Raw genomic sequence first — 57,399 nt, forward strand, 5'->3', positions numbered from 1 at the left:
AAGAAAACAGCCTTGCGAACTTCGGGCCCAACCTCCAATTCCCCTCGGACTGCGGGGGCTTCACCACGCTGTCGTTCGAGCCCGGCCGGAACAAGGACACCCAGGGCAACGGTCTGCAGCCGGACACCTGGCAGCAGTACAAGCTGACCGGCGACTCCGTGATGCGCACCTCACGGGCCGTGGCCGGCCTTCCCGCGAACGCGGACGCCCCACTGTCCCACTTCGTGGAGGCCTGCGCCGGGGCCGGCGGAGTCATCGCCAACGTCGGCCGGCTCGGCCCGGGTGGCGGCTCCCTCGACACGTACGTCGACAACATCACCTTCGACGGCACGACGTGGGACTTCGCCGTCACCGGGCGGGCGACGGCCGCCCTCGCCACGCCCGAGGAGATCGTGGCGGGTGACGACGCACGCCCGGCGGACGCCTCGTACAGCAACCCGGGCGACGGTCCCGAGTATGCGGGCATCGGTACGCACCTGACGCTGGACGGTCCCCACGGTCTCGGTGCCGAGCAGCTCACCGTCGTGTCCGAGGGTGAGGAGGTCGAACTGACCGAGCAGCCGAACGGCACGCTGACCGGCGACCTGCCGACCAACCTCAGGGCGGGCGGCAACCTGGAGCCCGGCGGCAAGGCCGGGGCCGACTTCACTCTGACCGCCGCTTCCGACGCGCCGTCCGGCACGTTGAACGTCACCACCGAGCTGACGGTCAGCGGCGCGAACGGGCAGCCCGTGCTCACCGGTGTGCGCGCGTCGGACCGTACGCGGATCGTCGCCGAACCGGGTGACGGCCCCGGCCAGCCGCATCCCACCCCGAGCCATACCCGCCCGCCCCACGACTCCTGGCCGCCGCATCACAACCGACCGCCGCACGAGGGCCGGCCGTCCCACGAGGGCCGGCCGCCGCACCAGGGCTGGCCCGCGCACTACACGCGCCCGCCGCACGAGGGCCGACCGTCGCACGACACGTGGCCTCCCCACCACACGCGCCCGCCGCACCACACCGTATCCCCGTCCCCGACGACCACTGCCACCACGGCCCCGTCCCCCACCCACTCGAAGCACGACGACCACTCCTGGAACGGCGGTGGCAAGCACGACAACAGCGGCAACCACGACTCCTGGAACGGCGGTGGCAAGCACGACAACAGCAGCAGCCACGACTCCTGGAACGGCGGTGGCAAGCACGACAACAGCAGCAGCCACGACTCCTGGAACGGCGAAGGCAAGCACGACAACAGCAGCAACCACGACTCCTGGAACGGCGAAGGCAAGCACGACAACAGCAGCAACCACGACTCCTGGAACGGCGAAGGCAAGCACGACAACAGCAGCAACCACGACTCCTGGAACGGCGAAGGCAAGCACGACAACAGCAGCAACCACGACTCCTGGAACGGCGAAGGCAAGCACGACAACAGCAGCAACCACGACTCCTGGAACGGCGAAGGCAGCCACCACTCGTCGAAGGGCGGCGAAGGCCACGGCTCCTGGAAGGGCAGCGAAGGCCATGGCTCCTGGAAGGGCAGCGGCAGCCACGGCGCACAGCCCCTCGGGCCGGTCGACGCGGGTGAGGGCGGACTCAGCGCGGGCAAGGCCGAAGCCGCACCTACGGGCGTGCTCGGCACCGGACTGACCGCCACGAACCTGGCAGCTGCCGCTGCCGGGCTCCTCGCAGCCGCGACAGCTGCGATCATCGGCCGCTTCCGGATCCTGCGCCGTCGGCGCGGCTGAGCGGTACCACCTCGCGGGAACGGCCGCCGCAACGGCCGTTCCCGCCCGGGGACGACCCGGCCGTCGCCGCTCGCCGGTGGAGCGGGCCCGCGCGCCGGTTGCCGACCCACCGGTGCAACGGCTAGGAACGATTTCCATGACCCTGCACTGGAAGCTAGTCATCGACGCGACCGACCCGCACGGCCAGGCCGACTTCTGGGCCGGAACGCTCGGCTACCTGGTCGAGGACAACAGCCCGCTGATCGAGCGGCTGCTCGCCCTCGGAGCCGCACCGGAGGCGGCGACGGTCGAATCGCACGGCCGCCTGGCCTGGCGCGACCTCGCGGCGGTACGCCACCCGGGCGATCCGTACGAGGAGGAGAGCGGCATGGGCCTCGGGCGCCGGCTGCTGTTCCAGCGCGTACCGGAACCGAAGGCCGGGAAGAACCGGCTCCACCTGGACGTGCACGCCGGCCCGGACCGCCGCGAGACAGAGGTGGTGCGGCTGGAGGGCCTGGGCGCGACGCGGCTCCACAAGGTGGAGGAACCGGGGGGCACATGGTGGGTGCTCGCCGATCCGGAGGGCAACGAGTTCTGCGTACAGTGACCGGCCCGGAGATCATCACGGTCACCCGCTCTGCACAGTTCCTCCCGCGATGTCCGCGGCGGCTCGCCGCCGCGCCCCGAAGCGCGACCGTCCGCGCAGGTCAGGGCCGTACGACCGGAGGGCGATCTCCCTAGGCTTGGCCCATGCCCATCCCTCCCGCACATGCCCTCGTCGCCACGGATCTGGACGGCACTCTGCTGCGCCCCGACGACACCGTGAGCCCCCGCTCCCGTGCCGCGCTCGCGCGGGCCGCCGCGGCGGGGGCGCGGCACATAGTGGTCACCGGGCGGCCGGTGCCCGGCATACGGAGCCTGCTCGCGGGGCTGGACTACCGGGGTCCGGCGGTCTGCGGGCAGGGCACTCAGCTGTACGACGCCGGGTCCGGTCGCATGATCAGCGCGGCCGCTCTGGACCGGGAGCTGGCCGACACCGCTCTCGGCAAGATCGAGGCACAGGTGGGCCCGGTCTTCGCGGCCGTGGACCAGGACGGGACCGACGGCCGGACGCTGATCGAGCCGGGCTATCTGATGCCGCATCCCGCGTTGCCCGCCGTGCGGATCGGTCGCCGCGAGGAGCTGTGGGCCGCGCCGATCATCAAGGTCCTCGTCCGTCACCCGGAGCTGACGGACGACGCCCTCGCCGAGGCCGCCCGCGCGGTCGTCGGCGATCTGGCGACCGTCACCCTGTCCGGCCCCGGCACGGTCGAACTCCAGCCGTACGGCGTGGACAAGGGCACCGGGCTGGCCCTCGCCGCCGAGGCCCTGGGCCTGGATCCGGCGACGGCGATCGCCTTCGGCGACATGCCCAACGACCTGCCGATGTTCCGCCGGTCCGGGTACGGCGTCGCGATGGCCGACGCCCATCCCGAACTGAAGGCGGCGGCGGACGAGGTGACGCTGTCGAACGGCGAGGACGGGGTCGCGGCGGTGCTGGAGCGGCTGTTCCGCTGACCGCACGGAAGCAGCGGCCGGCCACGGAAGGAACGGGCAGCAGCGGCCCCGGGCGCCGGGACGGCCCTCCTGATCGATGAATCCCCTGGGAAAATTCCATGCGCATGCATATAATGCAGAAGCATAAAACTGTCGCACGCCAGGCCGTCCCGAGGAGCCCACCGCCATGACCGCTCGTTCGTTCCTGTTCCTGCTCGGCAGCAGCCGCCCCGACGGCAACACCGAGGAACTCGCCCGGCTCGCCGCCGAACAGCTGCCGACCGGGACCGCGCAGCGGTGGCTGAACCTGAGCCGGCCGGCACTCCCCGACTTCGAGGACCTGCGGCACGAGGGCGACGGCAGCTATCCCGCGCCCACCGGGCACGCCGCCACCCTGCTGGAGGCGACGCTCGGCGCGACCGATCTCGTGCTGGCGTCACCGCTGTACTGGTACGCCATGTCCACGTCCACCAAGCGGTATCTGGACCACTGGTCGGGATGGATGCGGGTGCCCGGCGTCGACTTCAGGGAACGGATGGCCGGACGCACCCTGTGGGGCGTCACCTCGCTCGCGACCGCCGATCGGAGCGTCGCCGAACCGGCGACGGGGACGCTGCGCACCATCGCCTCGTACATGCGGATGGAGTGGGGCGGAATGCTGCTGGGAATCGGCAACCGGCCCGGCGACGTGCTGAACGACCCGGCCGCCACCGCCCACGCCAAGCACTTCTTCGGCTGACGGCGGGTACCGGCCGCGGGAGCTACGAGGCAGCGGACTCCGGAGCGGCCGGCTCCGGAGCAGCCGCCGGGACAGCCGGTTCCGGAGCGGCCGGCCCCAGGTCGGCCCGCGCACCCAGCGAGCGCAGTACATGCGCGACCAGCGCCGCGATCGTCGCCTCGTCCTGGGGCGGTTTGCGCAGCACATGGCGGTAGTAGACAGGCCCGTAGAGCATCTCCACGGCCAGCGGAAGATTCGCACCCGGCGGGATCTGTCCCTGCTCCTGGGCCTTGCGCAGCCGGGCGACCGCCTCCCCGAAGCGGGGTTCGATCAGCTGGGTGCGGACCGTTTCGGCGAGTGCGTCGTCGTGGTGGATCTCGGAGAGGATCCCGGCGTACGCGGGGCCGAACGGCGGCGTGGAGAGCAGTCTCACCGCACCCGTTACATGGGTGCGGATGTCGGCGGCGATGTCGCCGGTGTCGACGAACGGGGTGGCGTCGACCAGCGCCTCCGTGAACGCCTCCAGCAGCACCGCACTCTTTGACGGCCACCAGCGGTAGATCGTCTTCTTGCTGACGCCCGCCCGGCCCGCGATCGCCTCGATGGTGACGCGGCCGTATCCCTTCTCCGTGCACAGCGCGAGGGCGGCATCCAGGGTCGCCCGTCGTGATCGCTCGCTGCGGCGCAGAGAACTCGGCGATGTGATCATTCGGTGAGCATAGGGGTGTTCGGTCCCATCCTTGTTGACAGTCCGTCGCCAAAAGTCGAACAATACCCAGGCGGAAACGGAACGTGCCGTGTCGGGTCGTGCCCGCTGTTCGCACCGTTCGTGCCGTTCGTGCTGCGACGAGCCGATCGGGGGACGGCTCGCCCGGCCGACGGCACGGACGGAACCAACCGGCCGTGCGTGCGCGCCCGTTCAGGCAGTGATGTCCTTCGCCGTGAAACGCGCCCAGGCCGCCGAGCCGAACACCGCGACGTACAGCCCCTGCAGCCCCAGGTTCTTGACCATCTGGTCCCAGTAGACGGGGTCGCGCAGCAGGTCCGCGAAGGACAGCCAGTAGTGCGGGAAGAGATACGGGTGGATACCGCTCAGCTGCGGGATCGAGTCGAGGATCTGCACCGTGATCAGTACCCCGACCGTCGTGGCCATCGCCGCGATCCCGCTGCCGGTGAGCGTCGAGACGAACAGCCCGAGCGCCGCGAATCCGGTCAGCGAGACCGCCACGGTCACCGCGATCAGGCCGGCCCGCAGCAGCCCCTCGCCGAAGCCGATCTGCGTCCCGGAGATCGTCGTGACCTCCCCGACCGGGAACAGCAGCGTCCCGACGGCGAGCGCCGACGCCGCCACGACCACCGTCGCGAGCAGGCAGAACACCAGCGTGGAGGCGTACTTGGTGAGCAGCAGCCGGGTCCGGCCGGCGGGGGCGACCAGCAGATAGCGCAGGGTGCCCGCACCGGCCTCGCCCGCGATCGCATCGCCGGCGATGACGCCGACGGCCATCGGGAGGAAGACCGGGAGGGTCGCGGCGAGGGCCGCGAAGACCAGGAAGAGGCCGTTGTTGGTCACCTGGGAGAGAAACGCCGGGCCGCCGTCCCCTCTGCCCGGACCGGCCGGCGAGCCGTCGCTCGTCTCGATCTTCACCGCGATCCCGATCAGTACGGGAACAGCGGCCAGCACCCCGAGCAGCGCGAGCGTGCGCCGGCGGTGCAGTGTCGTGGCCAGTTCGGAGCGGAGGATCCCGAAGGTCCACAGCGGGTTGCGGGGCCGGCCCGCTCCGGTGCGTGCGACTGCTTCAGCCTGCGACATCGAATCCCTCTCCGGTGAGTGCGACGAAGGCGTCCTCCAGCGAGGCCCGTTCGACGCCGAAAGACCGTACGCGTACCCCGCCGCGGACCAGTGCCCCGTTGAGGTCCGCGAGTTCGACATCGCCCGGAGGGGCCTCGGCGCTGACCCGGTCGCCGTCGGCGGTGATGCCGGTGACGCCCAGTTCCTTGAGGATGCGGGCCGCGTCACCCGGGTCGGGGGTGGTGACGGCGAGTCGGCCGCGGGCACCGGCCGCAAGGTCGGCGACCGGGCCCTGGGTGACCAGCCGGCCCCTGGCCATCACGGCGGCGTGCGTGCAGACCTGCTCGATCTCGTCGAGGAGGTGGGAGGAGAGAAAGACGGTGGTGCCGTCGGCCGCCAACCCCCGGACCAGGTTGCGGATCTCCCGCATCCCTTGCGGGTCGAGGCCGTTGGTCGGCTCGTCCAGGACGAGGAGGCGACGCGGCTGGAGGAGGGCGGCGGCCAGGCCGAGGCGCTGCTTCATGCCCAGCGAGTACGCCTTCGCCTTCTTGCCCGCGGCGGCCCCGAGCCCGACCCGGTCCAGGGCGGCCGCGACCCGGGCGCGGCGGGTGCGCGGATCGGCGGTCGGGTCGGCCGAGTCGTACCGTACGAGATTGTCCCGGCCGGTCAGGAACCCGTACAGGGCGGGCCCTTCGATCAGCGCTCCGACCTGCGGGAGCACGGTCCGGCCCGCGCCCGGCATGGGGTGGCCGAGCACCCGGGCGGTGCCCGACGTCGGGTCGATCAGGCCCATCAGCATCCGGATCGTGGTGGTCTTCCCGGAGCCGTTGGGCCCGAGGAAGCCGAAGACGCTGCCGTCGGGGACGCTGAGGTCGAGTCCGTCGACGGCGAGCTGCCCACCGCGGTACCGCTTGGTCAGTCCGCTGGTCTCGATCACGGCCGTTCCGGTCCGGGGCTCCGCCTCGGACGCGGTCGCGGCACCGGGCTCTGTCATGCGTGACTCCCCATGGGTCGGGTAACGGACCGCCCCGCCGTACGGAGCGTACGGCGGGGCGGTCGCGCGGTGCGGAAGGCGCTGGGACGCGCGTGAACTGCCGTTACGTCAGGCGGCGTTGTCCGCTGCCCTGACGAGCGCGTCCTTGGTGACCAGACCGACGTAGACCTTGCCGTCGTCCGTCATCAGGGCGTTGACCAGGCGGGTCCTGAAGACCGTGCCCGAGCCGAACTTCCCGGTGACCTTGTCGCCGAACGAGTCCAGGAACTCCTGTGCAGCAGGCGGCACATCGCCGGACTTCGGTGATGTCGGGACCGCCTTTCCGCCCGGCGCCTCGATCTCCGCTATCGCGCTCCAGCCCTCGCCGATGACCTTCACACCCTTGCCGCCGGCCAGCTCGTCCAGCCCGGCCGGTCCGCCGGGCACGGTGAAGTCCGGAGCCCGCTCCCCCGCCTTCTTCTCCGCCTGCTTCTCCGTCTTCGCCTCGTCGGCCTCGGTCACCTTGACGCCCTTCGGCGGCGTGAACGTGAACGAGGAGGCAGCCGGCGCTGCGAAGTCGACGCTGGTGAACCCGGCGTCGACGGCCGCCTTCCCGCCGCTGCTCGGGGAGAGCGTGAACTTCAGCGGTACGCCGTTCTTCGCGTCGACCGCGACCGTGATCGCACCGATCGTCGAGCCGCCCTGCCTGGGCTTGATGACCAGCTTGTACGCGTCACGCCCGGCGACCTGCGCCGTGCCGTCGACCGTCACCGACGTGGTGGGTCCTGCCATCTTCAGTGCCTCTTCGGCGAAGGCCTTCGGGGTGGCCGGCACGCCCTGAGGAGTCCTGGCCCCGTCGTGCTTCTCCGCACCGCCCGAAGCCTTGTCCTCGGTCGCGTGGTACGCCTCGTTGGACTTGCTGTCGTACGCCCAGACCTGGTCCCCGTTGCGGATCACACTGTACTCGGCGGCGCTGTCCAGTATCGAGACGCGCTGCTTGTCGGGGCCGTCGGCGGCCACCCGCAGGGTGTGCGTGCCGGAGGCGAGCTCCGTCAGCTTCTGCTGCGGGTCGGCGCTCGATCCGCCCTGCGGTCCGTCGCCGCCGCCCGGCACCGCCAGACCGGCGATCCCGCCCAGCGACGGGATGCCGAGGTCGGTGCTGATCTTCACCGTGCCGGAGAGCTGCTCGGTGTCCGACGCTGCGATCTTCTCGATGAGCTGCTGTGCGGTGATCTCCGGCAGATCGGGGTCACCGGTGTCCGCGAGCGCCGGGACCAGCCCGATCGTCGCGGCCGCCACCCCCGCCACCGCTACCGGGACGATGTAGCGCGCCGCCTTGCGGCGGCCGACCGTGGTGCCGGTGGCCTCGTCCGTGGCGTTGCCGGTGGTCCCTGCGCTGTCGTTCGGTGCCATGTGTGCCCTACCTCCGTGGTCGGCGGCTTCCGTCGGATGCACTCGTCCACTCCGTGCCGCCATTCTCACCCGTTTTGGTCAGGAGTGGTTGTTCTCCATCTGACCAAAATCTGCCTGGCGAGGCGTCAGCCCGCGGGAGCAACTCCGCGTACCTCTGCGGTATGACACCACCCACCCGTACCTCCCCCGACCCGTAGGGGTCGGGGCGGGGGCACGGGGGTGCACAGCGCGCCGGAGGGGTCAGCCCGCGCGGTGCACCACGAGGTCGCACAGTTCTTCCAGTGCGGACTTCGCGTAACACGCCGGCAGCGGCGCCAGCGTGGCCCGCGCCTCCTCGGCGTACCGGATCGTGTCGCGCCGGGCCTGCTCCAACGCGGGGTGCGCGCGCAGCCGGCAGAGCGCCTCGGCGAGCCGGTCGTCGTCGCCGAGGTCGCCGTCGAGCAGCTCCAGCAGCTCCAGGTCGTCCGGCTTGCCGTCGGCGGCCGCCTGCGCCCGCAGATGCAGCACGGGGAGCGTCGGGATGCCCTCACGCAGGTCCGTGCCGGGGGTCTTGCCGGACTCGTGGGTGTCGGAGGCGATGTCGAGCACGTCGTCGGCGAGCTGGAAGGCGACGCCGAGCCGTTCCCCGTACTGGGTGAGGATGTCGACGGCAGACTCGTCGGCGCCGGCCATCATCGCGCCGAACCGGCAGGCCACGGCGATCAGCGAGCCGGTCTTGCCGCGCATCACCTCGAGGTAGTGCTCGACCGGGTCGCGGCCGTCGCGCGGGCCCGCGGTCTCCAGGATCTGGCCGGTGACCAGGCGCTCGAACGCCTCCGCCTGGATGCGGACGGCCTCCGGACCGAGGTCGGCCAGTATGTGCGAGGCACGGGCGAAGAGGAAGTCGCCGGTCAGCACGGCCACCGAGTTGCCCCACCGGGTGTTGGCGCTGTCGACCCCCCGGCGTACGTTCGCCTCGTCCATCACGTCGTCGTGGTACAGCGTGGCGAGATGCGTCAGCTCGACCACCACGGCGGACGGCACGACACCCGGCGCGTCGGCGTCACCGAACTGGGACGCCAGCATCGCCAGCATGGGCCGGAAACGCTTGCCCCCCGCCCGTACGAGATGCTGCGCGGCCTCTGTGATGAACGGGACGTCGCTCTTGGTGGCATCGAGCAGCCCCGCCTCGACAGCGGCCAAACCGGTCTGGACATCGGCCTCAAGAGCCTGGTCCCGCACGCTCAGTCCGAACGGCCCGACGACGGTCACGAGGGGATCTCCTGTCTGCTGACGATCACACGGAATGTCGATGTGTCGCTGCCATCACTCAAGTCAGCGTATCCGGTCCCCTTTCGATCACCATGGGCGCCTTCCCGCCACCGCCGGTATGTTCGGGTTCAGCTCATCCGATCAGGAGTTGTCCCTTGGTCCCACAGCGCCGCCGAAGCCGAACGGACCCGGCCGCCACCCGGCGGCGGCCATGCCTCCTCCCGGCCGTTCCCGGGCCCCGTCCGGGCCCTGTCCGGGCCTCCCCCGGCCGGCCGGGGGACCGCGCGGGCCGGCACCGCCTCGTCACGGCCGGGCGGCCGCGCGACGAGCTCCGGCCCGGTCCGGTACACACGCGGCCGACGTCACCTGGCCGGGCGTAACCACGACGCCGGCTTCCCGCCCGTGCGGGCCGGCACCGCCGCCGCACCCCGGCTCGGGCGCACCCTGCGCCCCGTCGCACCCCGTCCCCCGAGGTACGCCATGCACATCCGCACCCGGTTCCCGTACGACACGGCCCACGAGGACGTCTGGATCCCGCTGCCGGGCGGCACACAGCTCTACGCCCGGGTCTGGCGGCCGGTCACCGACGAACCCGTGCCGGCGCTCCTCGAGTACCTGCCGTACCGGCTGAGCGACTGGACGTCGCCGCGCGACTGGCAGCGCCACCCCTGGTACGCGGGCCACGGCTACGCCTGCGTACGGGTCGATCTGCGCGGGCACGGCAACAGCGAGGGCCTGCCGGGCGACGCGCACGACACCACGGAGCTGGCCGACGGGGTCGCCGTCGTCCACTGGCTGGCCCAGCAGGAATGGTGCTCCGGCCGGGTCGGCATGCTGGGGATGTCCTGGGGCGGCTTCGACGCGCTCCGGATCGCCGCGCTCGCCCCGGAGCCGCTGAAGGCGGTCGTCGCGGTCTGCTCGTCCGACGACCGGTACGACAACGACGTCCACTACCTGGGCGGCTCGGTCCTCGCCGTCGACATGCACGCCAGGGCGGCCGCCCTGCTGGCCTTCACCGCCCGGCCGCCGGACCCGGCGTACGTCGGCGACGACTGGACGGACCTGTGGCTGAAGCGGCTCGAAGGGCTCGCCCCGTACATCCATACCTGGCTGGCACATCAGACCCGCGACGACTACTGGACCCGGGGCAGTGTCCGCGAGGACTGCTCCGCCATCCAGGCGCATGTGCTCGCGGTGGGCGGCTGGCACGACCCGCACCGCGACACCGTCCTGCGGCTCGTCGAACGCCTCGACCCGGCGAGGGTGCGCGGGCTGATCGGGCCGTGGTCGCACCAGTATCCGGACGGCGGCCTGCCGCCGGGGCCGTCGATCGGGTTCCTCCAGGAGACGCTGCGCTGGTGGGACCAGCACCTGAAGGACAAGGACACCGGCGTCATGTCCGAGCCGCTGCTGCGGTCCTGGATCAGCGGGTCGCACCGGCCCGCGACAGTGTACGAGTCGCTTCCCGGCCGGTGGGTCGGCGACACCGGCTGGCCCTCGGAGAACGTCACGCCCCTCACGTACGCCCTCCGGGGCGGGCCGCAGACCGTCCGCTCGCCGCAGCAGACCGGGCTGGACGCCGGGCGGTTCGTCCCGATCGGCAACGACGCCGATCTGCCGCCCGACCAGCGTGACGAGGACGCCAAGTCGGTCTCCTTCGAGTTCCCCGTCGAGAACGCCCCGATCGAGATCCTGGGGCGTCCGAAGGTGAAGCTCCGGATCCGGATGGACGTACCGCGCGGCCAGGCGATCGCCCGGCTCTGCGACGTCGCGCCCGACGGCTCCTCCACCCTCGTCACCCGCGGCGTCCTCAACCTGTCCGCGCGGCACGGCCTCGACCGGTCCGACGACTGGCCGGCGGGCGCCACGGAGGACGTCACGTTCGAGCTGAACGGCATCGGCTACGCCTTCCCGCCCGGCCACCGGATCAGACTCGCCGTCTCCTCCTCGTACTGGCCGTGGATCTGGCCGCAGGCCGGTTCGGCGGGGTTCACCCTGGACGCGGACGGCAGCTTCGTCGAACTGCCGGTGCGCCGCCGCACCGAGGATCCGCCGATCATGTTCGAGGAGGCGGAGCACTCGGAGCCGCTCGGCGTCGTCCAGCCGGTGACGCTCGACGAGCCGCGACCCGAGCGCCTGGTGGTCCGCGACGTCGCCAAGGGTGAGTGGCGGCTGGAGACAGACCCGCGCCACGGCGGCACGCGCGTCTACCCGGACGGTCTCGAAGTCACCGAGGACGCGGAGGAGACGTACACGATCCAGGAGGACGACCCGCTGTCCGCGCGCACCCGCTCCCAGTGGACGATCCGGCTCCACCGGCCGGAGACCGCCGAGGCCGTGAAGTGGGACGTGAAGATCGAGACGCGGTCCGAAATCAGTGCGGACGAGACCGACTTCCTGACCTTCGACGAGGTGGTGTGCACGGACGGCAGCGAGATCGTCTTCCACCGCACCTGGGAGAAGCGGATCGCGCGCACGGCGGGCTGAATCGACGCCGCACCCTCTCCCACATGGGCGTACGAAGGAACTTTCCGGGCATCGGGCGTAGTTGGGGCACTGCCGCGAGACAGCCCCGCCGACGTAACGTGTCCCCCAAGCGACCTTGAAAGCGAGGCAGCAACAGATGCCCGAGCAGAGCAGTCCGCTCGATCTGGCCGAGGGCGACCCCTTCGGTCCGCACAACCTTCCGTACGGTGTGTTCTCCACGACCGGTCACCCCGGGGAGCGCCGGGTCGGCGTCCGCATCGGCAACCACGTACTGGACGCGGGGGCCGCGGCGCACGCGCTCGGCTCACCCTACGCACAGCTCCTCGCCCAGCCGGACCTGACCGCGCTGCTGGCTGCCGGCCGCACCGCCTGGCGTGACGTCCGGCGGGCGCTCACCGCCTGGGTGACGGTCCCGGCCCACCGTGCGGACATCGAGCCGCTGCTGCACCCCGTAGACGCGGTGACGCTCCATCTGCCGTACGCCGTCGCGGACTACGTCGACTTCTACGCGAGCGAGAACCACGCCACCAACGTCGGGAAGATCTTCCGACCGGACGGCGCCGCGCTCACCCCCAACTGGAAGCACCTTCCGATCGGCTACCACGGCCGGTCCGGCACCGTCGTCGTCTCCGGTACGGATGTGGTGCGCCCCTCGGGCCAGCGCAAGGCTCCGACCGACGCCGCCCCCGTCTTCGGCCCCTCCGTCAAGCTGGACATCGAGGCCGAGGTCGGCTTCGTGGTGGGGGTGCCCTCCGAGCAGGGCCGGCCGGTCGCACTCGGCGACTTCCGCGACCATGTCTTCGGGCTCTCGCTGCTCAACGACTGGTCGGCGCGCGACATCCAGGCATGGGAGTACGTCCCGCTGGGACCGTTCCTCGGCAAGTCCTTCGCCACATCCGTATCGGCGTGGGTGACCCCGCTCGAGGCCCTGGACGCGGCCCGGATCGCACCGCCCGCCCGGGACCTCCCGCTCCTCCCCTATCTGGAGGACGGCGGCGAGGACGAGCCCGGCGGCCTCGACCTGCGGATCACCGTCGCGATCAACGGGCAGCCGGTGGCCGAGCCGCCGTTCGCCACGATGTACTGGACGGCCGCCCAGATGCTGGCACAGATGACGGTGAACGGTGCGTCGCTGCGCACCGGCGATCTGTACGGCTCCGGCACCGTCAGCGGTACCGAGCCAAGCCAGCGCGGCTCGCTCCTCGAACTCACCTGGAACGGCCGCGACCCGCTGGACCTCCCGGACGGGAAGCGGACCTTCCTCGAGGACGGCGACGAGGTGACCCTGACGGCCTGGGCACCGGGGCCGCACGGCACCCGGGTGGGTCTCGGCGAAGTGACGGGCCGAATCGTGCCGACACCATGACCCCGGCCCACCCGGGACTCACGCTCCCCGAGGAACTGCTGCTGCTCGCCCTGGACCCGCAGCGGGGCAGACCGTACTGCCGCAACCGCTTCCTGGAGTACGGGATGGCGGGCGCGGTCCTCGCGGAGCTGGAGCTCCAGGGCCGGATCACCGAGCAGCTCGGCCGGATACGGGTGATCAACCCGCTGACTCCCCAGGACCCGCTCCTCGCACAGGTCCTGGGGAGTCTGCCGGCCCCGGACAAGGGCGGATTCACGGGCGGCGTCAGCGCGAAGCAGTGGATACGGCGGACCGGCCGGCACGTCGAGGAGCTGTGCCTGGGCCACCTGGTCGGCCGCGCGGTCCTGCGCAGGGAGACCCACCGCTTCCTCGGCCTGCTGCCGTACCACCGCCACCCGGCGGCGGCCCCGGACCTGCCGGCCACGGTCCGGGAACGCTTCACGGCCGCCCAGACGGCAGGCTTCCCGGACCCTCGCAGCCGCACACTGGCCGCGCTGGTCTCGGCGATCGGTCTGTCGAGCGCGGTGGCGCAGGGCGGCTGGAGGGCCCGTTCGTCGATGCGCGACCTCGTACGCCAGGAGTGGACCGCGCACGCGGTGCACCGGAACGTCCGTCAGGACAAGGCGAACGGGAGCGGCGGGAGCGCGGGCGGCAGCCAAGCAAGCAGCGACGACGGCGACTGACCGGGGGCAGGGCCGACCGGGGGCAGGGGCTGACCGCGGCGGGAGGCGGTCAGCCGCAATCGGGGCCCGATCCGGTTTCCGGCGCGCACGCCCCGGACAGCCGCGAGGCTGTCCGGCACCGCCCGGCCCCGGGCTCACTCGTACTCGGGCGGCTCCTCGTCCCAGCCGAACTCGGGGTCCGCACCCGGGACCGCGGGTGCGACCGGGCTCGGGGCCGCCGGCTGACGGGTGGCCCCCACCGGATGCGCGGCCGGCTCCCCGTCGCCCGGCGCGGGCGCCCCGGCCTCCCCGAGCGACGCGAGCACCTCCAGCACCCCCTCCCCGTACGTCGCCAGCTTCTTCTCGCCGAGGCCGCTGATCGTGCCCAGCTCGGCCAGGGAGGCGGGGCGCGCGGACGCGATCTCGCGCAGCGTCGCGTCGTGGAAGATGACGTACGCCGGGACGCCCTGCTCCTTCGCGCGTGCGCCGCGCCAGGCGCGCAGTGCCTCGAAGACCGGTACCGCCTCCGGGGCCAGCTCGGCGACGGCCGCCGACGCCTTCGGGCTCCGCTCGCCCTTCGAGGACCGCGACGCGGGCTTCGGCGCCTCCTTGCGCAGCCGTACCTCCCGCTCCCGGCCGAGCACCGAGCCGCTCTCCCCGGTCAGCACCAGCGTGCCGTACTCGCCCTCGACCTCCAGCAGTCCCTGGGCCAGCAACTGCCGCACCACGCCCCGCCATTCCGCCTCGGACAGCTCTCCACCGATGCCGAACACCGACAGCTGGTCGTGGTCGAACTGGATGACCTTCGCGGTCTTGCGGCCCAGCAGGATGTCGATGACCTGGCCCGCGCCGAACTTCTGGCCCCGCTCCCGCTTCAGCCGCACCACGGCGGACAGCAGCTTCTGCGCGGCCACCGTGCCGTCCCAGGTCTCGGGCGGGGTCAGGCAGGTGTCGCAGTTGCCGCAGGCCGCCTTCTGCGGCTCCTGGCCGAAGTACGTCAGCAGCCGGGCCCGGCGGCAGTCGGCGGTCTCACACAGGGCGAGCATCGCGTCGAGGTGGGCGGCCGCGCGACGGCGGAACGCCTCGTCGCCGTCGCCGCCCTGGATCAGCTTGCGCTGCTGCACGACGTCCTGGAGGCCGTACGCCATCCAGGCCGTGGACGGCAGCCCGTCGCGGCCCGCGCGGCCGGTCTCCTGGTAGTAGCCCTCGACGGACTTCGGCAGGTCGAGGTGGGCGACGAACCTCACGTCCGGCTTGTCGATGCCCATGCCGAAGGCGATCGTCGCGACGACGACCAGGCCGTCCTCGCGCAGGAACCGTGCCTGGTGGCGCGCCCGCGTCCCGGCATCCAGACCCGCGTGGTAGGGGACGGCCTCGATGCCGTTGCGGCAGAGGTATTCGGCGGTCTTCTCCGTCGAGGCGCGCGAGAGGCAGTAGACGATGCCCGCATCCCCGGCGTGCTCCTCCTTGAGGAAGGTCAGCAGCTGCTTCTTCGGGTCGGACTTCGGCACGATCCGGTACTGGATGTTGGGCCGGTCGAAGCTGGCCACGAAGTGCTTCGCACCGGGCATGCCGAGGCGCTGGGTGATCTCCTGGTGCGTGGCGTTCGTCGCCGTCGCGGTCAGGGCGATCCGCGGTACGTCGGGCCAACGCTCGCCGAGCACGGACAGGGCCAGATAGTCCGGCCGGAAGTCGTGGCCCCACTGGGCGACGCAGTGCGCCTCGTCGACGGCGAAGACGGAGATGCTGCCGCGTGCGAGCAGATCGAGCGTGGAGTCCAGGCGCAGCCGCTCCGGCGCCAGGTAGAGCACGTCGAGCTCACCGGCGAGGAACTCGGCCTCCCGCACCCGGCGTTCGTCGAAGTCCAGCGTGGAGTTGATGAACCCGGCACGCACACCGAGCGCCCGCAACGCGTCCACCTGGTCCTGCATGAGGGCGATCAGCGGCGAGATCACCACGCCCGTACCGGGTCTGACGAGGGCCGGGATCTGGTAGCAGAGGGACTTTCCGCCACCGGTCGGCATCAGGACGACGGCGTCACCGCCCGTCACCACATGGTCGACGACCGCTTCCTGCTCGCCGCGGAACGTCTCGTACCCGAACACCCGGTGCAGCGTCCGCTGCGCCTCGCTCTCGGTGCTCTCGGTCACGTCCATGGTCACGCCCGTCCCGCCCATCGCTCTGTCCCCCGGGGGTCTGCCCTGTTCTGTCCTGCGCCGTCCCCTGCCACCATAGGCGCCGGGTACGACAACGCCGGACGGGCTTGACTTCCGGTGCCCGTCCGGCGTTCTCGCAGTGTCTCCGTGTTACCGCACGAACACTCCCGCCTGGCTCGCCAGGTCCAGGAAGTACTGCGGCGCCAGGCCCAGCACCAGTGTGACCGCGACGCCGACCGCGATGGTCGTCATCGTCAGCGGCGACGGGACGGCGACCGTCGGGCCGTCCGCCTTCGGCTCGCTGAAGAACATCAGCACGATGACCCGGATGTAGAAGAACGCGGCGATCGCGGACGAGATCACACCGACCACGACCAGGCCGCCGGCGCCGCCCTCCGCCGCCGCCTTGAAGACCGCGAACTTTCCGGCGAAGCCCGACGTCAGCGGGATACCGGCGAAGGCCAGCAGAAACACCGCGAAGACCGCGGCGACCAGCGGTGAGCGCCGGCCGAGCCCGGCCCACTTCGACAGGTGCGTCGCCTCGCCGCCCGCGTCGCGCACCAGGGTGACGACGGCGAACGCGCCGACCGTCACGAAGGAGTACGCGCCCAGGTAGAAGAGCACCGAGGAGATGCCACTGGGCGTGGTCGCGATGACACCGGCGAGAATGAACCCGGCGTGCGCGATGGACGAGTAGGCCAGCAGCCGCTTGATGTCGGTCTGGGTGATGGCGACGATCGCACCGCCCAGCATCGTGACGATGGCGACGGCCCACATGACCGGCCGCCAGTCCCAGCTGAGACCCGGAAGCACCACGTACAGCAGGCGCAGCAGTGCGCCGAACGCGGCGACCTTCGTGGCCGCGGCCATGAAGCCGGTGACCGGGGTCGGGGCGCCCTGGTAGACGTCCGGCGTCCACATGTGGAACGGGACGGCGCCGACCTTGAAGAGCAGCCCGGTCAGGATCATCGCGCCGCCGATCAGCAGCAGCACGTCGTTGCCCATGGTGTCGGCGAGCGCCGGGTCGATCTGGGGGACGGACCCGTCGACCACCTGGGCGATCGTGGCGTACGAGACGGAGCCCGCGTACCCGTACAGCAGGGCGATCCCGAAGAGCAGGAACGCCGACGAGAAGGCGCCGAGCAGGAAGTACTTCACGGCCGCCTCCTGCGACATCAGCCGCTTGCGGCGGGCGACGGCGCACAGGAGGTACAGCGGGAGGGAGAAGACCTCCAGGGCCACGAAGAGCGTCAGCAGATCGTTGGCCGCCGGGAAGACCAGCATGCCGGCCACCGAGAAGAGCAGCAGCGGGAAGACCTCGGTGGTGGTGAACCCGGCCTTGACCGCGGCCTGCTCGCTCTCGCCGCCGGGGACCGACGCGGCCTGTGCGGCGAACGAGTCGACGCGGTTGCCGTGCGCCACGGGGTCGAGCCGCCGCTCGGCGAAGGTGAAGACGGCGACCAGCGACGTCAGCAGGATGGTGCCCTGCAGGAACAGCGCGGGTCCGTCGACGGCGACGGCGCCCATCGCGGCGAGGTGCGCCTTCGTCGTGCCGTACCCCCCGGCCGCGAGGCCGACGACCGCGGCGAACGCGGCGGCGAGGGCGACGACGGCCAGGAAGACCTGCGTGTAGTAGCGGGCCCGGCGCGGCACGAAGGCCTCGACGAGTACGCCGACGACGGCGACACCGATCACAATGAGGACCGGGGCCAGCTGGGCGTACTCGATGACGGGTGCCTTGAACTTCTCGTCCGGGGCGGCCGTCGTCACCCCGCCCGCCATTGTCCACAGGCTGTGGACAGCTGTTGCGCTCACTTGGCGGCCTCCACCTCGGGCTGGGGGTCCTTCTTCTGGACGTCCGACAGGGTGTGCTGCACCGCCGGGTTGACGATCTCCGTCAGCGGCTTCGGATAGACACCCAGGAAGATCAGCAGTGCGATCAGCGGGACGACCACCACCAGCTCCCGGGCCTTGAGGTCGGCCATGCCCTGGACCTCGGCCTTCACCGGGCCCGTCATCGTCCGCTGGTAGAGGACGAGGACATAGAGCGCGGCAAGCACGATCCCGGTGGTGGCGACGATGCCGGCCGCGGGATAGGAGCTGAACGTCCCGACCAGGACCAGGAATTCGCTGACGAACGGAGAGAGCCCGGGCAGCGACAGAGTGGCGAGACCGCCGATCAGGAAGGTGCCGGCCAGGACCGGCGCCACCTTCTGCACCCCGCCGTAGTCGGCGATGAGCCGCGAGCCGCGCCGGGTGATCAGGAAGCCGGCCACCAGCATCAGCGCGGCGGTCGAGATTCCGTGGTTGACCATGTAGAGCGTGGCGCCCGACTGGCCCTGGCTGGTCATCGCGAAGATGCCCAGGATGATGAAGCCGAAGTGCGAGATCGACGCATAGGCGATCAGCCGCTTGATGTCGCGCTGGCCGACGGCGAGGAGCGCCCCGTACACGATGCTGATCAGCGCCAGCACCAGGATCACCGGCGTCGCCCACTTGCTGGCCTCCGGGAACAGCTGGAGGCAGAAGCGGAGCATCGCGAAGGTGCCGACCTTGTCGACGACCGCGGTGATCAGGACGGCGACCGGGGTGGTCGCCTCACCCATGGCGTTGGGCAGCCAGGTGTGCAGCGGCCAGAGCGGGGCCTTCACCGCGAAGGCGAAGAAGAACCCGAGGAACAGCCAGCGTTCGGTGCTGGTCGCCATGGAGAGCGAGCCGTTGGCGCGGGCCTCGGCGATCTCGGAGAGCGAGAAGGTGCCCGCGACGACGTACAGGCCGATGACGGCGGCCAGCATGATGAGCCCGCCGACCAGGTTGTAGAGGAGGAACTTGACGGCCGCGTAAGAACGTTGTGCCGCGGCGTTCTCGTCGCTGCCGGTGTGGGCCCGGTCCCCGAAGCCGCCGATGAGGAAGTACATCGGGATGAGCATGGCTTCGAAGAGGATGTAGAAGAGGAAGACGTCGGTGGCCTCGAAGGAGAGGATCACCATCGCTTCGACCATCAGGATCAGAGCGAAGAAGCCCTGGGTGGGCCGCCAGCGCGAGGACTTCGTCTCCAGGGGGTCGGCGTCGTGCCAGCCGGCCAGGATGACGAACGGGACCAGCAGGGCCGTGAGCGCGAGGAGCGCCACCCCGATGCCGTCCACCCCGAGTTCGTACCTGACGCCGAAGTCCTTGATCCAGGCGTGCGATTCGGTGAGCTGATAGCGCGCGCCGCCGGGCTCGAAGCGGACGAGCGCGATGCCCGCCAGTACGAGCGTGGCCAGCGAGAAGAGCAGCGCCAGCCATTTGGCGGCGGTGCGCCGGGCGGCCGGGACGGCGGCGGTGGCGATGGCACCGATCGCCGGGAGCGCCGCCGTCGCTGTCAGGAGGGGAAAGGACATGTGATCAGACCGCCCTCATCAGCAGGGTCGCGGCGATGACGATCGCCGTACCGCCGAACATCGAGACCGCGTAGGAGCGGGCGTAGCCGTTCTGCAGCTTGCGCAGCCGGCCGGAGAGCCCGCCCATCGTTGCGGCCGTGCCGTTGACGACGCCGTCGACCAGGGTGTGGTCGACGTACACCAGGGAGCGGGTGAGGTGCTCGCCTCCGCGGACCAGGACCACGTGGTTGAAGTCGTCCTGGAGGAGATCGCGGCGGGCGGCCCGGGTGAGCAGCGAGCCGCGCGGTGCGACGACCGGTACCGGCCTGCGCCCGTACATCGCCCAGGCGATGGCGACGCCGATGACGAGTACCACCATGGTGGCGGCGGTGACGGTCGCGGCGCCGACCGGGGCGTGCCCGTGGTCGTGTCCGGTGACCGGCTCCAGCCAGTTCAGGAAGCGGTCGCCGATGGAGAAGAAGCCCCCGGCGAAGACCGAGCCGAACGCCAGGACGATCATGGGGATGGTCATCGACTTCGGGGACTCGTGCGGATGCGGCTCATGGCCTTCCGCATCGGGCTGCCAGCGCTTCTCGCCGAAGAACGTCAGCAGCATCACGCGTGTCATGTAGAACGCGGTGATCGCGGCGCCCAGCAGCGTGACCGCGCCGAGGATCCAGCCCTCGGTGCCGCCCTTGGCGAACGCCGCCTCGATGATCTTGTCCTTGGAGAAGAAGCCGGAGAGGCCGGGGAAGCCGATGATCGCCAGATAGCCGAGACCGAAGGTGATGAAGGTGACCGGCATGTACATGCGCAGCCCGCCGAACTTCCGCATGTCGACCTCGTCGTTCATGCCGTGCATGACCGAACCGGCGCCGAGGAAGAGCCCTGCCTTGAAGAAGCCGTGCGTCACCAGGTGCATGATCGCGAAGACGTAGCCGATCGGGCCGAGCCCCGCAGCCAGGATCATGTAGCCGATCTGCGACATCGTCGACCCGGCAAGGGCCTTCTTGATGTCGTCCTTCGCACAACCGACGATCGCACCGAAGAGCAGCGTGACCGCACCGACGACCACGACGACCAGCTGGGCGTCCGGCGCGGCGTTGAAGATCGTGCCGGAGCGGACGATCAGGTAGACGCCGGCGGTCACCATGGTGGCGGCGTGGATGAGGGCGGAGACCGGGGTCGGGCCCTCCATCGCGTCACCGAGCCAGGACTGCAGCGGCACCTGGGCCGACTTGCCGCAGGCGGCGAGCAGCAGCATCAGGCCGATCGCCGTCAGCTTGCCCTCGCTCGTCCCCCCGGTCGCCGCGAGGACGGGGCCGAAGGCGAACGTGCCGAACGTGGTGAACATCAGCATGATCGCGATCGACAGGCCCATGTCGCCGACCCGGTTGACCAGGAACGCCTTCTTGGCGGCGGTGGCCGCGCTGGGCTTGTGCTGCCAGAAGCCGATCAGCAGGTACGACGCCAGACCGACGCCCTCCCACCCGACGTACAGCAGCAGGTAGTTGTCGGCGAGGACCAGCAGGAGCATCGCCGCCAGGAACAGGTTCAGATATCCGAAGAAGCGGCGCCGGCGCTCGTCGTGCTCCATGTAGCCGATCGAGTAGATGTGGATCAGAGTGCCCACACCGGTGATCAGCAGCACGAACGTCATCGACAACTGGTCGAGCTGGAAGGCCACATCGGCCTGGAAGCCCTCGACCGGGATCCAGCTGAACAGGTGCTGGTGCAGCGCCCGGTGCTCGGCGCCCTTGCCCAGCATGTCGACGAAGAGCACCGCCCCGATGACGAACGAGGCGGCGGCGAGCAGCGTGCCGAGCCAGTGCCCGGCGCGGTCGAGCCGTCGGCCGCCGCAGAGCAGCACAGCCGCTCCGAGCAGGGGCGCCGCGACGAGCAGCGCAATGAGGTTGTCCACGATTCAGCGTCCCCTTACAGCTTCATCAGGCTGGCGTCGTCGACCGAGGCCGAGTGGCGGGAACGGAACAGCGACACGATGATCGCGAGCCCGACCACGACTTCGGCGGCGGCGACGACCATCGTGAAGAAGGCGATGATCTGGCCGTCGAGGTTGCCGTGCATGCGGGAGAACGTCACGAACGCGAGGTTGCAGGCGTTGAGCATCAGCTCCACGCACATGAACACCACGATCGCGTTCCGCCTGATCAGCACGCCGGACGCGCCGATGGTGAACAACAGCGCGGCGAGATAGAGGTAGTTGACCGGGTTCACTTGGCGACCTCCTCCCCTTCCTTGTCACGGCCGAGCCGTTCCTCGGAGCGCTGCTCCAGCGCCTTGAGGTTGGCGAGCGACTCGTTCGACACGTCGCGGATCTGACCGCGCTTGCGCAGCGTCTGCATGACGGTGAGCTCGGACGGGGTGCCGTCCGGGAGCAGGCCGGCGATGTCCACGGCGTTGTGCCGGGCGTAGACACCCGGGGCGGGCAGCGGCGGCAGGTGATTGCTGCGCACGCGCGCCTCGGACATCTCCCGCTGGGTCCGGGCCCGTTCGGTGCGCTCGCGGTGGGTGAGCACCATCGCGCCGACGGTCGCCGTGATCAGCAGGGCGCCGGTGATCTCGAAGGCGAAGACGTACTTGGTGAAGATGAGGCTGGCCAGCCCCTCGACGTTCCCGCCGTGCGCGGCGTTGGCGCTGCCGAGCCCGTTGAAGCTGTTCAGGGAGGCGTGGCCGATGCCCGCGATCAGCAGGACGCCGAAGCCGAGCCCGCAGGCGGCGGCCAGCCAGCGCTGGCCCTTGAGGGTCTCCTTCAGCGAGTCCGCCGCCGTGACACCGACGAGCATGACCACGAAGAGGAACAGCATCATGATCGCGCCCGTGTAGACGACGATCTGGACGACGCCGAGGAAGTACGCGCCGTTGGCGAGATAGAAGACCGCCAGGACGATCATGGTCCCGGCGAGGCTCAGCGCACTGTGCACGGCCTTCTTCATCAGTACGGTGGACAGCGCGCCGAGCACGGCGACGGTGCCGAGGATCCAGAACTGGACGGCCTCGCCCGTCGACGTGGCGGAGGCCGCCGCGGCCAGGCCGGTCATGCGTCCGCCTCCTCGTTCTCGGCCGACTGCTCCTTGGACTCGCCCTTGGAGACGGCGACCTGACGCTCCGTACCGGGCGCGGCCTCGGTCACCAGCCCCCGGTAGTAGTCCTGCTCGTCCATCCCCGGGTAGATCGCGTGCGGACTGTCGACCATGCCTTCCTCCAGGCCCGCGAGCAGCTCGTCCTTGGTGTAGATGAGGCTCTCGCGGGTGGTGTTGGCGAGCTCGAACTCGTTGGTCATCGTCAGCGCCCGGGTCGGGCAGGCCTCGATGCACAGTCCGCAGAGAATGCAGCGCGCGTAGTTGATCTGGTAGACGCGGCCGTAGCGCTCACCCGGGGAGTAACGCTCCTCGTCGGTGTTGTCCGCGCCCTCCACGTAGATGGCGTCCGCCGGACACGCCCAGGCGCACAGCTCGCAGCCGACGCACTTCTCCAGGCCGTCCGGGTGGCGGTTGAGCTGATGCCGGCCGTGGAAGCGCGGCGCCGTCACCTTCTGCTGTTCCGGGTACTGCTCGGTCAGCCGCTTCTTGAACATGGCCTTGAAGGTCACGCCGAAGCCGGCCACGGGGTTCTGGAACTTCTCCCCCGAGGGTTCCGATGACTCAGACACCGTCAGCCTCCTTTCCGTCGCTGGGGCTTCCACCCGTCCGACTGCTGTCACTCTGAGTATCCGGCCCGCCACTGACAACGAGCTCCCGCTCATGCCGTGGCCTGCGGCGCGGTACCGGCGGCAGGGTCTGTCCGGGCAGCGGTGGCACCGGGAATCCGCCTGCCATCGGGTCGAACGCGGGTTCCGGTCCCGCTTCCGCCTCGGCCGCCTTGGCCGAGCGGTCCCGGAAGAGGTCGGCGACGAAGGAGATCAGCAGGATCGCGAGCACGGCGCCCACCACGTACAGCACGACGCTCGTGAAGTCGTAGCCCTCGTTGCGCAGCGCACGCACGGTCGCGACCAGCATCAGCCAGACCACGGAGACCGGGATCAGGACCTTCCAGCCGAGCTTCATCAGCTGGTCGTAGCGGACGCGGGGCAGGGTGCCGCGCAGCCAGATGAAGAAGAACAGCAGCAGCTGGACCTTGATGACGAACCAGAGCAACGGCCACCAGCCGTGGTTCGCCCCCTCCCAGAAGGTGCTGATCGGCCACGGGGCCCGCCAGCCGCCCAGGAACAGGGTCGTGGAGACCGCGGAGACGGTGACCATGTTGACGTACTCGGCGAGCATGAACATCGCGAACTTGATCGACGAGTACTCGGTGTTGAAGCCGCCGACCAGGTCGCCCTCGGACTCCGGCATGTCGAACGGGGCGCGGTTGGTCTCGCCGACCATCGTGACGATGTAGATGATGAACGAGACCGGCAGCAGGAGGATGAACCATCGGTCCTGCTGCGCCTCCACGATCTTCGAGGTCGACATCGACCCCGAGTAGAGGAAGACGGAGGCGAAGGCGGCGCCCATCGCGATCTCGTACGAGATCATCTGCGCGCAGGAGCGCAGCCCGCCGAGGAGCGGGTACGTCGAGCCGGAGGACCAGCCCGCCAGCACGATGCCGTAGATGCCGACCGAGGCGACCGCGAGGACGTAGAGCATCGCGATCGGCAGGTCGGTCAGCTGCATCGCCGTACGGTGGCCGAAGATCGAGACCTCGTTGCCGGACGGGCCGAACGGGATCACCGCGATCGCCATGAACGCCGGTACGGCGGCGACGATCGGCGCGAGGACATAGACGACCTTGTCCGCCCGCTTGACGATGACGTCTTCCTTCAGCATCAGCTTGATGCCGTCGGCGAGCGACTGGAGCATGCCCCAGGGGCCGTGCCGGTTCGGGCCGATGCGCAGCTGCATCCAGGCGACGACCTTGCGCTCCCACACGATGGAGAAGAGCACGGTCACCATCAGGAAGGCGAAGCAGAACACCGCCTTGATGACGACGAGCCACCAGGGGTCGGTGCCGAACATCGACAGATCCTCGGCGGCGAGTACGGCGCGGTCGGGCGCCGCGGCCAGGTGAGCGAAGCCAGTCACGCTCGCACCTCCGGTGAGACGTCGGGAGTTCCCGGTGCGGAAGTCCCCGGGGCGGCGGGACCGATCCGGACCAGGCCGCCGGGGCGGGCGCCGGTGTCGGCCGGTACGCCCCGCCCGGCGGAGTTCAGCGGCACCCAGACCACCCGGTCCGGCATGTCGGTGACCTGCAGGGGGAGTTCGACGCTGCCGGACGGTCCGGTGACGGCCAGCAGATCGCCGTCCTTCACCCCCGTCTCGGCCGCGGTGACGGCGGAGAGCCGGGCGACCGCGGCGTGCCGGGTGCCGGCCAGCGCGGCATCACCCTCCTGGAGCCGCCCCTGGTCGAGCAGCAGCCGGTGGCCCGCGAGGAGCGCCTCGCCGTCACCGGGCCGGGGCAGCGGCTGCGCCGACGCCTGCGGGTCGGTGGCGTGCGTGCCGGTCCAGCCGCCGAGCCGGTCCAGCTCACGGCGTACGGACTTCAGGTCCGGCAGGGCGAGGTGGACGTCGAGGGCGTCCGCCAGCATGTGCAGCACCCGGGCGTCGGTCGGCGCGAGGGACCGCGTCATCTGCTCGGGCTTCAGCGCGGCCTCGAACATCCGGGCCCTGCCCTCCCAGTTGAGGAAGGTGCCGGCCTTCTCGGCCACCGCGGCGACGGGGAACACCACGTCGGCCCGCTCGGTGACCTCGCTGGGCCGCAGCTCCAGCGAGACCAGGAACCCGACCTGGTCCAGCGCCTCCAGGGCACGGGCCGGGTCGGGCAGGTCGACGGCCTCGACGCCGGCGACGAGCAGCGCGCCCAGTTCGCCGGTGGCCGCGGCCTCGACGATCTGGCCGGTGTCGCGGCCGAACCGGGCCGGCAGCTCGGCGACGCCCCAGACGGCCGCCACCTCGTCCCTGGCCCGCGGGTCGGTGGCCGGACGGCCGCCGGGCAGCAGCGACGGGAGCGCGCCCGCCTCCACCGCGCCGCGCTCGCCGGCCCGGCGCGGGATCCACACCAGGCGGGACCCGGTCGCGGTCGCCGCCCGTACCGCGGCGGTCAGCCCGCCCGGCACCCCGGCCAGCCGCTCGCCCACGACGATGACGGCGTCACCGCCGCGCAGCGCCTCGGCGGCCGCGGCCCCGTCGCCTTCGAGTCCGACGCCGCCCGCGATCGCGTCCAGCCACTCGGTCTCGGTGCCGGGTGCGGCGGCCAGCAGCGTGCCGCCGGCCTTCGTCAGCCCGCGGGTGGCGTGCGAGGCGACGGCGAAGGTGCGCTGGCCGTGCTTGCGGTGGGCCTTGCGCAGCCGCAGGAAGACGCCGGGCGCCTCCTCCTCGGACTCGAAGCCGACCAGCAGCACGGTCGCGGCCTTCTCCAGCGAGGTGTACGTGATCCCGCTGCCGTCCAGATCGCGTCCGCGTCCGGCGACGCGGGCGGCCAGGAAGTCGGCCTCCTCGCTGCTGTGCACCCGGGCCCGGAAGTCGACGTCGTTCGTGTCGAGGGCGGTCCGGGCGAACTTGCTGTACGCGTACGCGTCCTCGACGGTCAGCCGGCCGCCGGTGAGGACACCGGTCCGGCCGCGGGCGGCGGCGAGTCCGGCGGCCGCGGCCTCCAGCGCCTCGGGCCAGCTCGCCGGTTCGAGGACGCCGTCCGCGTTCCGCACCAGCGGGGTGGTGAGCCGGTCCCGCTGCTGCGCGTAACGGAACCCGAAGCGGCCCTTGTCGCAGACCCACTCCTCGTTGACCTCGGGGTCGTTGGCGGCGAGCCGCCGCATGACCTTGCCGCGCCGGTGGTCGGTGCGGGTCGCGCAACCACCCGCGCAGTGCTCGCACACCGACGGCGACGACACCAGGTCGAAGGGCCGGGAGCGGAATCGGTACGCCGCCGAGGTCAGCGCACCGACCGGGCAGATCTGGATGGTGTTGCCGGAGAAGTACGACTCGAACGGGTCGCCCTCGCCCGTGCCGACCTGCTGGAGCGCGCCGCGCTCGATCAGCTCGATCATCGGGTCGCCCGCCACCTGGTTGGAGAACCGGGTGCAGCGTGCGCACAGCACGCACCGCTCACGGTCCAGCAGCACCTGGGTGGAGATGGGGACGGGCTTCTCGTACGTCCGCTTCTGTCCGTCGAACCGGGAGTCCGGGTCGCCGTGCGACATCGCCTGGTTCTGCAGGGGGCACTCGCCGCCCTTGTCGCAGACCGGGCAGTCCAGCGGGTGGTTGATCAGCAGCAGCTCCATCACGCCGCGCTGCGCCTTGTCGGCGACCGGCGAGGTGAGCTGCGACTTGACGACCATGCCGTCGGTGCAGGTGATGGTGCAGGACGCCATCGGCTTGCGCTGGCCCTCGACCTCGACGATGCACTGCCGGCAGGCGCCGGCCGGGTCGAGGAGCGGGTGGTCGCAGAAGCGCGGGATCTCGATGCCGAGGAGTTCGGCGGCGCGGATGACCAGGGTGCCCTTGGGCACGCTGATCTCGATGCCGTCGATGGTCAGCGTGACCAGGTCCTCGGGCGGGACCGCCGCCTCGCCGCCCCCGGAGGGCGCACTTGTGGTGACTGTCATGCGTTCACCTCCTGGTGAGCGTTCTTGTCGTCGGCCCAGGCGGTCGACTTGGCGGGATCGAACGGGCAGCCCTTGCCGGTGATGTGCTGCTCGTACTCCTCGCGGAAGTACTTCAGCGAGGAGAAGATCGGTGCGGCGGCGCCGTCGCCGAGGGCGCAGAAGGACTTGCCGTTGATGTTGTCGGCGATGTCGTTCAGCTTGTCGAGGTCGGCCAGCTGTCCCTTGCCGGCCTCGATGTCGCGGAGCAACTGGACGAGCCAGTAGGTGCCTTCACGGCAGGGCGTGCACTTGCCGCAGGACTCATGGGCGTAGAACTCGGTCCAGCGGGTGACGGCCCGCACGACACAGGTCGTCTCGTCGAAGCACTGGAGCGCCTTGGTGCCGAGCATGGAACCGGCGGCGCCGACCCCCTCGTAGTCGAGGGGCACATCGAGGTGCTCGTCGGTGAACATCGGGGTGGAGGAGCCGCCCGGGGTCCAGAACTTCAGCCGGTGGCCGGGCCGCATCCCGCCGCCCATGTCGAGCAGCTGGCGCAGCGTGATGCCGAGCGGCGCCTCGTACTGGCCGGGGGTGGCGACGTGCCCGCTGAGCGAATACAGCGTGAAGCCCGGGGACTTCTCGCTGCCCATGGACTTGAACCAGTCCTTGCCGTTGCTCAGGATCGCGGGAACCGACGCGATGGATTCGACGTTGTTCACCACAGTGGGGCAGGCGTACAGACCGGCGACCGCGGGGAAGGGGGGCCGCAGCCGGGGCTGGCCGCGTCGCCCTTCGAGCGAGTCGAGCAGCGCGGTCTCCTCACCGCAGATGTACGCGCCCGCGCCCGCGTGCACGGTGAGCTCCAGGTCGAGCCCCGAGCCCAGGATGCTCGTCCCGAGATAGCCCGCCTCGTGCGCCTCGCGCACGGCCTCGTGCAGACGCCGCAGCACGGGGACGGCTTCACCGCGCAGATAGATGAAGGCGTGCGAGGAGCGGATCGCGTAGCAGGCGATCACGATGCCCTCGATGAGGCTGTGCGGGTTGGCGAAGAGGAGCGGGATGTCCTTGCAGGTCCCCGGCTCCGACTCGTCGGCGTTGACCACCAGGTAGTGCGGCTTGCCGTCTCCCTGCGGGATGAACTGCCACTTCATGCCCGTGGGGAAGCCGGCGCCGCCGCGGCCGCGCAGTCCGGAGTCCTTGACGTACGCGATGAGGTCGTCCGGCGACATGGCGAGGGCCTTGCGCAGCCCCTCGTAACCGCCGTGCCGCTTGTACGTGTCCAGCGTCCAGGACTCGGGCTCGTCCCAGAAGGCGGAGAGCACGGGCGAGAGCAGCTTCTCGGGGCCGGCCCCGCCGCCGTTGCCGCCCCCGTCGTTGATTTCGGCTGCCAATGTCATCACTCTCCCTCCTCAGCTGCGGGACCGGCCGGGTGCTCCGGGTCGGATGCAGAGGTCTGCTGCGGTGCGTCGTTCGAGCTGAGGTGCTCGGCGCCCGGCTGCGGACGGTCCTGCGGAGCTTCGGAGCGTGCCGACTCGCCCCGCGGAGCGACGACCTTCGGGTGCAGCTCCTCGCCCTTCGCCAGCCGGAGGCCGACGAGTGAGGCGGGGCCGGCGCCACCGGTCGCCTCGACGGCGCCGGGGCGCTGGTCGGGGAAGCCGGCCAGGATCCGGGCGGTCTCCTTGTACGAGCAGAGCGGGGCACCGCGGGTGGGTTCGACGGTGCGCCCGGCGATCAGGTCGTCGACGAGCTGCGTCGCGCTCTCGGGCGTCTGGTTGTCGAAGAACTCCCAGTTGACCATCACGACGGGGGCGAAGTCGCAGGCCGCGTTGCACTCGATGTGTTCGAGGGTGACCCTGCCGTCCTCCGTCGTCTCGTTGTTGCCGACGCCGAGGTGCTGCTTCAGCCGGTCGAAGATGGCGTCGCCGCCCATCACCGCGCACAGCGTGTTGGTGCAGACACCGACCTGGTAGTCACCGCTCGGCTTGCGCCGGTACATCGTGTAGAAGGTGGCGACCGCGGTGACCTCGGCGGTGGTGAGGCCGAGCAGCTCGGCGCAGAGCGCCATGCCCGTACGGGAGACGTACCCCTCCTCCGACTGCACCAGGTGCAGCAGCGGCAGCAGTGCGGAGCGGCTGTCGGGGTAGCGGGCCATCACCTCCTTCGCGTCCGCTTCGAGCCGGGCGCGTACCTCGGCCGGGTAGGCGGGGGCGGGGAGCTGCGGCATCCCCAGACTGACTTCCTGACGTGCTTCGGTCACCGGTCGACGCCTCCCATCACGGGGTCGATGGACGCGACGGCGACGATGACGTCGGCGACCTGGCCGCCCTCGCACATCGCCGCCATGGCCTGCAGATTGGTGAAGGACGGGTCGCGGAAGTGGACCCGGTAGGGGCGGGTGCCGCCGTCCGAGACGACATGCACGCCGAGTTCGCCCTTGGGCGACTCGACCGCGGTGTACGTCTGTCCGGCCGGGACCCGGAAGCCCTCGGTCACCAGCTTGAAGTGATGGATCAGGGCCTCCATGGAGGTGCCCATGATCTTCTTGATGTGGTCGAGCGAGTTGCCGAGCCCGTCGGGCCCGAGCGCAAGCTGCGCGGGCCAGGCGATCTTCTTGTCGGCGACCATGACCGGGCCCGGGGCGAGCCGGTCGATGCACTGCTCGATGATCCGCAGCGACTGGCGCATCTCCTCCAGCCGGATGAGGAAGCGGCCGTAGGCGTCGCAGCTGTCGGCGGTGGGGACGTCGAAATCGTAGTTCTCGTACCCGCAGTAGGGGTCCGTCTTGCGCAGGTCGTGCGGGAGTCCGGCGGAACGCAGGATCGGGCCGGTGGCACCGAGCGCCATGCAGCCGGTCAGGTCGAGATAGCCGACGTCCTGCATGCGGGCCTTGAAGATGGGGTTGCCGGTGGCGAGCTTGTCGTACTCCGGCAGGTTCTTCTTCATGGTCTTCACGAACTCGCGCAGCTGGTCGACCGCGCCCGGCGGCAGGTCCTGGGCGAGGCCGCCGGGCCGGACGAACGCGTGGTTCATCCGCAGGCCGGTGATCAGCTCGAAGAGATCGAGAACCAGTTCACGATCGCGGAACCCGTAGATCATGATCGTGGTGGCGCCGAGCTCCATGCCGCCGGTGGCGATGCACACCAGGTGCGAGGAGATCCGGTTGAGCTCCATCAGCAGGACGCGCAGGACGCTCGCCCGGTCGGGGATCTGGTCCTCGATACCGAGCAGCTTCTCGACGCCCAGGCAGTACGCCGTCTCGTTGAAGAACGGCGTCAGGTAGTCCATGCGCGTCACGAACGTGGTGCCCTGGGTCCAGTTCCGGAATTCGAGGTTCTTCTCGATGCCGGTGTGGAGGTAGCCGATGCCGCAGCGGGCCTCGGTGACGGTCTCGCCGTCGATCTCCAGGATCAGCCGCAGCACGCCGTGCGTGGACGGGTGCTGGGGACCCATGTTGACGATGATGCGCTCGTCGTCGGACTTGACCGCCGATTCGACGACCTCGTCCCAGTCGCCGCCGGTGACTGTATATACAGTCCCCTCGGTCGTGGCCCTGGGTGTCGCATGGGGAGTAGTCATCAGGAGTACGACCTCCGCTGGTCCGGAGCCGGGATCTGGGCGCCCTTGTACTCGACGGCGATGCCGCCGAGCGGATAGTCCTTGCGCTGCGGGAAGCCCTGCCAGTCGTCCGGCATCATGATCCGGGTGAGGGCCGGGTGCCCGTCGAAGACGAGCCCGAAGAAGTCGTAGGCCTCGCGCTCGTGCCAGTCGTTGGTCGGATAGACCGTGACGAGCGACGGGATGTGCGGGTCGCTGTCCGGGGCCGAGACCTCCAGCCGGATCAGCCGGCCGTGCGTGATCGACCTCAGGTGGTAGACGGCGTGCAGCTCGCGGCCCTTGTCGCCGAGGAAATGGACACCGCTCACCCCCGTACAGAGCTCGAAGCGCAGAGCCGGGTCGTCGCGCAGCGTGCGTGCGACCTGGACCAGATGCTCACGGGCGATGTGGAAGGTGAGCTCACCGCGGTCGACGACGGTCTTCTCGATGGCGTTCCCGGGAAGCAGGTCCTGCTCCTCCAGAGCCCCTTCGAGCTCGTCGGCCACCTCGTCGAACCAGCCGCCGTACGGCCGGGGCGTGGCGCCCGGCAGCGTCACCGTGCGGACGAGGCCACCGTAGCCGGAGGTGTCGCCGCCGTTGTTGGCGCCGAACATGCCCTTGCGTACGCCGATGACCTCGCCGGACTCGTCTCGCGGGGCGGGTACGCCGTTGTTGTTCCGCTCGTCGCTCACCGCAGCAGCCCCTTCATCTCGATCAGGGGAAGCGCCTTCAGTGCCGCGTCCTCCGCCTCGCGGGCGGCCTCCTCCGCGTTGACCCCGAGCTTGGAGCCCTGGATCTTCTGGTGGAGCTTGAGAATGGCGTCCATCAGCATCTCGGGACGCGGCGGGCAACCCGGCAAATAGATATCGACCGGGACAATGTGATCAACACCCTGCACAATGGCGTAATTGTTGAACATTCCACCCGATGATGCGCAAACCCCCATGGAGATGACCCACTTGGGGTTCGGCATCTGGTCGTAGACCTGCCGAAGGACGGGCGCCATCTTCTGGCTGACCCGCCCTGCGACGATCATCAGATCCGCCTGCCGCGGCGATCCGCGGAAGACCTCCATCCCGAAACGGGCCAGGTCGTAACGCCCGGCTCCGGTCGTCATCATCTCGATGGCGCAGCAGGCGAGGCCGAACGTGGCGGGGAAGACGGAGGACTTCCGCACCCAGCCGGCCGCCTGCTCGACAGTGGTCAGCACGAAGCCGCTGGGCAGCTTCTCTTCCAGTCCCATGGTGTGCCCCTCAGCCCCTCAGTCCCATTCCAGACCGCCGCGGCGCCATACATATGCGTAGGCGACGAAGACGGTGAGCACGAAGAGCAGCATCTCCACGAGCCCGAAGATCCCCAGGGAGTCGAAGGTGACCGCCCAGGGATAGAGGAAGACGATCTCGATGTCGAAGACGATGAAGAGCATCGCCGTCAGGTAGTACTTGATGGGGAAGCGGCCGCCTCCGGCTGGAGTGGGGGTGGGTTCGATACCGCACTCGTACGCTTCGAGCTTTGCCCGGTTGTACCGCTTTGGGCCGATCAGCGTGGCCATGACCACGGAAAAGATCGCAAACCCTGCCCCGAGGGCGCCGAGCACGAGGATGGGCGCGTAGGCATTCACGCTCCTCGCTCCTTCCAGTCGTCCTTGACCGTTGGACCGCATCGGGCGACCGGCTCGCCACCTCACCAAGATCGTGCACATGTGAGGCAGTTCACAAGCCCGACTGCCCCGCATCTTATGCCTGCCGTCCTGTGATCTGCGACACGGGGTACTACACCGACTTTGTGATCTCCACCACCCGGCGAACGATCATGAAGTCGGATGAGAGGTGATCTTCGTACGCAAAGCGGCCGGGCAATCACGAGACGTGACATCTGATGTTGTTACCGCTGGTCAAAGCGATGTTTCCACTAACAATCAGACGCCTCGACATGCAAATTGGCAATGGACGGCAGCGAGTGGTAAGAGGATCCGCCCCGGCCGGGACTCACCCGCGCGAGGGGGTCCGAGGGAGCGAAGTGGACGCGCGCCGGCGCACGCGATCACCCGGGCGGGACGACGGCCCGCCCGGCGCCGCCGGCGGCCCGAATGCGTCGGCCGCTCTTATGCCCACCATGTAACAGTCATGCTGTGACCTGCATCACTTCACCCGGCCTTCAACAAAAGCGGGCTTGGCCATTGGTGTGAACGGATGGTAAGTGGTGGGCAATTCGGGCGAATTACCGAAAGACCGTGATCACAGCCATGATGACGCGTGCCCGTTTTGCCCGTTACGGCGTCAATAAGGGCTCCCAGAAAGCGGATTCACAGATTCCGTACGTAACTGTGTCGCAACACACGTTTCTTGAAGGGACCCCTGAGGCCCTGATAGCGCTAGTACTCATGTCCCACACCGCTCACATACCCAGCCACCGGAAGCCCCGCCGAAGCGCCTCGAAGACGGCGCTGCGGGCCGGAGTTGCCGGTGGCGTCCTCAGCACCATCGCGGTCGCCGCGGCCACCGGTCCGGCCCAGGCCGAGCCGGTGACCCAGACCATCGAGATGCCCACTCTCACCTCCGGGGTCTCCACCGCCGTCGCCGAGTCCGCCGAGGCCACGCAGCAGGTCGCCCTGGACCTGGAGACGCAGGCCCACGAGGACGCCGCAGCGACCACCGCCGCCAAGGACGCCAAGAAGGCCAAGGCGGAGGCCGTGCGCAAGGCAGAGGCCAAGAAGAAGGCCGAGGCGGCCGCCAAGGCCAAGGCGGAGGCTGCCGAGCGCGCTTCCCGCTCCCAGGCCCGCACGACGCTCAGCGCGACGTCCGGCGCGACCGCTGCGACCTCCTCGTCGAGCGCCACCGGCTCCGCCGCGTCCGTCATCGCGTTCGTCAAGGCGCAGGTCGGCGACGCGTACGTGTCCGGCGGCACCGGCCCCAACTCCTGGGACTGCTCCGGCCTGGTCCAGGCCGCGTTCCGCTCGGTGGGCGTCGACCTGCCGCGCGTTTCGCAGGCCCAGTCGACCGCCGGCACCCAGGTCTCCCTGAGCAACCTGCAGCCCGGCGACATCCTGTACTGGGGTGGCGCGGGTTCCGCGTACCACGTCGGTGTCTACGTGGGCGGCGGCCAGTTCGTCGGTGCGCAGAACCCGAGCACCGGTGTGGTGCTCCGCTCGCTGGACTACGACCCGCCGTCGGGCGCGGTCCGCGTTCTCTGAGTCCGTCGCGCACTCCGGGGCCGCCGCGTTCTCGGATTCACAAGCGCAGGTGATCCGGCCGAGGGCCGTCACTTCCCCGCTCGGGAGTGGCGGCCCTCAGCCGTGCGTACCGCCCCGGAGGCCGCGCGCTCACCCCGGATCGAAGGTGTCCGGAAGTCCCGGCCCGAAGCGCACCTCTCCGGTGCCGGGCACGTCCATGGAGCGGGCCTTGCCGCCGAGGACGCCGTGGTACGCGTGGACGGTCACGGCGCGGCCCCGCTCGGCGAGCTCATGGGCGGCCGCTCAGACCCGACGCCCCACCGCCCGGCACGGCCACGCGCCTGCCCCGGCGTCCCCGGCGGCCTCTGCGCTGCCCGCGGGCCACAGTGCTGCGGCGCCGAGCGCCCCGCCGGTGCCGGCCAGGAACCGTCTGCGCGTCTGCCCCTGAATCATGACGAAGCCCCCTTGTGGATACATCTGCCATGACTGCGTCGGCGTAGGGAGGGGCCCGGCGGACGGGAAGCGGGTGCGCGGACAGGGGGCGCAGCATCCTCACCCGGCATTCGCCACACCCGTCGCGGCCGGTGCGATAGCTTCGGCTCCCATGACACGCCCGCGTACACGCCCACCGTACGAAGCCGACGAGCGCACCCAGTTGCTCGGCTGGTTCGACATGCAGCGAGCCGTCATCCACTGGAAGTGCGCGGGGCTCTCCGAGAGGGATGCGCACCGGGCCGTGCTTCCCGCCTCGCCCCGTCTGTCGGCCGCGGGGCTCGTCTCGCATCTGCGCTGGGTCGAGAACTACTGGTTCGAGGTGATGTTCCTCGGCCGGCCCGCCGTGGGGCCGCGGTTCGACCCGGACACCGAGGATGCCGACATGCGGGTCGACGGCATTCCGCTCGCGCAGCTGCTCGAGGAGTACGAGCAGCAGTGCGCCGTCACCGACGAGATCGTCGCGGCCCACGCCCTGGAGGACGTGGGCCGTCATCCCGACTTCGAGCTCGCCTCCGCGAATCTGCGGTGGATGCTCTTCCACATGATCGAGGAGACCGCCCGGCACGCCGGTCATCTCGATGCCGTGCGGGAGATCATCGACGGCGAGAAGGGCTACTACTGACCGGACGCCGCCGTACGGTCAGGACCGCGGGGCGACCTTCGCCAGGCCGTTGATGATGCGGTCCATCGCGTCGCCGCCCGTCGGGTCGGTGAGGTTGGCCAGCATCTTCAGCGTGAACTTCATCAGCAGCGGGTGCGTCAGACCACGCTGCGTGGCGATCTTCATGACCTTCGGGTTGCCGATCAGCTTCACGAAGGCGCGGCCCATCGTGTAGTAGCCGCCGTAGGTCTCCTTGAGGGTCTTCGGATAGTTCTGCAACGCCAGTTCGCGCTGGGCGGGGGTGGCGCGGGCGTGGGCCTGAACGATGACGTCCGCGGCGATCTGGCCCGACTCCATGGCGTACGCGATGCCTTCGCCGTTGAACGGGTTGACCATGCCGCCGGCGTCGCCGACGAGCAGCAGCCCCTTGGTGTAGTGCGGCTGGCGGTTGAAGGCCATCGGGAGCGCGGCGCCGCGGATGGGCCCCGTCATGTTCTCCTCGGTGTAGCCCCAGTCGGCGGGCATCGAGGCGCACCACGCCTTGAGGACCTCGCGCCAGTCCAGTTCCTTGAACGCGGACGACGAGTTGAGGATGCCGAGGCCGACGTTGGACGTGCCGTCGCCCATGCCGAAGATCCAGCCGTAGCCCGGCAGCAGCCGGTCCTGGGGGCCGCGCCGGTCCCACAGCTCCAGCCAGGACTCCAGGTAGTCGTCGTCATGGCGGGGCGAGGTGAAGTACGTACGGACCGCCACACCCATCGGACGGTCCTCGCGGCGGTGCAGGCCCATGGCGAGCGACAGCCGGGTGGAGTTGCCGTCGGCGGCGACCACGAGCGGGGCGTGGAAGGTGACCGGGGTCTTCTCCTCGCCGAGCTTGGCGTTCACGCCGGTGATGCGACCGGTGCGGTCGTCGACGATCGGGGCGCCGACATTGCAGCGCTCGTACAGCCGGGCGCCCGCCTTCTGCGCCTGGCGGGCCAGCTGCTCGTCGAAGTCGTCGCGCTTGCGGACCAGACCGTAGTCCGGGTACGAGGCGAGATCCGGCCAGTCGAGCTGGAGCCGGACGCCGCCGCCGATGATGCGCAGGCCCTTGTTGCGCAGCCAGCCGGCTTCTTCGGAGATGTCGATGCCCATGGCGACGAGCTGCTTGGTGGCGCGCGGGGTGAGGCCGTCGCCGCAGACCTTCTCGCGCGGGAAGGCGGTCTTCTCCAGGAGAAGGACGTCGAGTCCGGCCTTGGCGAGGTAGTACGCGGTCGTGGAGCCGGCTGGGCCTGCCCCGACGACGATCACATCCGCGCTGTGTTCGGAGAGGGGCTCGGTCACGGTCGGATCTCCCGAGGACTCGAAATCGCGTGCCGCGCGGCACATGTCCCGTGCAGTCTATGGGTGCCTGCTGATCAGCCTTCCGAAGGGCTCCCGATGTCGTCCCCATGCAGGGGTTCGTAGCCGTGCGGGGCTCGTTCCCGCGGGGGACTCGTACCCGTGCGAGGCCCGTACCCGCCGCGCCGGCTCCGTCGTCAGGCGCGTACGCCCCGGTGCAGTGCCACGACACCACCGGTGAGATTGCGCCAGGCGACGTTCGACCAGCCGGCCTTCTGCAGCAGCTGCGCGAGGCCGGCCTGGTCGGGCCACGCGCGGATGGATTCGGCGAGATAGACGTACGCGTCGGGGTTGGACGACACCGCGCGCGCGACCGGGGGCAGCGCCCGCATCAGGTACTCGGTGTAGACCGTGCGGAACGGTGCCCAGGTCGGCTGCGAGAACTCGCAGATCACCACACGGCCACCCGGCTTGGTCACCCGGTACAGCTCGCGCAGCGCCGTGTCCGTGTCCTGGACGTTGCGCAGCCCGAAGGAGATCGTCACCGCGTCGAACGTCTCGTCGCGGAACGGCAGCTTTGTCGCGTCGCCCGCGGTGAACGGCAGCCAGGAGTGCCGCTTCTTGCCCACTTGGAGCATGCCGACGGAGAAGTCGCACGGCACGACGTACGCACCGGTGGCGGCGAACGGCAGCGAGGACGTCGCCGTGCCCGCGGCCAGGTCGAGGACCTTCTCCGCCGGGCGGGCGTCCACCGCCTTCGCGACCTCCTTGCGCCACAGCCGGGCCTGGCCGAGCGACAGCACGTCGTTGGTGAGGTCGTAGTTCGCCGCCACGTCGTCGAACATCGAGGCGACTTCGTGCGGCTGCTTGTCCAGGGATGCTCGGGTCACCCACCCATTCAAGCAGCCCGGCCGACGCCGCCTCGCGCCGGTCGTGCATCGCCGCCGGGCCGGTCGAAAGTCGGCTTCAACCTTTTGGGTTCGGCACCACTCAGTACAGGGGTGTGAAAACACCGAGAACCGGAGAGGGGGACAGATGACCGCAGACCGCAATCGGGACTCCACCGACTTCGAGGAATTCGCCCGGTCGAACCAACGGCGTCTGTACCGGACCGCATATCTGCTGTGCGGTGAGGCGGAGAGCGCCCGCGATCTGACCCAGACGACGCTGGCCAAGCTCTTCCAGCACTGGCACCGGGCGAGCGCGGCCGACCATCCCGTCGCCTATGCGCGCACCGTCCTCACCCGGACGTATCTAGCCGAGCGCCGCCGCCGGCTCCGCGACTTCCTCGCCCACAGCCATGTCGACAGCCCACCCTCCGTGGTGGGTCCCGAGCTGACGGTCACGCTGCTGACCTCGCTCGCCGAACTGCCGCCCCGCGCCCGGGCGATGGTCGTCCTGCGCTACTGGGAGGACCTGGACGTCCACACGGTCGCCGAACTGCTGCGCTGCAGCGAGTCCACCGTCAAGAGCCAGTGCTCGCGCTCGCTCGCCAGACTGCGTACGCGGCTCGGCGACGCGCATCTCTACACCACTCACCAGTGAGGAGAACCGTCGTGGACATGTCTTCAGACCGTGCCGCGCAGGAGAACGAGGCTCTGCTGATCCGGGAGGCCATGGCGGCGGCGTCCGAAGGGGCACCGCCGCTTCCGGACCTGGTGCCGGTCGCTCTCGCCCAGGGTCGCAGGCGCCGCGCCCGGGCCCGCGTAGCCATCGGCGCCGGCGTGACCGGGGTGCTGGCGCTCGCGGTGTTCGGCGCGACGCTGCCGTCCTGGGGGGCGGGCAGCGGTACGGGACAGGTCGGGGCCGCTCCCGGGACGCCGGACAGCTCCGCCATGCCGACGCCGGTCCCCACCGGACCGTCGCGCGCCCCCGTACACGTCGAGCCCACCCCCGGCGAGTCGTCGATGGCGAGCCTGCCCGCCGCCGAGCGCAGGCGGCAGGAGCAGTTCCAGCAGCAGACCGCGGCGCTGCTCGACACGTTGCTGCCCGCCGGGTTCGGGACCGTCCGCCCGGTCGACCTGGCCGTCAGCCGCTACCAGGGCGGGTCGGCGGGGCGGGTCTTCCCCGTCGTCTTCTCGGTACGCCCCACCGGCGACTCCGCGGACGCCCCGGATGAGGCGCCCTGCAAGAACAACCCGACGAAGAAGTCCCAGTGCAAGGAGGCGGAGCTGCCGGGCGGCATCGTGGCCCGCGCCATCACCGCGGCCGGGAATTCGAAGGGGGACAAGACCATCACCGGCGTGAACGTCCGCTTCGTGTACGGGGACAGCATCGTCGTCCTCTCGGCCGACGGCGACGACTCCTCGATGGTCTCTGCGCCGGTCACCGCGGACCAACTGCTCGGCGTCGCCGGTGACTCGCGCTTCCTGGAGCTGGTCCGTTACGCGGATTCGTTCCCGATGGAGCCGAAGCAGGAGTCCGTCCGTGGCGGCTGAGAGACGCGGACGCCGGGCACGTGGCCGCACTCCGCACGGCCGCGCGGCGTCCCGGCGTGCCCGCCGTCGGCGGACCCGCATACGCGTGGCGGGCACCGTGGTGGTGCCCGCCGCGCTGCTCTGCGGGGCGTGGGGGCCGTGGGGCGGTGGAGAGGGAGCATGGGCCGCGTCGCACGCGGCTCCGTCGGCCCGGCCTCCGTTGTCCCCGTCGGTGCCACCGGCCGGGCCGGGCGGCATGCCTTCGCCGCCCGGCCCGGCGCGGCTCACACCCCCGGGATGCCCCGGTCCCGGAACGCCTTCCGCACGGCATCCTCCGCGCTCTTGCCGTACATCTGATGCGCGGTCGCGATCGTCGTCAGGGCCGCGTCCTCGAAGCTGGTGTCCGGGGCGAAGCCGAACTGGGCGTTGACGATGATCCGGTCGGCCTCGCGCGCGCCGAGCGCGCCGCGGATGTCGAACAGGGCCCGCGACCAGATCTCACCGTCCGCGTGCACCTCGCCCACCTTGTCCGCGTAGGTCTTGTCGCCGTCGACGCGGCGCAGGCAGTGCGGCACGGAGGAGGTGTACGAGACGGAATCCCAGTCCGCGACGCAGCCCAGGTCGGTCCTGCGCGGCCAGCCGTACTCGGAGTCCGCGTACGCGCCGACGGACACGGCCAGGTAGTCGCCCCAAGCCTCTCCGATGGACCCGGCCTCCTCCGACGTACCGAAGCCGGGAACTTGGGCGTTGTGCACGGCGTGCCCGTACTCGTGGACGATCACCTCCGCGTCCTCGGCATCGTCGACCCCGCCCTTGCCGAAGCGGATCTCGGCCTTCTTGTCGGTGAAGAAGGAATTGTCGGCGCCCCACTGGTTGATGCGGACGGGCTGAGCGCGGTCGTTGGCGCCGGGCAGCTCGCTGCCGAAGCCGAGGCTCTGCAGGTACTCCTGTGCCTCGTTGACCCAGAAGTAGGCCATCACTTGCTCGAACTGGTCGTCCTTGCGGGTGTACGTGCCCGCGTCGGCGACCTTCGCGGAGGATCCGGTGTCGGACCTGATGTACGCCCATTTTCCGGAGAGTCCGCCGCTGCCGTCCAGATTGCGCAGGGCGGCCAGGGCGTAGGCGTCGGCAGGCACGGCGGTGGCCGAGTCCTTGACGTCGGTCAGGTTCTGGTCCCCGGAGGACTGCACGGGGTTGACCATGAAGACCCGCCCCTGCGGGGAGCCGGCGGCCGATGCCGTGACGGGGGCGGCGAGGGTGGCGAGAGCCACGGTGGTGGCCGCGGCGAGCAGAACGCGGGACATGCGGCAGGCCATGAACATCCTCCTGTCGGATGGAGCACGTGGGCGGGGGGGCAGCATGGCGCTGCGGGATCTTCCCGCATCCCGGGCCCGTGTGGCCAGGGGCACGACGTTGCGATTCGCCCCGGTCACCCCTGCCGGAATGCCGCCCCACTCACCGCCGCCGGTACACCAGCCGTCCGCCCAGCACCGTGGCCACGCATGTCGCGGCCCCCGCCGCGCACAGCGCCGCCTCGTCCGGCACGTCGAACATCGCGAGGTCGGCGCGGTCGCCGACGATGAGCGGGCCGTGTGCGGAGCCGGGCAGGTCGTGCCCCTCCGCGAACGGGTCCAGGCCGGGTTCGCCGACGAGGATGCCGGGGGCGCCGACGGCCGAGACCTCCGTAAGCCCCGAACGGGCCACGGCGGTGCGGACGGCCGGGTCGTTGAACCGGCCCGCGAGGTGCGTCGTCCCGTACCGCAGCATCTGCTGCAGCCCGCGCCGCACGCTGCCCGCCCGCCGCGTCGCGTCCATCCCGGCGGACAGCCGCTCGAACTCCTCGCCCCACAACGGCCGGTCCCCGAGCTCGTCCGCCTCGCGCGGGTCGGGGTGGTAGCAGCGGGTGAGCAGCCAGACGGCGTGCCACTGCCGCAGACCGGGGGCGATGACGCCGGGCCACCGGCGGACGCGGGCCGCCGGGTGGGCGGCCATGACCTCGTCGTACGGCCCCAGGGCGACGATCCGGTCGCCCGCCACGGCCACCGCGCCCTGTGCAACGGCAGCCGCGCCGACCGGAAGAACCAGCGGCGCGGCATGAACGGTCAGCAATGGGGCCTCAGTTGGCGTTCAGGAGCTTCAGCTCCGGATGCGCGGTGCCGCCCTCGATCGCGGTGGACGAGATGTGCGAGACGACGCGCTCGTCGACCGGGTCGTTCGCCGGGTCGTCGTGGACGACGAGGTGCTCGTACGTCGTGGCGCGCTGCGCGGGGACGCGGCCCGCCTTGCGGATCAGGTCGATGATCTCCAGCCGGTTGGAGCGGTGCTTGGCACCGGCCGAGGAGACGACGTTCTCCTCCAGCATGATCGAGCCGAGGTCGTCGGCGCCGTAGTGCAGCGACAGTTGACCGACCTCCTTGCCGGTGGTCAGCCAGGAGCCCTGGATGTGCGCGACGTTGTCGAGGAAGAGCCGGGCGATGGCGATCATCCGCAGGTACTCGAAGAGCGTGGCCTGCGTCCGCCCCTTCAGGTGGTTGTTCTCCGGCTGGTACGTGTACGGGATGAACGCGCGGAAGCCACCGGTCCGGTCCTGTACGTCGCGGATCATGCGCAGGTGCTCGATGCGCTCGGCGTTGGTCTCGCCGGTGCCCATCAGCATGGTGGAGGTGGACTCGACACCCAGGTGGTGCGCGGTCTCCATGATCTCCAGCCAGCGCTCGCCGGACTCCTTGAGCGGGGCGATCGCCTTGCGCGGCCGGGCCGGCAGCAGTTCGGCACCGGCTCCCGCGAAGGAGTCGAGACCGGCGGCATGGATCCGCTGGATGGCCTCCTCGACGGAGACCTTGGAGATCCGGGCCATGTGCTCGACCTCGGACGCGCCCAGCGAGTGGATCACCAGCTGCGGGAACGCCTTCTTGATCGCGGAGAAGTGCTCCTCGTAGTACTCGACGCCGTAGTCCGGGTGGTGTCCGCCCTGGAACATGATCTGCGTGCCGCCGAGTTCGACGGTCTCCGCGCAGCGGCGCAGGATGTCGTCGAGGTCGCGGGACCAGCCCTTGGCGGTGTCCTTCGGTGCGGCGTAGAACGCGCAGAACTTGCAGGCCGTGACGCACACGTTGGTGTAATTGATGTTGCGCTCGATGATGTACGTCGCGATGTGCTCCGTACCGGCGTAACGGCGGCGGCGCACGGCGTCGGCCGCCGCGCCCAGCGCGTGCAGGGGCGCCGACCGGTAGAGGTCGAGGGCCTCCTCCGGAGTGATCCGCCCGCCCTCGGCGGCTCGGTCGAGGATGGGCTGGAGGTCGGCCTTCTCGGTCACCGGGCTGTCACCTTTCGGCGGTTTTTCAACGGATCAACGGACCGATCCAGCCTACGCCAGCCCCTCCCGGGCTCAGCGGCCGGACCTGCTGAGCGTGCCGTACGGAAGACCCGCGCCCCTCTCTTCGGACCTGAAGCGCAGGGTGCCGTCGGCGGCGAGGGTGAAGACGACGTCGGTCGTGGTGGTCGTGCACAGCCCGGCGGTGCCGGGGCGGTCCGGGTCGGTGCGCTCCCGGAGCGTCAGTTCCCTGGTGGTGCCCGAGGAGAGCCGGGCGATGCTGTGACAGCTGACGGTCACTCCGAGGGTGGAGACCGTCGTGCTCATACGGACGACGTCCGTGCCCGTCTTCCCCTCGGTGAACACCGCGGTGAGCGTGCCGTGCGGCTGCCCGGTGGTCTTCTCGGTCAGCGGCCCCTTCCAGGTGCCGACGAACGTCCTGGGCAGTGCGGTGATCCGTTCCGCGCCGCCGGTGCCCTCGTCCGACGGGGTCGACGGCCGGACGGTGGCGGGCGGGGGCTGGGCCACCCCGCCGTGCCCGCCGTCGCTGCCGCTGCCGGGCAGCAGATCGAAGAGGAAGGCGCTGCCCACGGTCACGGCGGCGAGCGCGCCGGCCACGGCGAGGGCGACGGTGCAGCTGAGCCGGCGGCCGCGGGTCCGGTCGGGGCCGGCGTCGGCGCTGACGGTGACGGAGAAGCGGGGGTCGGGGGTGCGGGTTCCGGAGGTGTGGAGTCCTGCGTCACGGGGGCCGGGCAGCCCGGCCGAGTGGTCCCCCCGGACCCCGGCCGCCCCTGGGTGCGCCTGATGCGTCCACGGCGGGACGGCCGGTTCGACCGGTGGCCCGAACACCCCGAGCGCGCCGCCGCCCGCTCCGCTCGCAGCCTGCGCCCCAGGGCCGCCACGCGCCCCGTCGGCATCCCGGGCATCGAGGAACGCATTGCTGAACGGCACCGGCCCCGACTGCACCGGCGCGTCCTGCGGCTCCAGGTCCAGCAGCGCCACGGCGGCCCGGCTGAGCTCACGCACCAGGGTGCCGGGCAGCCAGCCCGCCGCCACCTGAGCGGCCGCCCCGTCAGGCGCGAGCCGCCGGGCGAGTTCCGCCGGCGTGGGTCGCCGCGCCGGGTCCTTCGCCAGGCATCCGGCGATCACCTCCCGCAGCTCGCCGTCGATCTCGCCCAGCTCCGGTTCCTCGTGCACCACCTTGTAGAGGAGCACCGCCGAGGAGTCGCCGAGGAAGGGGGCGACGCCCGTCGCCGCGTACGCGAGCACCGCGCCGAGCGAGAAGACGTCGGCCGCGCCCGAGATGCCCAGGCCCCTGATCTGCTCCGGCGCCATGTAGCCGGGCGAGCCGACCGAGACGCCGGTGGAGGTGAGCGAGGCGGTGGCGTCGATGGCGCGGGCGATCCCGAAGTCGATCAGTCGGGGACCGTCGAGGGCGAGCAGGACATTGGACGGCTTCACATCGCGGTGGATCAGCCCCTGTCCGTGCACGGCGGCCAGCGCCTCGGCGAGCCCGGCGCCGAGGGTCCGTACCGAGTGCTCGGGCAGGGGTCCGTGCTCGGTGACCGCTCCCGACAGCGGGGGCCCGGCGACGTAGCCGGTGGCCACCCACGGCACGGGGGCGTCCGGATCGGCGTCCAGCACGGGCGCCGTCCACTGCGCCCCGATCCGCCGCGCCGCCTCCACCTCGAGGCGGAACCGGGCCCGGAACTGCTCGTCCAGCGCGAAGTGCGGATGGACGACCTTGACCGCGACGGTACGTCCCCCTGCGCTGCGCCCCAGATAGACCCGGCCCATGCCGCCCGCGCCGAGTCTGCCGAGCAGCCGGTAGGGACCGATGGTGTGCGGTTCGCCGGCTTCCAGCGGCTGCATACGGACTCCCCCTGTGGACCGGCCGGACCTCCGACCGAAGCCTAGGGGGCGAGGGTCGTGCGATCACAGAGAAACCATCCGCCGATTTCGCCCCTATGGGAACGAACAGCGGTTTTCGACACCGCGAAAGGCGTGAATACATCGTTCACTCGAACGATTCCCGGGTTCACCCCGGACGCCGTCACCTATTCGGGATACGGCGTACGGGGTGGACGGCCGCGGCATTCGCGGCATTCGCCGGAAGGGAATCCGCGGAACCGGGAAATAAATACCGGGCAACAAATAACGCCGGGCGGTCGACGGATCAGTGGTCGAGCAGCTCGACGGCCACATCCGCCGGAAAGCCGGTCGTCGGTCCGGTCCGGCGCGCGAACTCCTTCACTCCCTCCAGCTGGGCCGCACCGAAGCGGAAGTCCAGCGTCGTGAAGTACCGCTCCAGCAGCTGCGCGTCGAAGACCTCCCAGCGCGCGGCGGTCTCCGCGACCTTGGTGACCTCCTCCAGGGAGAGGTCGCGCGAGGCGAGGAACGCCCGGTGCACCTCGTTCACCATGGCCGGGTGGGCCGCCAGGTAGTCCTTGCGGGCGGCCCAGACGGCGAAGACGAACGGCAGCCCCGTCCACTCCTTCCACATCTGCCCGAGGTCATGGACCTGCAGGCCGAGCCGCGGTGCGTCGTGCAGGGAGGCGCGCAGCGCGGCGTCGCCGATGAGCACGGCGGCGTCCGCCTCCTGCATCATCAGGCCGAGGTCGGGCGGGCAGGTGAAGTAGTCCGGCGACACCTCGTACCGCTCGGCGAGCAGCAGCTGAGCTAGGCGTACGGAGGTGCGCGAGGTGGAGCCGAGCGCCACCCGGGCCCCGTCGAGCTCCTCCAGCGGCCGCTGCGAGACGATCACGCACGACATGACGGGCCCGTCGCAGCCGACCGCGATGTCGGGGAAGGCCACGAGCTGATCGGCGTTGCGCAGGTACTCGACCAGGGTGATGGGACCGATGTCGAGATCACCGCGTACCAGCTGCTCGCTGAGCTTCTCCGGGGTGTCCTTCGACAGCTCCAGGTCGAGCAGGGTCCCGGTCCGTGCCAGGCCCCAGTAGAGGGGGAGGCAGTTCAGGAACTGGATGTGGCCGACGCGCGGCCTGCTGCGACGGTCGTCGCCTGCTGCGGGAGAGACGGTTGAATTGTCCACATCGCGAGGCTAGACCCGCGCGGGGAACGCGGCGCCACCGGGGCTCGGGGCTCGCCCGATCCCACCGTCCGGGGGAGTCCGGAGCACCTCCGGGAGCGTCCTCGGACGGCTCCCTGACCACCCCCGGACCGCCGTGTTCGTCAGCTCATCGGCACGGCAATCAAACATCCGAGTGAAGTGATCTTTCCCTCTACCCCTCCACACATGCTGCGTGCTAGGCTCAACGCCAAGTTGCAGTTTGGTTTCCCTTGCAGTACAGAGCCTGCGGAGCATGTAACCCGCAGGCTTTTGTAGTTTTCAGACTTCTTTGCAGGTTCTGGAGCAGGGCAACCCTTTGGCCCAAGGAGGGCTTATGGCTACCGGAACCGTCAAGTGGTTCAACGCTGAAAAGGGCTTCGGCTTCATCGCCCAGGACGGCGGCGGCCCGGATGTCTTCGTTCACTACTCCGCGATCAACGCGTCCGGGTTCCGCTCCCTCGAGGAGAACCAGGTCGTGAACTTCGACGTCACTCAGGGGCCGAAGGGCCCGCAGGCTGAGAACGTCACCCCGGCCTAGTTGCCCGGGTCGGTCGATCGCGGCCGGTATTGCAGTACCCAAGGAGCCCCGCTCCTCCGCTTCGGCGGGGGAACGGGGCTCCTGCCCTTTCCCGCCCGCTTCCCCGCTTCGTCCGGCCACCGCTGCATCCGCTTGACCTTCACACCGTGTCAGGCCGTGCACTGGGAGACATCATGTTCACCATCGGAGACTTCGCCAGGTACGGACGGGTGTCGGCCCGCATGCTGCGCCACTACGACGCGATCGGGCTGCTGCCGCCGGACCGTACCGACCCTGCCACCGGCTACCGCTCCTACGGCGCCGGCCAGCTCGCCCGCCTCAACCGCATCATCGCGCTCAAGGATCTCGGCTTCACCCTCCAGCAGGTGCAGGCCGTCCTCGACGAACAGGTCGGCCCCGAGGAGTTGCGCGGGATGCTGCGGCTGCGGCAGGTGGAGCTGGAGGCGGCCATGGCGGCAGCGGCCGCACGGCTGGCCCAGGTCGAGGCGAGGCTCCGGTCGATCGAGAGCGAGGGGCACATGCCCACGGACGAGGTTGTGATCAAGACGGTTCCGGCCGTACGCGTGGCGGAGCTGACCGGAACGGCGGCGGGCTATCAGCCGCAGGACATCACTCCGGTGATCGGCCCCCTGTACGACAGGCTGTTCCCGCTGCTGGAAGCGGCCGGGATCAGGCCCACCGGTCCCGGCATCGCACGGTACGAGGACACAGCGGACGGCGACGGCACGATCGTCGTGCACGCCGGAGTGACGGTCACGGCACCCGCCGGCCCGGTGGGCGACACCGGGGTCACGGTGGTGGCACTGCCCGCGTTCGAGGCGGCGACCATCGTCCACCGCGGTTCGATGGACGGGGTGCTGACCACCGAGCAGACGCTCGCCCGCTGGCTGGACACCCATGGATACCGCTCGCTCGGCTACACGCGTGAGGTCAATCTGGAGTGCCCCGAGGACAAGGACGAGTGGGTGACGGAGCTCCAGGAGCCGGTCGTGAGGGCCTGACCACGGCCCACGGGGTCCGCCGGAGGCGGTGGGCCCCGTGCCGCACGGCCCGTCGGCGGCGCCCACGCGCTCACGCCCCCGGCCCCGCCCACAACCCCTCGTCCGTCAGCCCCAGCAGGTCGATCGCGTTGCGGCGCACGATCCGGTCCACGACATCCGCGTCCAGGTGCCCCATCTGCGCCTCGCCGACCTCGCGGGACTTGGGCCAGGTCGAGTCCGAGTGTGGATAGTCCGTTTCGTACAGCACGTTCCCCGCGCCGATCGCATCCAGGTTCTTCAGCCCGAAGGCGTCGTCGAAGAAGCACCCGTACACATGCTCGGTGAACAGTTCCGACGGCGGCCGGTGCACCTTGTCGGCGACTCCGCCCCAGGCCCGGTTCTCCTCCCAGACCACGTCGGCGCGTTCCAGGATGTACGGGATCCAGCCGATCTGGCCTTCCGCGTACATGATCCGCAGGTTCGGGAAACGTTCGAACTTGCCGCTCATCAGCCAGTCGACCATCGAGAAGCAGCAGTTGGCGAAGGTGATCGTCGAACCGACCGCGGGCGGCGCATCGGCCGAGGTGGACGGCATCTTCGAGGACGAGCCGATGTGCATCGCGATCACGGTGCCCGTCTCGTCGCAGGCCCGCAGGAACGGATCCCACTCGTCCGTATGAATGGACGGCAGGCCGAGATGCGGGGGTATCTCCGAGAACGCGACGGCCCGCACCCCGCGCGCGGCATTCCGCCGGACCTCGTCGGCGGCGAGCTGCGCATCCCAGAGCGGGACGAGGGTGAGCGGGATCAGCCGGCCCTGCGCCTCGGGGCCGCACCACTCCTCCACCATCCAGTCGTTGTACGCGCGCACGCCGAGCAATCCGAGTTCGCGGTCCTTCGCCTCGGTGAACGTCTGACCGCAGAACCGCGGGAAGGTCGGGAAGCAGAGCGCGGACTGGACATGGTTGATGTCCATGTCGGCGAGCCGGTCCGGCACCGCGTACGAGCCCGGACGCATCTGCTCGTACGTGATGATCTCCAGCTTGATCTCGTCCCTGTCGTAGCCGACGGAGGTGTCGAGCCGGGTGAGCGGCCGGTGCAGATCCTCGTACACCCACCAGTCGCCGACCGGGCCGTCATCGCCCCGCGCGCCCATGACCGGTGCGAACTTGCCGCCCATGAAGGTCATTTCCTTCAGCGGGGCCCGGACGATGCGCGGGCCGCGGTCGAGGTACTTCGACGGGAGCCGGTCCCGCCAGACATGTGCGGGCTCCACCGTGTGGTCGTCCACCGAGATGATCTTCGGGAAGGTCTCCATGTGCATCACGGTAGCGCTGATCTGACGAACCGTCAGCTACCGTGACCGGGCCCCGGTCGCGAATCGTTGTCGAGGGCTTGTGCAGAGAGTCACCCATTGCTGACGTGTCCGCCCATGACAAGGCAGACTGTTGAGCGCGATACCAGCGGTAGGGCGTAATCCGGATCCACTCGGCCCACATGGGTACACCTGCGGATGTACCGGGCCGGCGCCACAGCGGAATCGGCAGGACTGGCGGGGCGAGCAGGACAGGAGGCATCAATGGACCGTGACAACGGGCCACGCGCGCGTGTTCCGGGGCAGCGGGCTCCGCAGCAGCCGGCCGGCACCGCGCTGCGTTTCGCCGTGCTCGGCCCCGTGCGCGCCTGGCGCGGCGACGAACCGCTGCCGTCCGGATCACCCCAGCAGCGGGCCCTGCTGGTCGCACTGCTCCTGCGCGACGGACGCACGGCCACCGCCGCCGAACTCATCGACGCCATCTGGGGCGAGGAGCCCCCGTCCCAGGCGCTCGCCGCCGTACGGACGTACGCCTCACGACTGCGCAAGATCCTCGACCCGGACACGCTGATCAGCAACGCCGGCGGATACGCGATACGGACCAGCCCCGACGCGCTCGACCTCACAGCGGCACAGGAGCTGACCGCCGACGCGGACAAGGCACGGGCGGGCGGGGACAGGAACCGGGCCCGTGCCCTGCTCAACGAGGCGCTGGCGCTGTGGGACGGCGAAACCCTGGCCTCGGTCCCCGGCCCGTACGCCGAGAACCAGCGCACCAGGCTGGCCGAATGGCGGCTCCAGCTCATCGAGACCCGGCTCGATCTGGACCTGGAGGCCGGCTGCCACGCGGAGGCCGTCTCCGAACTGACCGCGCTCACCGCCGCGCACCCGCTGCGGGAGCGGCTGCGCGAACTGCTGATGATCGCCCTGTACCGCAGCGGCCGCCAGGCGGAGGCGCTCGCCGTCTACGCCGACACACGCCGTCTGCTCGCCGACGAACTGGGCGTCGACCCGCGCCCCGAACTCTCCCAGCTCCAGCAGCGGATCCTGCAGGCCGACGAGGAACTGGCCCACCCGGGCGACGAGACGGCGCCCGCACCCGCCGCCGTCCGCCCGGCCCAGCTCCCGGCGACGGTCGCGGACTTCACGGGCCGCGCCTCCTTCGTGCGCGAACTGGGCGACCGGCTGGCGACGGCGGAGGGTTCGGTGATGGCCGTGTCGGCGCTGGCGGGCATCGGCGGTGTCGGCAAGACGACGCTGGCCGTGCACGTCGCCCACCAGGCCCGCACGCACTTCCCGGACGGCCAGCTGTACGTGGACCTGCAGGGCGCGGGCGCCCGGGCGGCGGAGCCGGAGACGGTGCTGGGAGCGTTCCTGCGGGCGCTCGGCACCGCGGACTCGGCGATCCCCGACTCGTTGGACGAACGGGCCGCGCTGTACCGCTCCACGCTCGACGGCCGCCGCATCCTGGTCCTCCTGGACAACGCCCACGACGCGGCGCAGATCCGCCCGCTGCTCCCCGGCACGGCGGGCTGCGCGGCCCTGGTCACGAGCCGCGTCCGCATGGTCGACCTCGCGGGCGCGCACCTGGTGGACCTGGACGTGATGTCCCCCGAGGAGGCGCTCCAGCTCTTCACCCGGATCGTCGGCGAGGAACGGGTCGGGTCGGAGCGCGAGGCGGCCCTGGACGTGGTGGCCGCGTGCGGCTTCCTCCCCCTGGCCATCCGTATCGCCGCCTCCCGCCTGGCCGCCCGCCGCACGTGGACGGTCTCGGTCCTGGCGACCAAACTCGCCGACGAACGACGCCGCCTGGACGAGCTCCAGGCGGGCGACCTCGCGGTGAAGGCCACCTTCGAACTCGGCTACGGGCAGCTGGAGCCCGCCCAGGCCCGCGCCTTCCGCCTGCTGGGCCTGGCGGACGGCCCGGACATCTCCCTGGCGGCCGCGGCGGCGCTGCTGAACCTGGAGGCGCATGCGGCGGAGGACCTGCTGGAGTCCCTGGTCGACACGTCACTGCTGGAATCGGCGGCGCCGGGGCGTTACCGGTACCACGACCTGGTGCGGCTCTACGCACGCGCATGCGCGGAACGGGACGAACATCCGCCGGTGGAGCGAGAGCTGGCGCTCTCGCGGCTGCTGGACTTCTACCTGGCGACGGCTGCGGGGGTGTATGCGCTGGAGCGGCCGGGAGAGCGGGTGCTCGACCACTTCTCGCGCACCGAGTATCCGGGGCTCCCCGTTCAGGTGCGGGGGACCGCGCTCGACTGGCTGTTCACCGAATCCAGCGGCCTGCTCGCCTGCGCCCGGCAATCGGCCGCCATCGGCATGTCGAGGCGCGCCTCCGACCTGCTCATGGCCGTGGTGGACCTGGGCGAGTCGGGTGCGAATTCACACCAGTTCGCAGCTGCCGCCATGGCCGTCAGTGAGGCGGCCCGGGCCGCAGGCGACGCCCGGGCGGAGGGTCGTGCGCGCACCATGCTCACGCATGCCCTCAGTGTCTCCGGGCGCTTCGCCGAAGCCGAGATCGAGGCGCAACTGGCTCTGGCTCTGGGGCAGTCGGCCCAGGATCCGGTCTCTTTGGGGCAGGCCCCCAACCAGCGCGGCATCATCGCGCTCTACGAAAACCGTCACGCCGACGCGGAGAGCCACCTCACCGAAGCACTGACGGCCTTCCAGGACGACGGCAACAAGCCCGGTGAGGCAGCCGCCCTGTGCAATCTGTCCCGCGTCCACCTCGCAACGAACCGGACGATGAGCGCCGTCGACCTCGCCCAGCAGGGCGTCACCATCTATGAGCAGGACACCACCGGCCTGGCACTTCGCCTCGCCAACGGAAAGTACGCACTCGGTCTCGCCCTCATGGGTACCGGACTGGCCTCACGGGCGGAGGCGACGCTGAACGAGGCGCTGCACATCTTCCGGGACAGCCGTCAGCAGTTGTGGCACGGCATGACGCTGTTCCGCCTGGCCGAGGTGCACTTGGGCAATCGGCAGCCGGCTCAGGCCGCGTCCCACGCCGAACAGGCCCTGGCCGTGCTTCGGGGTATCGGCGGCGAATGGCGCCGCGCCAATGTCCTGACCGTGCTCGGACGGAGTCTGGCCGCCATCGGGCAGACCGACCGGGCCCGGGTCTGCTGGCGCGACGCTCTCTCGGCTTTTGAGGAACTCGGCTCCCCCGAAGCCGAAGAGGTCCACGCGCTGCTGCACCCGGCCCATGTGGCCGGGGCCGCCTGACGGGCGTTCATCAATCGTTTATCGCCGCACGGCAGTCTCTGACCTATCGATCCGCCGCGTCGGGGGGCAGACGGGTCGGCGAGTGGCCTCACCGCTAGGGTGAACGGCCCTGGAATGCCCGCCCGGCGATCCACGGGGGAATCGCCGGGCGGGCTTGCCCATCCATTACACCCACTCTTTTCAGGAGTTGACCTTCATGGCCGACAACACCGGGAACCTCAAGCCGACGGACGCGCACGCCACCGGCGAGGAGATCACCACCCTGGATGCGCACGCCACGAGCGAGCCGCTCAAGCCGCTCGACGCCCACGCGACGAGCGAGCCCGTCAAGCCCACGGACGCGCACGCGACGAGCGAGCCGGCCAACTAGGACCTCACCTGCACGGGGGACGGCCGCGGCGGCGCGGAGGGGGAGCCGTCGCGGCCGCGGCATGTCCGCCCGCGGGCCCGCACCGGCCCCGCAGAATCCCGGGGACTCCGGTCCGGAGCCCCGATCCGCCCTACCCCCGCTCCCGCTCGCGCAGCTCCCCCTTCACCAGCTTGCCGCTCGCGTTCCGCGGCAGTTCGCCCACGAACTCCACCGCTCTCGGCACCTTGTAGTTCGCCATCTCCCGCCGGGACCAGGCGATCAGGTCGTCGGCCGTCAGCGTCACGCCCGCGCGCCGGACCACGTACGCCTTGCCGGCCTCGCCGAGCCGCGGGTCCGGGATGCCGATCACCGCCACGTCCGCCACATCCGGGTGCAGGCCCAGGAGTTGTTCGATCTCGGCGGGGTACGCGTTGAAGCCGCCCACGATGAACATGTCCTTGATCCGGTCCGTGATGCGCAGGTTGCCCGCCTCGTCGAGGATGCCGACGTCGCCCGTGCGGAGCCAGCCGTCAGGGGTGATCGTGGCGGCCGTGGCGCCGGGGTCCTCGAAGTAGCCCTGCATCACGTGGAAGCCGCGGACCAGGACCTCACCGGGGGTGCCGGGGTCCGCCAGGACGCGGACCTCCGTGCCGGGGATCGCGCGGCCCGAGGTGGAGGAGATCACGTCGGGCCGGTCGCCGCGGCGGCACATCGTGACGATGCCGCTCGCCTCGGACAGGCCGTACGCCGTGAGGACCGTGCCGATGCGCAGCTCCGTGCACAGGCGCTCCACCAGCCGGAGGGGGACGACCGCCGCGCCCGTCACCACCAGGCGCAGGGCGGAGAGGTCGTACGTCGCCCGCGCCGGGTGGTCCAGCAGGGACTGGTGGAGGGTGGGCGGGCCGGGGAGGACCGAGATCCGTTCGGCGGCGATGTTCGCGAGGACCGTGTCCACGTTGAACACCGGCTGCGGGACCATCGTCGCGCCGCGCATCAGGCACGCGATGATGCCCGCCTTGTAGCCGAAGGTGTGGAAGAACGGGTTCACGATCAGATAGCGGTCGCCCTCGCGCAGGCCGGCCAGCTCGCTCCAGATCGCGTAGCAGCGCAGGGTCTGGGCGTGAGTGATCACGGCGCCCTTGGGGCGGCCCGTGGTGCCCGAGGTGTAGATGATGTCGGAGGGCGCGGAGGGGGCGATCGCGTCCGCTCGCGCCCGCACCTCCGCGGGCGATATCCGCTCCCCCGCCGCGAGGAAGTCCTTCCAGGTGACATAGGACTCGGGCGCCGCGTCCGCCAGCACCACCACCCGTTCCAGGTGCGGGAGTTCCACCTCGGACCGGCGCAGCGACGCCACGTACGACGTTCCCAGGAACGTGCCCGTCACGAAGAGCAGCTTCGCCCGGCTGCGCCGCAGGATGTACGCCGCCTCCGTGCCCTTGAAGCGCGTGTTGAGCGGGACCAGGACCGCGCCCGCCGTGACCGCTCCCAGCGCCGAGACGATCCAGTCCAGGGTGTTCGGCGCCCAGACCGCGACCCGGTCCCCCGGCTCCACACCCGAGGCCATGCATGCGGCGGCGGCCCGCTCGACACGGTCGCCCAGTTCGGCGTACGAGATGCGGGTGCGGCCCTCGACGACCGCCTCCCGGCTCCCGTACCGTTCGGCCGCCGCCCGCACCAGCCCCGGGATGCTGCCCCACTCCTCGTCGCCGCGCATCGCATGCCCTCCCCGACCGGATAGCTGACTATCCGTCAGATTAGCTGTAGCCTCTGCCGCTGTCAGCAGTCATGACGGCCCCGGAGGTGGCGGGTGGCGACGCTCAAAGACGTGACGGCGATAGCCGGTATCGGGCAGACGGCCTTCGCGAAACAACTCCCCGAGTCCGAGAAGACCTTGGCATGTCGGGCGATCGTCGCGGCGCTCGACGACGCGGGCATCGACGCGTCGGAGGTCGACGCGTTCGCCTCGTACACGATGGAGGAGACCGACGAGGTCGAGGTCGCCAAGGCGATCGGGGCCGGCGACGTCACCTTCTTCTCCAAGGTGGGCTACGGCGGCGGCGGTTCGTGCGCGACCGTCGCGCATCTCGCCGCCGCCGTCGCCACCGGGCAGGCGAGCGTCGGGGTCGCGTGGCGGTCACGGAAGCGCGGCTCCGGGCCCCGGCCCTGGAAGAACACCACCGTCCAGCTGCCGACCCCCGCACAGTGGACCCGTCCGTACGGCCTGCTGCGGCCCGCCGACGAGATCGGGATGCTCGCCCGGCGGTACATGCACGAGTACGGAGCCACCCGCGACCATCTCTTCAACGTCGCGCTCGCCTGCCGCAACCGCGCCAACCAGAACCCCGACGCGGTGATGTACGAACGCCCGCTGACCCGCGACATGTATATGACCTCGCGCTGGATCAGCGAGCCACTCTGCCTCTTCGACAACTGCCTGGAGACGGACGGGGCGCTGGCCTGCGTCATCGTCTCCGCGGAACGGGCCCGCGACTGCCGGCACAGGCCCGTCTACATCCACTCGGTCGCCCAGGGCCTGCCCGCCCAGCACCACGGGATGGTCAACTACTGGAACGACGACCCGCTCACCGGCCCCGCCTGGACGGCCGCCCGGCAGCTGTGGAAGCAGGCCGACTTCGGGCCCGACGACATCGACGTCGCCCAGATCTACGACGCGTTCACCCCGCTCATCCCGCTCTCCCTCGAAGGCTACGGCTTCTGCGGTCGCGGCGAGGGTGCCGCGTTCACCGAGGGCGGGGCCCTGGAGAGCGGCGGCCGGCTGCCCATCAACACGGGCGGCGGCGGGCTCAGCGAGGGGTACGTGCACGGTTTCAACCTCATCAACGAGGGCGTGAAGCAACTGCGCGGCACCTCCACCGCGCAGGTGCCGTCCGCCGCCACCTGTCTGGTCACCGCCGGTGAGGGCGTGCCCACCTCCGCCGTACTGCTGAGGAGCTGAGATGGATTCGCTGCTGCTGCCCGTCGTCGACGAGGACGGCGCGCCCTTCTGGGAGTACGCCGCCCGGGGCGAACTCCGTGTCCAGGCGTGCGCCTCCCCCGACTGCGGCAGGCTCCGCTTCCCGCCCCGGCCCTGCTGCCCGCACTGCCGGTCCTTCGACAGCGAGTGGCGGGCGATGAGCGGGCGCGGCCGCATCTGGTCGTACGTGGTGCCGCATCCGCCGCTGCTGCCCGCGTACGCCGCCCAGGCCCCGTACAACGCGGTCGTCGTCGAACTGGCCGACGCCCCGCACATCCGGCTGGTCGGCAATGTGGTCAGCGGGCCCGACGCACCGCTGAACTCGGTCGATCCCGAGAGGTTGCGGATCGGGGCGCCGGTGAAGGCCGTCTTCGCGCCGGTGACCTCGGAGCTGACCCTGGTCCGCTGGCAGCTGGAGCGGTGACCCGATGGCGTTGCGCACGGAGACCGACAAGGAGACCGGGGTCGCGGTCGTCACCCTCGACCGGCCGGAGAGGCTGAACGCGATCGATCTCGTGGCGGCCGGCGAACTCGCTGCCGCCTGGCGCGCGTTCCGCTTCGACGACGGTGTGCGGGCCGTCGTCCTGACAGGTGCGGGCGGCCGGGCCTTCTGCACGGGGATCGACCGCGACGTGGAGGTGCCTCAGCCCTCGTCCCCGTACGCGATCGACGATCCGCTGATCGCGATCGGGCCGAAGGCGAACGACCTGTGGAAGCCGGTGATCGCGGCCGTGGAGGGAATAGCGTGCGGCGGGGCGTTCTACCTGCTGGGCGAAACGGAGTTCGTCATCGCGTCCGAGGAGGCGACGTTCTTCGACCCGCACACGTCCTACGGCATGGTCAGCGCGTACGAGGCGATCCACATGGCGCAGCGGATGCCGTTCGGGGAGGTCGCCCGGATGTCCCTGATGGGTACGGCCGAGCGGGTGACGGCCCGTCGCGCGTACGAGACGGGGCTGGTCAGCGAGGTGACGGCGGCCGGCGGCGCGGTGGAGGCCGCGGTGCGGGCGGCGGGCGTGATCGCGTCGTACCCCACGGAGGCGGTGCAGGGGACCGTACGGGCGGTGTGGTCCGCGAAGGAGGCGGCGAGGGCGCAGGCGCTGGCCCATGCACCGCACCTGATCGCGCTCGGGAACCTGCCTGCCGAGCGGCAGAGGGAGCTGTTCGAGGGGCGGGGGCAGCACGGGCGCGGGTCCGGCCACGGGGAGTTCCGGCTGCGGTGAGCCGGAACCCCCCGTACGCAGCGGTCAGGGCTTGAGCTCGGCCACGGCCCGGCACTTCTTCACGCGGGACACCTTGCTCGGATTGTGCATCCGCACGGAGACGGTCGCACTGCCGTCACCCGACAGCTCCACATCCGCCTCGCCGGTGTCGACGGTGTTGCCGCTCGCATCGAGGAAGGTGACGTCGACCTCGTACGTGTACGTGCCGGAATCCTGCACGCTGACCTGGACGGTGGAGGACGTCACGGCCCGCCGCTTGCCCTTGCGGGGCTGGACGCAGCGGATCACGGTCGCCCGGGGCGCGTTGCCCGCCGCGGCGGCGGGGGTCGCGGTCTCGTACGTGGAGCCGCCGGACGAGCTGCTCGACGAGTCGTAGTCGGAGTCGTAGTCATCGTCGTCGTAGGTGCTCTGGTGGTAGCCGCCGTTGCTCTTCTTGGAGGTGGAGCAGCCGCCGCCACTGCTCGAGCCGTGGCTCTTGCTGCCCCGGCTCCTCCCGCTGTGGGTCGACGTCGAGAAGCCGGTGAGTGCCAGCACCACCACGACGAGTACCGCTGAAAGTTTCAGATGCTGCCGCATCATCGATGCAGCCCCCCCTTGCTTGTTGTCATGTTTCCGTCCAACAGTCGCGCGACACAGTAGCGGCAGGCCGGTCCGTCCCTGGTGGCGGGGGTGAACGGCCCGGCGTAGCGTCGACGCCGAGAGCGGTGCAGGTCCGCAACGCGATCCGCACGCCCACAGGAGGCCGGCGATGATCCGCAACATCCTCGGCTCGATCGTCGCTCTCGCAGGAGCGGCGGCCGCCGTGCTGAGCCCCTTCCGTGACTGGTACGACGGCCGCCTCGGCCGGAATTACCGGGTCGCAGACCTCGTCAACGGCATCAGTGCGGACAGCAACGGGATCACCGGTGTGCGGCCCGGCCTCTGGGGGTCGATCTGGCTGCCGCTGCTGTTCGGCGCCGCCGTGACCGTGGTGGGTGTGCTGCTGCGGTCGAGGCTGCTGGTGGCGCTCGCAGGGGTGGTCGTCCTCGGCTTCACCGTGCTGTGGATGGTGCGGCAGGGACAGGCCACCGGAAGTCTCACGGTGGCGTCGGACGGGACCGGGCTGCAGACGGGCGTGGCGTACGCGGCGGGAGGCGCGGCGCTGATGCTGCTCGGAGCGGCCGTGATGCCGGGGCGGCGGGCAGGCGGCAGTCGCCTCCGCCGCGGGGACCGGAACCGGCCGTATGCGGCGCCGGGATCGGCGGATCCCGATACGTGGCCGCCCACGCAGGAGCCGGGGCCGTCGGTGCAGACGAGCCCGTGGCCGGAACCGGAGGTCGACCCGTACACAGGTCCGGGCCCCTACCGCGAGGACCAGGACACGGCGACCTACCCCGTGCAGGACGAGGGGCCCGAGGGGCGACGCCCTCCCCGACCGTGACATGCCTCCCGCGCACGACTGCGTACGCGAACACCGGACCGGCCGGGAGGAGCACTCCCCGGCGACCGTGGCAGCCCCCGTGCCTTGCCTCGTCCTCGGAAAACGGGACGGCCCGGACGCCGCCCGCCCCTACGCCCGGGACCTGTTGCCCGTCCCCGTCCCCTTCAGCGCGTCCAGCGCGTAGACGCAGCGGTCCTTGCTGCAGGCGTACACCACGCCGCCCTGCACCACCGGTGAACCGGTGATCTCGCCGCCCGTCGCCAGCTTCCACCGCAGCTGGCCGCCCGCCGCGTCCAGCGTGTACAGGACGTGGTCGGCGGAGCCGAAGTGGACCCGCCCGTCGGCCACGACCGGGGCGCCGACGACCCCGCCGCCCG

The 57,399-nt window shown here is 70.6% G+C and carries 50 protein-coding genes (2 of these 50 cut by a window edge); 19 read left to right on the top strand and 31 right to left on the bottom strand.

The window, feature by feature from the left end; genetic code table 11:
• From OG878_RS17315 to OG878_RS17330, 4 genes are all read left to right on the top strand, one after another.
• Window positions 1–1,733: the 3' portion of a hypothetical protein gene (locus OG878_RS17315; protein WP_328887612.1), read on the top strand. It extends 391 nt beyond the left edge of the window; 1,733 of the gene's 2,124 nt are visible here — the last part of the coding sequence; the start codon falls outside the window, past its left edge; the stop codon is at window positions 1,731–1,733.
• A gap of 136 nt (window positions 1,734–1,869) precedes the next feature.
• Complete coding sequence (locus tag OG878_RS17320) at window positions 1,870–2,319, top strand: VOC family protein (protein ID WP_328887613.1); 450 nt, start codon at window positions 1,870–1,872, stop codon at window positions 2,317–2,319.
• A 143-nt stretch (window positions 2,320–2,462) separates the two neighbouring features.
• Window positions 2,463–3,269 (top strand): Cof-type HAD-IIB family hydrolase, encoded by an 807-nt coding sequence (locus tag OG878_RS17325; protein ID WP_328887614.1) that lies wholly within the window; start codon window positions 2,463–2,465, stop codon window positions 3,267–3,269.
• 166 nt (window positions 3,270–3,435) lie between these two features.
• Window positions 3,436–3,987: a flavodoxin family protein gene (locus OG878_RS17330; protein ID WP_328887615.1), complete on the top strand. Its 552-nt coding sequence runs from the start codon at window positions 3,436–3,438 to the stop codon at window positions 3,985–3,987.
• A 22-nt stretch (window positions 3,988–4,009) separates the two neighbouring features.
• Here OG878_RS17330 and OG878_RS17335 read toward each other — a convergent pair whose 3' ends face one another.
• The 5 genes from OG878_RS17335 to OG878_RS17355 form a co-directional block, all read right to left on the bottom strand.
• Window positions 4,010–4,675, bottom strand: a complete 666-nt coding sequence (locus OG878_RS17335) for a TetR/AcrR family transcriptional regulator (RefSeq protein WP_328887616.1) — start codon at window positions 4,673–4,675, stop codon at window positions 4,010–4,012.
• 210 nt (window positions 4,676–4,885) lie between these two features.
• Window positions 4,886–5,776, bottom strand: a complete 891-nt coding sequence (locus tag OG878_RS17340; RefSeq protein WP_328887617.1) for an ABC transporter permease — start codon at window positions 5,774–5,776, stop codon at window positions 4,886–4,888.
• The gene (locus OG878_RS17345) at window positions 5,763–6,749 is read right to left on the bottom strand and encodes an ABC transporter ATP-binding protein (protein ID WP_328887618.1); all 987 of its coding nucleotides are present in this window, start codon (window positions 6,747–6,749) and stop codon (window positions 5,763–5,765) included. The genes OG878_RS17340 and OG878_RS17345 overlap by 14 nt, the downstream gene beginning before the upstream one ends.
• 108 nt (window positions 6,750–6,857) lie before the next feature.
• Complete coding sequence (locus OG878_RS17350; RefSeq protein ID WP_328887619.1) at window positions 6,858–8,141, bottom strand: LolA family protein; 1,284 nt, start codon at window positions 8,139–8,141, stop codon at window positions 6,858–6,860.
• A gap of 240 nt (window positions 8,142–8,381) precedes the next feature.
• Window positions 8,382–9,392, bottom strand: coding sequence for a polyprenyl synthetase family protein (locus OG878_RS17355; protein WP_328887620.1), 1,011 nt, complete (start codon window positions 9,390–9,392; stop codon window positions 8,382–8,384).
• A 480-nt stretch (window positions 9,393–9,872) separates the two neighbouring features.
• Here OG878_RS17355 and OG878_RS17360 point away from each other — a divergent pair, with 480 nt between their 5' ends.
• The 3 genes from OG878_RS17360 to OG878_RS17370 all read left to right on the top strand — a co-directional run bounded on the left by OG878_RS17360 (window position 9,873) and on the right by OG878_RS17370 (window position 13,928).
• Window positions 9,873–11,879 (top strand): CocE/NonD family hydrolase, encoded by a 2,007-nt coding sequence (locus tag OG878_RS17360; protein ID WP_328887621.1) that lies wholly within the window; start codon window positions 9,873–9,875, stop codon window positions 11,877–11,879.
• A 136-nt stretch (window positions 11,880–12,015) separates the two neighbouring features.
• Complete coding sequence (gene fahA, locus OG878_RS17365) at window positions 12,016–13,245, top strand: fumarylacetoacetase (RefSeq protein WP_328887622.1); 1,230 nt, start codon at window positions 12,016–12,018, stop codon at window positions 13,243–13,245.
• A complete protein-coding gene (locus OG878_RS17370) occupies window positions 13,242–13,928 on the top strand; it encodes a GOLPH3/VPS74 family protein (protein WP_328887623.1) in 687 nt (228 codons plus the stop codon). Before fahA ends, OG878_RS17370 begins: the two co-directional genes overlap by 4 nt.
• 134 nt (window positions 13,929–14,062) lie before the next feature.
• Here the strand turns inward: OG878_RS17370 and recQ are convergent, their stop codons facing one another.
• The 15 genes from recQ to OG878_RS17445 form a co-directional block, all read right to left on the bottom strand.
• Window positions 14,063–16,063: a DNA helicase RecQ gene (recQ, locus tag OG878_RS17375; RefSeq protein WP_328887624.1), complete on the bottom strand. Its 2,001-nt coding sequence runs from the start codon at window positions 16,061–16,063 to the stop codon at window positions 14,063–14,065.
• A gap of 150 nt (window positions 16,064–16,213) precedes the next feature.
• Window positions 16,214–17,878, bottom strand: coding sequence for an NADH-quinone oxidoreductase subunit NuoN (gene nuoN, locus OG878_RS17380; protein WP_328887625.1), 1,665 nt, complete (start codon window positions 17,876–17,878; stop codon window positions 16,214–16,216).
• A complete protein-coding gene (locus OG878_RS17385) occupies window positions 17,875–19,446 on the bottom strand; it encodes an NADH-quinone oxidoreductase subunit M (RefSeq protein WP_328887626.1) in 1,572 nt (523 codons plus the stop codon). Before OG878_RS17385 ends, nuoN begins: the two co-directional genes overlap by 4 nt.
• 4 nt (window positions 19,447–19,450) lie before the next feature.
• Window positions 19,451–21,346: an NADH-quinone oxidoreductase subunit L gene (gene nuoL, locus OG878_RS17390; RefSeq protein WP_328887627.1), complete on the bottom strand. Its 1,896-nt coding sequence runs from the start codon at window positions 21,344–21,346 to the stop codon at window positions 19,451–19,453.
• A 14-nt stretch (window positions 21,347–21,360) separates the two neighbouring features.
• A complete protein-coding gene (gene nuoK / locus OG878_RS17395; protein ID WP_024493678.1) occupies window positions 21,361–21,660 on the bottom strand; it encodes an NADH-quinone oxidoreductase subunit NuoK in 300 nt (99 codons plus the stop codon).
• Complete coding sequence (locus tag OG878_RS17400) at window positions 21,657–22,484, bottom strand: NADH-quinone oxidoreductase subunit J (RefSeq protein WP_328887628.1); 828 nt, start codon at window positions 22,482–22,484, stop codon at window positions 21,657–21,659. The genes nuoK and OG878_RS17400 overlap by 4 nt, the downstream gene beginning before the upstream one ends.
• Window positions 22,481–23,095: an NADH-quinone oxidoreductase subunit NuoI gene (gene nuoI, locus OG878_RS17405; protein ID WP_328887629.1), complete on the bottom strand. Its 615-nt coding sequence runs from the start codon at window positions 23,093–23,095 to the stop codon at window positions 22,481–22,483. Before nuoI ends, OG878_RS17400 begins: the two co-directional genes overlap by 4 nt.
• Window positions 23,088–24,506 (bottom strand): NADH-quinone oxidoreductase subunit NuoH, encoded by a 1,419-nt coding sequence (gene nuoH, locus OG878_RS17410; protein WP_328887630.1) that lies wholly within the window; start codon window positions 24,504–24,506, stop codon window positions 23,088–23,090. Before nuoH ends, nuoI begins: the two co-directional genes overlap by 8 nt.
• The gene (locus OG878_RS17415) at window positions 24,503–27,025 is read right to left on the bottom strand and encodes an NADH-quinone oxidoreductase subunit G (RefSeq protein ID WP_328887631.1); all 2,523 of its coding nucleotides are present in this window, start codon (window positions 27,023–27,025) and stop codon (window positions 24,503–24,505) included. The genes nuoH and OG878_RS17415 overlap by 4 nt, the downstream gene beginning before the upstream one ends.
• Window positions 27,022–28,401 carry an NADH-quinone oxidoreductase subunit NuoF gene (nuoF, locus tag OG878_RS17420; RefSeq protein ID WP_328887632.1) on the bottom strand — a complete coding sequence of 460 codons (1,380 nt, stop codon included), beginning with the start codon at window positions 28,399–28,401 and terminating at the stop codon, window positions 27,022–27,024. The genes OG878_RS17415 and nuoF overlap by 4 nt, the downstream gene beginning before the upstream one ends.
• Entirely contained in the window at window positions 28,401–29,228 is an 828-nt protein-coding gene (nuoE, locus tag OG878_RS17425; protein WP_328891278.1) for an NADH-quinone oxidoreductase subunit NuoE, read from the bottom strand. Before nuoE ends, nuoF begins: the two co-directional genes overlap by 1 nt.
• A gap of 29 nt (window positions 29,229–29,257) precedes the next feature.
• Complete coding sequence (locus OG878_RS17430; RefSeq protein ID WP_328887633.1) at window positions 29,258–30,580, bottom strand: NADH-quinone oxidoreductase subunit D; 1,323 nt, start codon at window positions 30,578–30,580, stop codon at window positions 29,258–29,260.
• Entirely contained in the window at window positions 30,580–31,290 is a 711-nt protein-coding gene (locus OG878_RS17435) for an NADH-quinone oxidoreductase subunit C (protein WP_328887634.1), read from the bottom strand. Before OG878_RS17435 ends, OG878_RS17430 begins: the two co-directional genes overlap by 1 nt.
• Window positions 31,287–31,841: a NuoB/complex I 20 kDa subunit family protein gene (locus tag OG878_RS17440; protein ID WP_030926341.1), complete on the bottom strand. Its 555-nt coding sequence runs from the start codon at window positions 31,839–31,841 to the stop codon at window positions 31,287–31,289. The genes OG878_RS17435 and OG878_RS17440 overlap by 4 nt, the downstream gene beginning before the upstream one ends.
• 18 nt (window positions 31,842–31,859) lie before the next feature.
• Window positions 31,860–32,219, bottom strand: a complete 360-nt coding sequence (locus OG878_RS17445; RefSeq protein WP_030379754.1) for an NADH-quinone oxidoreductase subunit A — start codon at window positions 32,217–32,219, stop codon at window positions 31,860–31,862.
• A gap of 762 nt (window positions 32,220–32,981) precedes the next feature.
• On the opposite strand from OG878_RS17445, the gene OG878_RS17450 reads away from it, so the two are divergent.
• On the top strand, window positions 32,982–33,791 hold the full coding sequence (locus tag OG878_RS17450) for a C40 family peptidase (protein ID WP_328887635.1): 810 nt from the start codon (window positions 32,982–32,984) through the stop codon (window positions 33,789–33,791).
• A 583-nt stretch (window positions 33,792–34,374) separates the two neighbouring features.
• Window positions 34,375–34,887, top strand: coding sequence for a DinB family protein (locus tag OG878_RS17460; RefSeq protein ID WP_328887636.1), 513 nt, complete (start codon window positions 34,375–34,377; stop codon window positions 34,885–34,887).
• A gap of 18 nt (window positions 34,888–34,905) precedes the next feature.
• On the opposite strand, the gene OG878_RS17465 is transcribed toward OG878_RS17460, so the two are convergent.
• Both OG878_RS17465 and OG878_RS17470 read right to left on the bottom strand, forming a co-directional pair.
• The gene (locus OG878_RS17465; protein WP_277327770.1) at window positions 34,906–36,189 is read right to left on the bottom strand and encodes a geranylgeranyl reductase family protein; all 1,284 of its coding nucleotides are present in this window, start codon (window positions 36,187–36,189) and stop codon (window positions 34,906–34,908) included.
• A gap of 194 nt (window positions 36,190–36,383) precedes the next feature.
• Window positions 36,384–37,076 carry a demethylmenaquinone methyltransferase gene (locus OG878_RS17470; protein WP_328887637.1) on the bottom strand — a complete coding sequence of 231 codons (693 nt, stop codon included), beginning with the start codon at window positions 37,074–37,076 and terminating at the stop codon, window positions 36,384–36,386.
• Between the two features lie 145 nt (window positions 37,077–37,221).
• Here OG878_RS17470 and OG878_RS17475 point away from each other — a divergent pair, with 145 nt between their 5' ends.
• Window positions 37,222–37,731, top strand: a complete 510-nt coding sequence (locus tag OG878_RS17475) for a SigE family RNA polymerase sigma factor (RefSeq protein ID WP_328887638.1) — start codon at window positions 37,222–37,224, stop codon at window positions 37,729–37,731.
• Window positions 37,732–37,748: 17 nt separating this feature from the next.
• The gene (locus OG878_RS17480) at window positions 37,749–38,624 is read left to right on the top strand and encodes a hypothetical protein (protein WP_328891279.1); all 876 of its coding nucleotides are present in this window, start codon (window positions 37,749–37,751) and stop codon (window positions 38,622–38,624) included.
• A 263-nt stretch (window positions 38,625–38,887) separates the two neighbouring features.
• On the opposite strand, the gene OG878_RS17485 is transcribed toward OG878_RS17480, so the two are convergent.
• The 5 genes from OG878_RS17485 to OG878_RS17505 form a co-directional block, all read right to left on the bottom strand.
• Complete coding sequence (locus OG878_RS17485) at window positions 38,888–39,919, bottom strand: M36 family metallopeptidase (protein ID WP_328887639.1); 1,032 nt, start codon at window positions 39,917–39,919, stop codon at window positions 38,888–38,890.
• 139 nt (window positions 39,920–40,058) lie between these two features.
• Entirely contained in the window at window positions 40,059–40,712 is a 654-nt protein-coding gene (locus OG878_RS17490; RefSeq protein ID WP_328887640.1) for an imidazolonepropionase-like domain-containing protein, read from the bottom strand.
• Between the two features lie 7 nt (window positions 40,713–40,719).
• A complete protein-coding gene (gene mqnC, locus OG878_RS17495; protein WP_277327764.1) occupies window positions 40,720–41,919 on the bottom strand; it encodes a cyclic dehypoxanthinyl futalosine synthase in 1,200 nt (399 codons plus the stop codon).
• A 72-nt stretch (window positions 41,920–41,991) separates the two neighbouring features.
• A complete protein-coding gene (locus OG878_RS17500) occupies window positions 41,992–43,788 on the bottom strand; it encodes a serine/threonine-protein kinase (protein ID WP_328887641.1) in 1,797 nt (598 codons plus the stop codon).
• A gap of 304 nt (window positions 43,789–44,092) precedes the next feature.
• Window positions 44,093–44,971: a menaquinone biosynthetic enzyme MqnA/MqnD family protein gene (locus OG878_RS17505; protein ID WP_328887642.1), complete on the bottom strand. Its 879-nt coding sequence runs from the start codon at window positions 44,969–44,971 to the stop codon at window positions 44,093–44,095.
• 352 nt (window positions 44,972–45,323) lie between these two features.
• Between OG878_RS17505 and OG878_RS17510 the strand changes: the two genes are divergently transcribed.
• Entirely contained in the window at window positions 45,324–45,527 is a 204-nt protein-coding gene (locus tag OG878_RS17510) for a cold-shock protein (RefSeq protein WP_003967102.1), read from the top strand.
• Between the two features lie 173 nt (window positions 45,528–45,700).
• Entirely contained in the window at window positions 45,701–46,528 is an 828-nt protein-coding gene (locus tag OG878_RS17515; RefSeq protein WP_328887643.1) for a MerR family transcriptional regulator, read from the top strand.
• A gap of 70 nt (window positions 46,529–46,598) precedes the next feature.
• On the opposite strand, the gene OG878_RS17520 is transcribed toward OG878_RS17515, so the two are convergent.
• Window positions 46,599–47,825 (bottom strand): amidohydrolase family protein, encoded by a 1,227-nt coding sequence (locus OG878_RS17520; RefSeq protein ID WP_328887644.1) that lies wholly within the window; start codon window positions 47,823–47,825, stop codon window positions 46,599–46,601.
• 261 nt (window positions 47,826–48,086) lie between these two features.
• On the opposite strand from OG878_RS17520, the gene OG878_RS17525 reads away from it, so the two are divergent.
• Complete coding sequence (locus OG878_RS17525; RefSeq protein ID WP_328887645.1) at window positions 48,087–51,056, top strand: AfsR/SARP family transcriptional regulator; 2,970 nt, start codon at window positions 48,087–48,089, stop codon at window positions 51,054–51,056.
• Window positions 51,057–51,252: 196 nt separating this feature from the next.
• On the top strand, window positions 51,253–51,426 hold the full coding sequence (locus tag OG878_RS17530; RefSeq protein ID WP_177309358.1) for a hypothetical protein: 174 nt from the start codon (window positions 51,253–51,255) through the stop codon (window positions 51,424–51,426).
• Between the two features lie 130 nt (window positions 51,427–51,556).
• Here the strand turns inward: OG878_RS17530 and OG878_RS17535 are convergent, their stop codons facing one another.
• Window positions 51,557–53,119 (bottom strand): FadD3 family acyl-CoA ligase, encoded by a 1,563-nt coding sequence (locus OG878_RS17535; RefSeq protein WP_328887646.1) that lies wholly within the window; start codon window positions 53,117–53,119, stop codon window positions 51,557–51,559.
• A gap of 93 nt (window positions 53,120–53,212) precedes the next feature.
• On the opposite strand from OG878_RS17535, the gene OG878_RS17540 reads away from it, so the two are divergent.
• Genes OG878_RS17540 through OG878_RS17550 form a run of 3 tightly spaced genes read left to right on the top strand, consistent with a single transcriptional unit; the run spans window position 53,213 to window position 55,602 of the window.
• Window positions 53,213–54,361, top strand: a complete 1,149-nt coding sequence (locus OG878_RS17540; protein ID WP_328887647.1) for a lipid-transfer protein — start codon at window positions 53,213–53,215, stop codon at window positions 54,359–54,361.
• Between the two features lies 1 nt (window position 54,362).
• Window positions 54,363–54,803: a Zn-ribbon domain-containing OB-fold protein gene (locus tag OG878_RS17545; protein WP_328887648.1), complete on the top strand. Its 441-nt coding sequence runs from the start codon at window positions 54,363–54,365 to the stop codon at window positions 54,801–54,803.
• A 4-nt stretch (window positions 54,804–54,807) separates the two neighbouring features.
• The gene (locus OG878_RS17550; protein ID WP_328887649.1) at window positions 54,808–55,602 is read left to right on the top strand and encodes an enoyl-CoA hydratase/isomerase family protein; all 795 of its coding nucleotides are present in this window, start codon (window positions 54,808–54,810) and stop codon (window positions 55,600–55,602) included.
• A gap of 24 nt (window positions 55,603–55,626) precedes the next feature.
• On the opposite strand, the gene OG878_RS17555 is transcribed toward OG878_RS17550, so the two are convergent.
• Entirely contained in the window at window positions 55,627–56,181 is a 555-nt protein-coding gene (locus OG878_RS17555; protein WP_328887650.1) for a hypothetical protein, read from the bottom strand.
• 169 nt (window positions 56,182–56,350) lie between these two features.
• Between OG878_RS17555 and OG878_RS17560 the strand changes: the two genes are divergently transcribed.
• Window positions 56,351–57,022, top strand: a complete 672-nt coding sequence (locus OG878_RS17560) for a hypothetical protein (RefSeq protein ID WP_328887651.1) — start codon at window positions 56,351–56,353, stop codon at window positions 57,020–57,022.
• Between the two features lie 129 nt (window positions 57,023–57,151).
• Here the strand turns inward: OG878_RS17560 and OG878_RS17565 are convergent, their stop codons facing one another.
• Window positions 57,152–57,399 carry the 3' portion of an outer membrane protein assembly factor BamB family protein gene (locus OG878_RS17565; RefSeq protein WP_328887652.1) on the bottom strand. The gene runs 2,176 nt beyond the window's last position, so only the last 248 of its 2,424 coding nucleotides appear in the window; its start codon lies beyond the right edge, outside the window; it ends in the stop codon at window positions 57,152–57,154.

The sequence above is a fragment of the Streptomyces sp. NBC_00316 genome, from assembly GCF_036158715.1.
Taxonomy (GTDB): domain Bacteria; phylum Actinomycetota; class Actinomycetes; order Streptomycetales; family Streptomycetaceae; genus Streptomyces.

Excerpts from the sequence above, each read along its gene's own strand:
- OG878_RS17320 (WP_328887613.1), top strand. The coding sequence starts at position 1,870 with ATGACCCTGCACTGGAAGCTAGTCATCGACGCGACCGACCCGCACGGC.
- OG878_RS17325 (WP_328887614.1), top strand. The coding sequence starts at position 2,463 with ATGCCCATCCCTCCCGCACATGCCCTCGTCGCCACGGATCTGGACGGC.
- OG878_RS17330 (WP_328887615.1), top strand. The coding sequence starts at position 3,436 with ATGACCGCTCGTTCGTTCCTGTTCCTGCTCGGCAGCAGCCGCCCCGAC.
- OG878_RS17335 (WP_328887616.1), bottom strand. The coding sequence starts at position 4,675 with ATGATCACATCGCCGAGTTCTCTGCGCCGCAGCGAGCGATCACGACGG.
- OG878_RS17340 (WP_328887617.1), bottom strand. The coding sequence starts at position 5,776 with ATGTCGCAGGCTGAAGCAGTCGCACGCACCGGAGCGGGCCGGCCCCGC.
- OG878_RS17345 (WP_328887618.1), bottom strand. The coding sequence starts at position 6,749 with ATGACAGAGCCCGGTGCCGCGACCGCGTCCGAGGCGGAGCCCCGGACC.
- OG878_RS17350 (WP_328887619.1), bottom strand. The coding sequence starts at position 8,141 with ATGGCACCGAACGACAGCGCAGGGACCACCGGCAACGCCACGGACGAG.
- OG878_RS17360 (WP_328887621.1), top strand. The coding sequence starts at position 9,873 with ATGCACATCCGCACCCGGTTCCCGTACGACACGGCCCACGAGGACGTC.
- fahA (WP_328887622.1), top strand. The coding sequence starts at position 12,016 with ATGCCCGAGCAGAGCAGTCCGCTCGATCTGGCCGAGGGCGACCCCTTC.
- OG878_RS17370 (WP_328887623.1), top strand. The coding sequence starts at position 13,242 with ATGACCCCGGCCCACCCGGGACTCACGCTCCCCGAGGAACTGCTGCTG.
- recQ (WP_328887624.1), bottom strand. The coding sequence starts at position 16,063 with ATGGACGTGACCGAGAGCACCGAGAGCGAGGCGCAGCGGACGCTGCAC.
- OG878_RS17385 (WP_328887626.1), bottom strand. The coding sequence starts at position 19,446 with ATGTCCTTTCCCCTCCTGACAGCGACGGCGGCGCTCCCGGCGATCGGT.
- OG878_RS17400 (WP_328887628.1), bottom strand. The coding sequence starts at position 22,484 with ATGACCGGCCTGGCCGCGGCGGCCTCCGCCACGTCGACGGGCGAGGCC.
- OG878_RS17415 (WP_328887631.1), bottom strand. The coding sequence starts at position 27,025 with ATGACAGTCACCACAAGTGCGCCCTCCGGGGGCGGCGAGGCGGCGGTC.
- nuoF (WP_328887632.1), bottom strand. The coding sequence starts at position 28,401 with ATGACATTGGCAGCCGAAATCAACGACGGGGGCGGCAACGGCGGCGGG.
- nuoE (WP_328891278.1), bottom strand. The coding sequence starts at position 29,228 with ATGCCGCAGCTCCCCGCCCCCGCCTACCCGGCCGAGGTACGCGCCCGG.
- OG878_RS17430 (WP_328887633.1), bottom strand. The coding sequence starts at position 30,580 with ATGACTACTCCCCATGCGACACCCAGGGCCACGACCGAGGGGACTGTA.
- OG878_RS17440 (WP_030926341.1), bottom strand. The coding sequence starts at position 31,841 with ATGGGACTGGAAGAGAAGCTGCCCAGCGGCTTCGTGCTGACCACTGTC.
- OG878_RS17450 (WP_328887635.1), top strand. The coding sequence starts at position 32,982 with ATGTCCCACACCGCTCACATACCCAGCCACCGGAAGCCCCGCCGAAGC.
- OG878_RS17460 (WP_328887636.1), top strand. The coding sequence starts at position 34,375 with ATGACACGCCCGCGTACACGCCCACCGTACGAAGCCGACGAGCGCACC.
- OG878_RS17475 (WP_328887638.1), top strand. The coding sequence starts at position 37,222 with ATGACCGCAGACCGCAATCGGGACTCCACCGACTTCGAGGAATTCGCC.
- OG878_RS17480 (WP_328891279.1), top strand. The coding sequence starts at position 37,749 with ATGTCTTCAGACCGTGCCGCGCAGGAGAACGAGGCTCTGCTGATCCGG.
- OG878_RS17485 (WP_328887639.1), bottom strand. The coding sequence starts at position 39,919 with ATGGCCTGCCGCATGTCCCGCGTTCTGCTCGCCGCGGCCACCACCGTG.
- OG878_RS17500 (WP_328887641.1), bottom strand. The coding sequence starts at position 43,788 with ATGCAGCCGCTGGAAGCCGGCGAACCGCACACCATCGGTCCCTACCGG.
- OG878_RS17510 (WP_003967102.1), top strand. The coding sequence starts at position 45,324 with ATGGCTACCGGAACCGTCAAGTGGTTCAACGCTGAAAAGGGCTTCGGC.
- OG878_RS17515 (WP_328887643.1), top strand. The coding sequence starts at position 45,701 with ATGTTCACCATCGGAGACTTCGCCAGGTACGGACGGGTGTCGGCCCGC.
- OG878_RS17520 (WP_328887644.1), bottom strand. The coding sequence starts at position 47,825 with ATGGAGACCTTCCCGAAGATCATCTCGGTGGACGACCACACGGTGGAG.
- OG878_RS17525 (WP_328887645.1), top strand. The coding sequence starts at position 48,087 with ATGGACCGTGACAACGGGCCACGCGCGCGTGTTCCGGGGCAGCGGGCT.
- OG878_RS17530 (WP_177309358.1), top strand. The coding sequence starts at position 51,253 with ATGGCCGACAACACCGGGAACCTCAAGCCGACGGACGCGCACGCCACC.
- OG878_RS17535 (WP_328887646.1), bottom strand. The coding sequence starts at position 53,119 with ATGCGCGGCGACGAGGAGTGGGGCAGCATCCCGGGGCTGGTGCGGGCG.
- OG878_RS17545 (WP_328887648.1), top strand. The coding sequence starts at position 54,363 with ATGGATTCGCTGCTGCTGCCCGTCGTCGACGAGGACGGCGCGCCCTTC.
- OG878_RS17550 (WP_328887649.1), top strand. The coding sequence starts at position 54,808 with ATGGCGTTGCGCACGGAGACCGACAAGGAGACCGGGGTCGCGGTCGTC.
- OG878_RS17555 (WP_328887650.1), bottom strand. The coding sequence starts at position 56,181 with ATGATGCGGCAGCATCTGAAACTTTCAGCGGTACTCGTCGTGGTGGTG.
- OG878_RS17560 (WP_328887651.1), top strand. The coding sequence starts at position 56,351 with ATGATCCGCAACATCCTCGGCTCGATCGTCGCTCTCGCAGGAGCGGCG.